At 71.7% G+C, this 55,335-nt stretch carries 52 protein-coding genes (1 of these 52 only partly in view); 29 read left to right on the top strand and 23 right to left on the bottom strand.

The features are described 5' to 3' along the window. Positions 1-406: 406 nt before the first annotated feature. Positions 407-637 (top strand): hypothetical protein, encoded by a 231-nt coding sequence (locus tag F0L46_RS17810; RefSeq protein WP_149820025.1) that lies wholly within the window; start codon positions 407-409, stop codon positions 635-637. 201 nt (positions 638-838) lie between these two features. Here the strand turns inward: F0L46_RS17810 and F0L46_RS17815 are convergent, their stop codons facing one another. After that, positions 839-1,960, bottom strand: coding sequence for a DUF3616 domain-containing protein (locus F0L46_RS17815; RefSeq protein ID WP_149820027.1), 1,122 nt, complete (start codon positions 1,958-1,960; stop codon positions 839-841). Positions 1,961-2,115: 155 nt separating this feature from the next. Here F0L46_RS17815 and msrA point away from each other — a divergent pair, with 155 nt between their 5' ends. From msrA to F0L46_RS17830, 3 genes are all read left to right on the top strand, one after another. Continuing rightward, complete coding sequence (gene msrA / locus F0L46_RS17820) at positions 2,116-2,739, top strand: peptide-methionine (S)-S-oxide reductase MsrA (RefSeq protein ID WP_149820029.1); 624 nt, start codon at positions 2,116-2,118, stop codon at positions 2,737-2,739. A 125-nt stretch (positions 2,740-2,864) separates the two neighbouring features. After that, positions 2,865-3,287: a DoxX family protein gene (locus F0L46_RS17825; RefSeq protein ID WP_149820031.1), complete on the top strand. Its 423-nt coding sequence runs from the start codon at positions 2,865-2,867 to the stop codon at positions 3,285-3,287. 10 nt (positions 3,288-3,297) lie between these two features. Next, positions 3,298-3,813, top strand: a complete 516-nt coding sequence (locus tag F0L46_RS17830; protein WP_149820033.1) for a VOC family protein — start codon at positions 3,298-3,300, stop codon at positions 3,811-3,813. Between the two features lie 12 nt (positions 3,814-3,825). Here the strand turns inward: F0L46_RS17830 and F0L46_RS17835 are convergent, their stop codons facing one another. Then, positions 3,826-4,770 (bottom strand): ABC transporter six-transmembrane domain-containing protein, encoded by a 945-nt coding sequence (locus F0L46_RS17835; RefSeq protein WP_188312030.1) that lies wholly within the window; start codon positions 4,768-4,770, stop codon positions 3,826-3,828. A gap of 377 nt (positions 4,771-5,147) precedes the next feature. On the opposite strand from F0L46_RS17835, the gene F0L46_RS17840 reads away from it, so the two are divergent. The 7 genes from F0L46_RS17840 to F0L46_RS17870 all read left to right on the top strand — a co-directional run bounded on the left by F0L46_RS17840 (position 5,148) and on the right by F0L46_RS17870 (position 11,292). After that, positions 5,148-5,528 (top strand): YraN family protein, encoded by a 381-nt coding sequence (locus tag F0L46_RS17840; RefSeq protein WP_149820037.1) that lies wholly within the window; start codon positions 5,148-5,150, stop codon positions 5,526-5,528. Between the two features lie 212 nt (positions 5,529-5,740). Further along, positions 5,741-6,829, top strand: a complete 1,089-nt coding sequence (locus F0L46_RS17845) for an inositol-3-phosphate synthase (RefSeq protein WP_240540049.1) — start codon at positions 5,741-5,743, stop codon at positions 6,827-6,829. Between the two features lie 10 nt (positions 6,830-6,839). Further along, entirely contained in the window at positions 6,840-7,448 is a 609-nt protein-coding gene (locus tag F0L46_RS17850; protein WP_240540050.1) for a histidine phosphatase family protein, read from the top strand. Further along, positions 7,445-8,539, top strand: a complete 1,095-nt coding sequence (locus tag F0L46_RS17855; protein ID WP_149820041.1) for a CgeB family protein — start codon at positions 7,445-7,447, stop codon at positions 8,537-8,539. The genes F0L46_RS17850 and F0L46_RS17855 overlap by 4 nt, the downstream gene beginning before the upstream one ends. A gap of 3 nt (positions 8,540-8,542) precedes the next feature. Then, a complete protein-coding gene (locus F0L46_RS17860) occupies positions 8,543-9,361 on the top strand; it encodes a nucleotidyltransferase family protein (protein ID WP_149820043.1) in 819 nt (272 codons plus the stop codon). An 8-nt stretch (positions 9,362-9,369) separates the two neighbouring features. Further along, the gene (locus tag F0L46_RS17865; RefSeq protein ID WP_149820045.1) at positions 9,370-10,143 is read left to right on the top strand and encodes a TIGR04290 family methyltransferase; all 774 of its coding nucleotides are present in this window, start codon (positions 9,370-9,372) and stop codon (positions 10,141-10,143) included. Between the two features lie 228 nt (positions 10,144-10,371). Next, complete coding sequence (locus F0L46_RS17870; RefSeq protein WP_149820047.1) at positions 10,372-11,292, top strand: beta-xylosidase; 921 nt, start codon at positions 10,372-10,374, stop codon at positions 11,290-11,292. 9 nt (positions 11,293-11,301) lie between these two features. Here F0L46_RS17870 and F0L46_RS17875 read toward each other — a convergent pair whose 3' ends face one another. Together F0L46_RS17875 and F0L46_RS26255 are read right to left on the bottom strand one after the other, a co-directional pair. Then, positions 11,302-11,745, bottom strand: coding sequence for a MarR family winged helix-turn-helix transcriptional regulator (locus F0L46_RS17875; protein WP_149820264.1), 444 nt, complete (start codon positions 11,743-11,745; stop codon positions 11,302-11,304). A gap of 123 nt (positions 11,746-11,868) precedes the next feature. After that, positions 11,869-12,177 carry a hypothetical protein gene (locus tag F0L46_RS26255; RefSeq protein WP_188312031.1) on the bottom strand — a complete coding sequence of 103 codons (309 nt, stop codon included), beginning with the start codon at positions 12,175-12,177 and terminating at the stop codon, positions 11,869-11,871. A 177-nt stretch (positions 12,178-12,354) separates the two neighbouring features. Between F0L46_RS26255 and F0L46_RS17885 the strand changes: the two genes are divergently transcribed. After that, positions 12,355-12,672, top strand: coding sequence for a hypothetical protein (locus F0L46_RS17885; protein ID WP_149820049.1), 318 nt, complete (start codon positions 12,355-12,357; stop codon positions 12,670-12,672). Between the two features lie 61 nt (positions 12,673-12,733). On the opposite strand, the gene F0L46_RS17890 is transcribed toward F0L46_RS17885, so the two are convergent. The 7 genes from F0L46_RS17890 to F0L46_RS17920 all read right to left on the bottom strand — a co-directional run bounded on the left by F0L46_RS17890 (position 12,734) and on the right by F0L46_RS17920 (position 21,065). Then, positions 12,734-13,801 (bottom strand): AbrB family transcriptional regulator, encoded by a 1,068-nt coding sequence (locus F0L46_RS17890; protein WP_240540051.1) that lies wholly within the window; start codon positions 13,799-13,801, stop codon positions 12,734-12,736. 460 nt (positions 13,802-14,261) lie between these two features. Then, positions 14,262-14,972, bottom strand: coding sequence for a Crp/Fnr family transcriptional regulator (locus tag F0L46_RS17895; protein WP_149820051.1), 711 nt, complete (start codon positions 14,970-14,972; stop codon positions 14,262-14,264). A gap of 301 nt (positions 14,973-15,273) precedes the next feature. Then, positions 15,274-15,615 (bottom strand): response regulator, encoded by a 342-nt coding sequence (locus F0L46_RS17900; RefSeq protein ID WP_188312032.1) that lies wholly within the window; start codon positions 15,613-15,615, stop codon positions 15,274-15,276. A 287-nt stretch (positions 15,616-15,902) separates the two neighbouring features. Further along, positions 15,903-16,526, bottom strand: coding sequence for a response regulator transcription factor (locus F0L46_RS17905; RefSeq protein ID WP_149820055.1), 624 nt, complete (start codon positions 16,524-16,526; stop codon positions 15,903-15,905). Positions 16,527-16,556: 30 nt separating this feature from the next. Further along, complete coding sequence (locus tag F0L46_RS17910) at positions 16,557-17,768, bottom strand: two-component system sensor histidine kinase NtrB (protein ID WP_149820057.1); 1,212 nt, start codon at positions 17,766-17,768, stop codon at positions 16,557-16,559. A 294-nt stretch (positions 17,769-18,062) separates the two neighbouring features. Further along, a complete protein-coding gene (locus F0L46_RS17915; protein WP_149820059.1) occupies positions 18,063-19,262 on the bottom strand; it encodes a pyridoxal phosphate-dependent aminotransferase in 1,200 nt (399 codons plus the stop codon). Positions 19,263-19,601: 339 nt separating this feature from the next. Next, complete coding sequence (locus tag F0L46_RS17920) at positions 19,602-21,065, bottom strand: D-alanyl-D-alanine carboxypeptidase family protein (protein ID WP_149820061.1); 1,464 nt, start codon at positions 21,063-21,065, stop codon at positions 19,602-19,604. A 179-nt stretch (positions 21,066-21,244) separates the two neighbouring features. Between F0L46_RS17920 and F0L46_RS17925 the strand changes: the two genes are divergently transcribed. After that, positions 21,245-22,141, top strand: coding sequence for an EamA family transporter (locus F0L46_RS17925; RefSeq protein ID WP_188312033.1), 897 nt, complete (start codon positions 21,245-21,247; stop codon positions 22,139-22,141). Between the two features lie 42 nt (positions 22,142-22,183). Here the strand turns inward: F0L46_RS17925 and F0L46_RS17930 are convergent, their stop codons facing one another. Next, entirely contained in the window at positions 22,184-23,014 is an 831-nt protein-coding gene (locus F0L46_RS17930) for a 3'(2'),5'-bisphosphate nucleotidase CysQ family protein (protein WP_149820063.1), read from the bottom strand. Positions 23,015-23,153: 139 nt separating this feature from the next. On the opposite strand from F0L46_RS17930, the gene chpT reads away from it, so the two are divergent. From chpT to F0L46_RS17960, 6 genes are all read left to right on the top strand, one after another. Beyond that, the gene (gene chpT / locus F0L46_RS17935) at positions 23,154-23,840 is read left to right on the top strand and encodes a histidine phosphotransferase ChpT (protein WP_149820065.1); all 687 of its coding nucleotides are present in this window, start codon (positions 23,154-23,156) and stop codon (positions 23,838-23,840) included. A gap of 105 nt (positions 23,841-23,945) precedes the next feature. After that, positions 23,946-26,720, top strand: a complete 2,775-nt coding sequence (locus F0L46_RS17940) for a hybrid sensor histidine kinase/response regulator (protein ID WP_149820067.1) — start codon at positions 23,946-23,948, stop codon at positions 26,718-26,720. Next, positions 26,717-27,202 (top strand): chemotaxis protein CheW, encoded by a 486-nt coding sequence (locus F0L46_RS17945; RefSeq protein WP_149820069.1) that lies wholly within the window; start codon positions 26,717-26,719, stop codon positions 27,200-27,202. Before F0L46_RS17940 ends, F0L46_RS17945 begins: the two co-directional genes overlap by 4 nt. A 24-nt stretch (positions 27,203-27,226) precedes the next feature. Further along, positions 27,227-27,592 (top strand): response regulator, encoded by a 366-nt coding sequence (locus tag F0L46_RS17950; protein ID WP_149820071.1) that lies wholly within the window; start codon positions 27,227-27,229, stop codon positions 27,590-27,592. Between the two features lie 63 nt (positions 27,593-27,655). Next, positions 27,656-28,810: a protein-glutamate methylesterase/protein-glutamine glutaminase gene (locus F0L46_RS17955; protein WP_438646692.1), complete on the top strand. Its 1,155-nt coding sequence runs from the start codon at positions 27,656-27,658 to the stop codon at positions 28,808-28,810. Continuing rightward, positions 28,807-29,658, top strand: a complete 852-nt coding sequence (locus tag F0L46_RS17960; RefSeq protein ID WP_149820073.1) for a CheR family methyltransferase — start codon at positions 28,807-28,809, stop codon at positions 29,656-29,658. Before F0L46_RS17955 ends, F0L46_RS17960 begins: the two co-directional genes overlap by 4 nt. 194 nt (positions 29,659-29,852) lie before the next feature. Here the strand turns inward: F0L46_RS17960 and F0L46_RS17965 are convergent, their stop codons facing one another. From F0L46_RS17965 to F0L46_RS17975, 3 genes are all read right to left on the bottom strand, one after another. Then, positions 29,853-30,938: a polyamine ABC transporter substrate-binding protein gene (locus F0L46_RS17965; protein WP_149820075.1), complete on the bottom strand. Its 1,086-nt coding sequence runs from the start codon at positions 30,936-30,938 to the stop codon at positions 29,853-29,855. Between the two features lie 74 nt (positions 30,939-31,012). Further along, complete coding sequence (locus F0L46_RS17970; RefSeq protein WP_149820077.1) at positions 31,013-33,565, bottom strand: DUF3772 domain-containing protein; 2,553 nt, start codon at positions 33,563-33,565, stop codon at positions 31,013-31,015. An 88-nt stretch (positions 33,566-33,653) separates the two neighbouring features. Further along, positions 33,654-33,941, bottom strand: coding sequence for a hypothetical protein (locus tag F0L46_RS17975; protein ID WP_149820079.1), 288 nt, complete (start codon positions 33,939-33,941; stop codon positions 33,654-33,656). A 295-nt stretch (positions 33,942-34,236) separates the two neighbouring features. On the opposite strand from F0L46_RS17975, the gene F0L46_RS17980 reads away from it, so the two are divergent. The 5 genes from F0L46_RS17980 (at position 34,237) to F0L46_RS18000 (ending at position 42,689) form a co-directional block, all read left to right on the top strand. Then, entirely contained in the window at positions 34,237-36,984 is a 2,748-nt protein-coding gene (locus tag F0L46_RS17980) for a glycoside hydrolase family 2 protein (protein WP_149820081.1), read from the top strand. 292 nt (positions 36,985-37,276) lie between these two features. Next, positions 37,277-38,443 (top strand): acetyl-CoA acetyltransferase, encoded by a 1,167-nt coding sequence (locus tag F0L46_RS17985; protein WP_149820083.1) that lies wholly within the window; start codon positions 37,277-37,279, stop codon positions 38,441-38,443. A gap of 279 nt (positions 38,444-38,722) precedes the next feature. After that, positions 38,723-39,940 (top strand): MFS transporter, encoded by a 1,218-nt coding sequence (locus F0L46_RS17990; RefSeq protein WP_149820085.1) that lies wholly within the window; start codon positions 38,723-38,725, stop codon positions 39,938-39,940. Positions 39,941-39,967: 27 nt separating this feature from the next. Next, on the top strand, positions 39,968-41,620 hold the full coding sequence (locus tag F0L46_RS17995; protein ID WP_149820087.1) for a M14 family metallopeptidase: 1,653 nt from the start codon (positions 39,968-39,970) through the stop codon (positions 41,618-41,620). Between the two features lie 40 nt (positions 41,621-41,660). After that, positions 41,661-42,689 carry a hypothetical protein gene (locus F0L46_RS18000; protein WP_149820089.1) on the top strand — a complete coding sequence of 343 codons (1,029 nt, stop codon included), beginning with the start codon at positions 41,661-41,663 and terminating at the stop codon, positions 42,687-42,689. 7 nt (positions 42,690-42,696) lie between these two features. Here F0L46_RS18000 and F0L46_RS18005 read toward each other — a convergent pair whose 3' ends face one another. From F0L46_RS18005 to F0L46_RS18015, 3 genes are all read right to left on the bottom strand, one after another. Next, positions 42,697-43,029, bottom strand: a complete 333-nt coding sequence (locus tag F0L46_RS18005) for an AzlD domain-containing protein (RefSeq protein ID WP_149820091.1) — start codon at positions 43,027-43,029, stop codon at positions 42,697-42,699. Next, positions 43,026-43,706 carry an AzlC family ABC transporter permease gene (locus tag F0L46_RS18010; protein WP_149820093.1) on the bottom strand — a complete coding sequence of 227 codons (681 nt, stop codon included), beginning with the start codon at positions 43,704-43,706 and terminating at the stop codon, positions 43,026-43,028. The genes F0L46_RS18005 and F0L46_RS18010 overlap by 4 nt, the downstream gene beginning before the upstream one ends. 128 nt (positions 43,707-43,834) lie before the next feature. Continuing rightward, complete coding sequence (locus F0L46_RS18015) at positions 43,835-44,266, bottom strand: Lrp/AsnC family transcriptional regulator (protein WP_149820094.1); 432 nt, start codon at positions 44,264-44,266, stop codon at positions 43,835-43,837. A gap of 156 nt (positions 44,267-44,422) precedes the next feature. Between F0L46_RS18015 and rocF the strand changes: the two genes are divergently transcribed. The 4 genes from rocF to F0L46_RS18035 all read left to right on the top strand — a co-directional run bounded on the left by rocF (position 44,423) and on the right by F0L46_RS18035 (position 50,238). Further along, a complete protein-coding gene (gene rocF / locus F0L46_RS18020) occupies positions 44,423-45,409 on the top strand; it encodes an arginase (RefSeq protein WP_149820096.1) in 987 nt (328 codons plus the stop codon). Further along, positions 45,406-46,611 carry an ornithine--oxo-acid transaminase gene (gene rocD, locus F0L46_RS18025; protein ID WP_149820098.1) on the top strand — a complete coding sequence of 402 codons (1,206 nt, stop codon included), beginning with the start codon at positions 45,406-45,408 and terminating at the stop codon, positions 46,609-46,611. Before rocF ends, rocD begins: the two co-directional genes overlap by 4 nt. A 413-nt stretch (positions 46,612-47,024) precedes the next feature. Continuing rightward, positions 47,025-48,014 (top strand): TAXI family TRAP transporter solute-binding subunit, encoded by a 990-nt coding sequence (locus F0L46_RS18030; protein ID WP_149820100.1) that lies wholly within the window; start codon positions 47,025-47,027, stop codon positions 48,012-48,014. Between the two features lie 187 nt (positions 48,015-48,201). Beyond that, positions 48,202-50,238 carry a TRAP transporter permease gene (locus tag F0L46_RS18035; protein ID WP_149820103.1) on the top strand — a complete coding sequence of 679 codons (2,037 nt, stop codon included), beginning with the start codon at positions 48,202-48,204 and terminating at the stop codon, positions 50,236-50,238. Positions 50,239-50,491: 253 nt separating this feature from the next. On the opposite strand, the gene F0L46_RS18040 is transcribed toward F0L46_RS18035, so the two are convergent. From F0L46_RS18040 to F0L46_RS18050, 3 genes are all read right to left on the bottom strand, one after another. After that, complete coding sequence (locus tag F0L46_RS18040; protein ID WP_149820105.1) at positions 50,492-51,469, bottom strand: tripartite tricarboxylate transporter substrate-binding protein; 978 nt, start codon at positions 51,467-51,469, stop codon at positions 50,492-50,494. Between the two features lie 111 nt (positions 51,470-51,580). Beyond that, a complete protein-coding gene (locus F0L46_RS18045; RefSeq protein WP_149820107.1) occupies positions 51,581-52,414 on the bottom strand; it encodes a universal stress protein in 834 nt (277 codons plus the stop codon). An 89-nt stretch (positions 52,415-52,503) separates the two neighbouring features. Next, positions 52,504-52,956, bottom strand: coding sequence for an NUDIX hydrolase (locus F0L46_RS18050; RefSeq protein WP_149820109.1), 453 nt, complete (start codon positions 52,954-52,956; stop codon positions 52,504-52,506). A gap of 351 nt (positions 52,957-53,307) precedes the next feature. Between F0L46_RS18050 and F0L46_RS18055 the strand changes: the two genes are divergently transcribed. Then, entirely contained in the window at positions 53,308-53,865 is a 558-nt protein-coding gene (locus F0L46_RS18055) for a cupin domain-containing protein (RefSeq protein ID WP_149820111.1), read from the top strand. A gap of 49 nt (positions 53,866-53,914) precedes the next feature. Here F0L46_RS18055 and F0L46_RS18060 read toward each other — a convergent pair whose 3' ends face one another. Beyond that, positions 53,915-54,499, bottom strand: a complete 585-nt coding sequence (locus tag F0L46_RS18060; protein WP_149820113.1) for a DUF4337 domain-containing protein — start codon at positions 54,497-54,499, stop codon at positions 53,915-53,917. A 75-nt stretch (positions 54,500-54,574) separates the two neighbouring features. After that, on the bottom strand, positions 54,575-55,335 hold the 3' portion of the coding sequence (ruvB, locus tag F0L46_RS18065) for a Holliday junction branch migration DNA helicase RuvB (protein ID WP_149820115.1). The gene runs 289 nt beyond the window's last position; 761 of the gene's 1,050 nt are visible here — the last part of the coding sequence; the start codon falls outside the window, past its right edge; it ends in the stop codon at positions 54,575-54,577.

Raw genomic sequence — 55,335 nt, forward strand, 5'->3', positions numbered from 1 at the left:
CAGGTGTATAGGAATGTCAAGGCAGGCCCGCACCCCTCCCCCCTTGCGGGGGTGGGGTGGGGTGGGGGTCGGAAAGTCGGAGCTGGCGGGGGCGTAGGGAGCACGCACGCTCGTACAGCCCTCTTCGGGACCGGGACCTCTCGCGTCCCGACCCCCACCCCTACCCCTCCCCGCAAGGGGGAGGGAAGCGCCCGTCCTGCGCGGCGGGGGTGGGTCCCATGCGAGGGGCGCATTGCGTCGGGCGGCGGCGTGCCCCATGTGAGGGCGAACCCGAACCTGGCCGCGAGGCCCCGGGATGCGGCCACGATGCCGGGACGCGGACGCGCCGAGGGGCGGTCCGGGCCCGTCATGCGTGGCCGTTGACGTGTGAACCCGCCGCAACACGCGGCCAGCATGATTGTCAGCCATGGCCAAACGCGCAAAATCGAAGCCGCTCGACCGCGCCTTCGTTCTCTTCGACGTCGTCTACGAGGACGGCTCCCGCGCCTCCAACCGGCGTGTCCCGACCACCGATCTCGGCGGCCTCGACGGCGACGAGCCCGCGCGGCGGATCATCGAGGAGCAGGACCAGGCGATCGCCGAGAAATCGGGGCGCCCCCGCCTCCAGATCAAGTCGGTGACCCGGGCGAAGGGGTGAGGGGCGGGCCTGGACCGGAAGCGGTCCCACCCACCTCATGCTGAGGAGCGCTCGAAGAGCGCGTCTCGAAGCACGCAACACGCTGCCACAGCTCTCCGGAGATCCCTGGAGCGTCCTTCGAGGCCCTGCCCCGCAGGGCACCTCAGGACGAGGGGAGGGAGGGCTGGAGCCGGGTCGTTTCCCGCCCCTTGAGGCACCCCCTCAACGGGTGCGGCGGTGCAGGAGGCCGCCGGACCGGCGGGTCTCGGTGCAGATCACGTCGGCCTGGACGGTGAAGCGCTCGGGGTCGACGCGCTCGGGGGCCGGGGCGTCGTAGATCACGAGGAGCGCGTCCGGGCCCGCCTCGGGCCACAGCTCCAAGCCCTCCGGGTGGTCGGCGTGGAGCCGATAGGGCAGCTCCGCGACCTCGCGGATCCGATCCGGATCGACGACGCCCGCGACGTCCTGGCGCGCGGCCCCGCGCCAGCGCAGCACGTAGGCCGGCCCCTCGATCGACATGGTGGGGCCGACCAGCAGCAGCAGGTCCTCGCCGTCGAGGCGCATGTCGCGGATGCCGAGGCCGCGGGTGTCGAGGAGGTGCTTGCGGTAGCGCCGCCCGTCGATGCGCCTGGCCTTGAGCCGGCCCTTCGACGTGACCTTGAGCGTCATCTCGATCACCACGGCATGGCCCCGCAGCACCGGGCCGCGCAGCCCGAGCCACACCCGGTCGCCCCGCACCGCCAGGCCCTCGACGTCGAAGCCGTTCTCCTTCGAGGGGATGTCGAGGAACGGCGCCAGATGGGCGTCGCGGCGCAGCCAGCGCTCCAGCGCGCCGCGCTTTTGGCCGCACCGGGCGCTCGCCGGCCGGCGCTCGCCGCCGCGGGCCACGGGGGTGAAGAGGCCCGGCCGCTCCTCGATGAGGGGGATGCGGCCGAGGAAGAAGCGGTTGGGCTCGCGCTCGATGCGCTCCATGCGCTCCAGGGCCTCGGCGGATTTCCCGTCGTCCTCGCCTTTCGGCTTCGCGCGCTTGAGGGAATGCGAGCCCACGATCCAGAGATAGCCCCCGTTCGCGCACAGGCCCTCGATGTCCATCTCGCCGCCGTCGCCCTCCGGCAGGTCGAAGAACGCGTCGAGGGCGAAATGCGCGTGGGCGCCGTAGCTGCCGTCGGGCTGGCGGCTCAGCCGCTCGACGCTCGCCGTCTCGTCGCAGGCCACGAACAGGCTGTCCCCGGCCCGCGCGACGGCGGAGAGGTCCTTGTGCAGCGGATCCTCGACGTGCCGCAGGGGCCGCCAATCGTGGAAGGCGAGCGCGACCTGGTGGCTGACGGGGGCGGTCTGGGGCACGGGGTCTCCTTGCCGGGGCTGGCCGAAGCTAACGCGCGAGGGGGGCCGCGGTCGCGGCGCGCGGGCGCCCCTGGAACGCGATCGTGATCGGGCCCGGCGGTGCAGGCGCGCGCCGGATGAGGCATATGGAGGATAGGCCGTCTAAGGAGACCCCCATGAAGCGCGCCCCCCTGCTCGCCGTCCTCGCCTTTCTCAGCGCCTGCGGCCTCGCGAGCGCGGGCGAGGCCACCAAGGCCGCCCCGCCGCCTCCCCCCGGGCTCGCCGCGGCGACCTTCGCGGGCGGCTGCTTCTGGTGCATGGAGCCGCCCTTCGACAAGCTGCCGGGCGTGGTCTCCACCACCTCGGGCTATACCGACGGCACCGTGCCGGGCCCCACCTACGAGCAGGTCTCGGCGGGCCGGACGGGGCACACGGAAGCCGTGCGGGTGGTGTACGATCCCGCCAAGGTCTCCTACGAGACGCTGCTCTCGACGTACTGGGCCAATGTCGACCCCGTCGACGCCAGGGGCCAGTTCTGCGACAAGGGCACCCAGTACCGGCCGGGCATCTACACCCATGACGCCGAGCAGGCGCGCCTTGCCGCCGCCTCGAAGACGGCCCTCACGTCGCGCTTCACCCAGCCCATCACCGTCGAGGTGAAGCCCGCGACCGCCTTCTACGAGGCCGAGGACTACCATCAGGACTACTATCAGAAGAACCCGGTGAAATACCGCTATTACCGGTTCGGCTGCGGGCGCGACGCCCGGCTCGAGGCCGTCTGGGGCACGCCCAAATCCTGACCCGAGATAAGCGCAAGCATCGTCGTGCAGGCTTGCAAGGTCGGGCCGGCGCGAAAGCGCTTACATGAACCATTCAACGCCGGCCGCGTCGACCCCGCGCCCGCTTCAGCCATGATGGTACCCCGATGTTCTACGACAAGCTCGACCGTTACACGCCCTACGCCCTGGCGGCCCTGCGCATCGCCGCCGCCTTGATCTTCATCCCCCACGGCCTGCAGAAGCTCTTCGGCTTCCCGGCGCCGCCCGCGAGCGGCCTGCCGCCGGTCCTGTCGCTGTTCGGGATCGGCGCGATCCTGGAGCTGGTGGGCGGGCTGTTCATCCTGCTCGGCCTGTTCACCCGGCCCGTGGCCTTCATCCTGGCGGGCGAGATGGCGGTGGCCTATTGGATGTTCCACGCCCCGCGCGGCCTCTATCCCGTCCTCAACGGCGGCGACGCCGCGATCCTCTATTGCTTCGTGTTCCTGCTCCTGGTGTTCACCGGGCCCGGCGCGCTGAGCGTGGACGGCGCCCGCTCGGCCGGGGGTCACCGCCCCTCCTGGGCGCGCTGAGGCTCACGCCATGGCCCCCGTCCCCCTCTCCGGCGAGGGGCGCACCCCACGCCCCATCGATCCGGGCACCCGGATCGGCCACGTCCATCTCAAGGTGGCGGATCTCGACCGGGCGATCGGCTTCTATTGCGGCGTGCTCGGCTTCGAGCTGATGCAGCGCTACGGGTCCCAGGCCGCCTTCGTCTCGGCGGGGGGCTACCATCACCATATCGGGCTCAACACCTGGGAGAGCCTCGGCGGCGCGCCGCCCCCGCGCGGCAGCACGGGGCTGTTCCACACGGCGATCCTCTACCCGACGCGGGCGGCGCTCGCCGACGCCCTGCGCCGCCTGATCGCCGCGGGGATCCCCCTGGACGGCGCCTCCGACCACGGGGTGAGCGAGGCCCTCTACCTGCGCGACCCCGACGGCAACGGGGTCGAGCTCTACCGCGACCGCCCGCCCGAGGACTGGCCCACCATGCCCGACGGGAGCCTCGCCATGGTCACCCGCGCCCTCGACCTCGACGGGCTGCTCGCGGAGGGGTGAGCGGCGGGCCCTCTAGATCCGCCGCGCCTCCTCCTCGTCCTCCTCCTGCCCCCGCTCGATCTCGGCGCCGATCGCCTCGATGGAGGCGCCGCCCTCGATGCGGGTGCGGATGTCGACGAGGCGGGCGATCTGCTGGACGATGGTGGGAACGTTGTCGAGGTTCTCCATCAAGCGCCAGACATAGACGAGGATGGCGAAGATGTCGCCGGTCTCCGTGGACGGCAGGTAGGTCGCGCGCACGAGCACCGCGATGAACACGGCGATCGAGAGCACCTCCACGGTCGTCCAGTTGAAGGCCTCCGCGTCCGAGAGCTTCACCCGGCAGGTCTGGACGCCGATGAAATGCTGGCGGATCGCCTCCGGATCGGCCGTCTCGATGATGTCGACCTCGCGCTCGAGCTGGTCGTTGAGGCCCGTGTTAAGCTTCAGCGAGCGGCGCGAATAGACCCGGTTGATGAGATAGACCGGCACGAAGAGAAGGGCCGTCACGGCGCCGATGATGAGGTCGTAATAGAACAGGATCAGGGCCGAGCCCACGATCCCCACCACCGAGGTGAAGATCACGGGCACCTCCTTCTCGAAGAAGGTGACGAATTCCCGGGACATGGCCGAGCGGGCCGAGACCGTGGTGGCGGGCACTCCCCGGGCGCGCTGGCGCAGGATCGTGTCGGTCACGATGGCGTTGTAGACGCTCGTGTAGAGCCGGGTGTCGTACATCTGGCGGAAGCACCCGAACATCGAGCGCAGCATCCAGGCCACGATGATGGGAGCCGCCTGCCAGTAATTGTGCGCGAGCAGCCCGTCGATCGCGAGGCCCGTCGCCCACGGATAGGAGAGCTCGAGCAGGTCCTCCACGAAGGTGAGGAAATAGGTGAGCCCGATCCGGGTCTGGAAGGGGCGTATGGCTTCGAGGGCGGAGGGGCCGCGGGGCTTCGGTTTGGCGATCGGTCGGCTCATGACGGCTCCGGGCCCTGACGGGGACCACGGCACGACGACGCGCGGGCGGGGTCCAAGGTTCCGGGACGGCTCCCCTCTCCCACGGGGAGAGGGGCTGGGGGTGAGGGGATACGACGCTGATCCAGCGATTTCCGCCCCCCTCATGCTGAGGAGCCCGCGCCAGCGGGCGTCTCGAAGCACGCACCACATGCGTGAGCCGGAGGAAGATCCCTGGAACGCCCTTCGAGGCCCTGCTCCGCAGGGCGCCTCAGGACGAGGGCGGTGGGGAGATCCGCTGGTTTGCGGTGATATCCCCTCACCCCCGGCCCCTCTCCCCATGGGAGAGGGGAGGTGCATGAGCCTCTTCCCTTTCCCCCCGATCCCGGCACAGTGGCGCGATGATCGCTCGTTCGCCCCAGCAACGCCGGGCCGCCCATCGCCGGGGGCATGCCGCCGAGACGCTCGCGCTCGTGGCCCTGATGGTCAAGGGCTACCGGCCGCTCGCCCGGCGGTTCAAGGCGGCGGGGGGCGAGATCGATCTCGTGATGCGCCGGGGCGGGCTCGTCGCCTTCGTCGAGGTGAAGGCGCGGGCGGATCTGGAGGCGGCGCTCCTGTCCATCGACGCCACGAAGCGCGAGCGCTTCTCGCGCGCCGTCCGGGCCTGGATCGCGCGCCATCCCGGGGCCGCGGGCCTGAGCTACCGCGCCGACGCCGTGCTCGTCGCCCCCCGCCGCTGGCCGCGCCACGTGCCAGGCGCCTTCGAGCTCACGGGCTTCTGACCCGGCCCCTGCGACAAACCTTCTACAAAGAATCCGGCCGGGAAGGGAACGATCGGCGATCCTTGGCCGTTCAGACGGTCAAGCTTTTCCGCCGGCCCCGACGGCCGGCGGGTCCGCCGACGACCCGGTCGCGCCCTCCGATGCACCCCGATCCGCATCGAGGGGGACGCCGCCGTGATCGCCATCGTCCGTGCCCCGAGGGAGTCCCGCCCGTGAGAAACAAGCTGCGTGTCGGTATCGTGGGCGTCGGCAACTGCGCCTCGTCCCTCGTCCAGGGGCTCACCTATTACCGCGACGCCAAGGACAACGTGCCCGTGCCGGGGCTCATGAACGTCGAGCTCGGCGGCTACCATGTGGGCGACGTGGAGATCTCGGCCGCCTTCGACGTCGCCGCCGACAAGGTGGGCCGGGACGTCTCGGAGGCGATCCTGGCCCGCCCCAACAACACGCTCCGCTTCGCCGACGTGGCGCCCCTCGGGGTCACGGTCGAGCGCGGGCCGACCCTCGACGGGCTCGGGCGCTACCTGCGCGAGGAGATCGACGAATCCGACACGCCTGTCGCCGACGTGAGGGCGGCCCTGGAGCGCTCGCGCACGGACGTGCTCGTGTCCTACCTGCCGGTGGGCTCGCAGCGCGCCACGGAGTTCTACGCGGAGGCCGCGCTCGAGGCGGGCTGCGCCTTCGTGAACTGCATCCCCGTCTTCATCGCGTCGAAGCCCGAATGGCGCAAGCGCTTTGAGGAGCGCGGCCTGCCGATCATCGGCGACGACATCAAGAGCCAGGTCGGCGCCACCATCGTTCACCGGGTGCTCGCGAACCTCTTCCGCGAGCGCGGCGTGCGGCTCGACCGCACCTACCAGCTCAATTTCGGCGGCAACGCGGACTTCCAGAACATGCTGGAGCGCGAGCGCCTGGAATCGAAGAAGATCTCCAAGACCCAGGCCGTGACGAGCCAGCTCGACGTGCCCCTCGACCCCGAGAACGTCCATGTCGGCCCGAGCGACTACGTGCCCTGGCTCACCGACCGCAAATGGGCCCATATCCGGCTGGAGGGCACCACATTCGGCGGCGTGCCGCTCAACGTCGAGCTCAAGCTCGAAGTGTGGGACTCACCCAATTCCGCCGGCATCGTCATCGACGCCGTGCGCTGCGCCAAGGTCGCCCTCGACCGGCGCATCGGCGGGGCGCTGATCGGCCCGTCGAGCTACTTCATGAAGTCGCCGCCGCAGCAGTTCACCGACAACGAGGCGCGCGAGGCCACCATGCGCTTCGTGGCGGGCGAGGACGAGGCCACCCATTGAGGCGTCGGCCGTGACCCTCGTCGTCCACCTGATCCGCCACGCCGCGCACGGGCTCCTCGGCCGGGTCCTCACCGGCCGGATGCCGGGCGTGCCCTTGAGCCCCGAGGGCCGGGCCCAGGCGGAGCGCCTTGCCGGGCGTCTTGCCGGGCGCTTGGCCGGCGCGCCGGTCCGCGCCGTGCAGACGAGTCCCCTGGAGCGGGCCCGCGAGACGGCGGCGCCCATCGCGGCGCGCCTGAACCTGCCCCTCGACACGGCGCCCGCCCTCGACGAGATCGATTTCGGCGCCTGGACGGGCCGGTCCTTCGACGCGCTCCAGGACGATCCGGACTGGCGGCGCTGGAACGGCGCGCGCGGCCTCGCGCGGCCCCCGGGGGGCGAGAGCATGGCGGCGGTCCAGGCCCGCATGCGCGACCACATCGAGGACCTGCGGGCGGCGCATCCCGACGGCCAGGTGGCGCTCGTCAGCCATTGCGACGTGATCCGCGCCACGCTGCTCCTCTATCTCGGCCTGTCGGCGGACGCCTACGACCGCATCGCCGTCGACCCGGCCTCCGTCTCCACGGTCGCGGTGGGCGACTGGGGGGCGAGGATCCTCACCCTCAACGAGGCCTGCCCATGAAGATCGCTATTTTCGGCCTCACGATCTCCTCCTCCTGGGGCAACGGGCACGCCACGCTCTGGCGCGGCCTCGTCAAGGCGCTCCACGCGGCGGGGCACCGGGTCGTGTTCTTCGAGCAGGACGTGCCCTATTACGCCGAGAACCGGGACCTCACCGAGATCCCCGGCGGCGAGCTGATCCTGTACCGCGACTGGGAGGGCGTGCGCGCCTCGGCCGCCCGCCACGTCGCGGAGGCGGACGTCGCCCTCGTCACCTCCTATTGCCCGCACGGGATCGAGGCCACGGCGCTCGTGCTCGACGCGCCCAAAGCGGTGCGGGTGTTCTACGACCTCGACACGCCCGTCACCCTCTCGCGCCTCCAGGCGGGCGAGACCACCACCTATATCGGCCCGGGGGGCCTGGGCGGCTTCGACCTCGTGCTGAGCTACACCGGCGGCGCGGCGCTCGACGCGCTGCGCGAGGATCTCGGCGCCCGCTCGGCCGCGCCCCTCTACGGCCACGTGGACCCGGACGTGCACCGGCCCGTGGAGCCCGTCGAGGCTTTCCGGGCCGATCTGTCCTACATGGGCACCTACGCGGCCGACCGGCAGGCGGCACTGGAGGCGCTGTTCATCGAGCCCGCGCGCCAGCGGCCGGGGCAGCGCTTCCTCATCGGGGGCGCGCAATATCCGGGCGACTTCCCCTGGACCGACAACATCTATTTCGTGCGCCACCTGCCGCCCCCGACGCACCCGGCCTTCTTCTCCTCCTCGCGCCTCACCCTCAACGTGACGCGCGCCGCCATGGCGGCCATGGGCTGGTGCCCGTCGGGTCGCCTGTTCGAGGCCGCCGCCTGCGGCTGCCCGCTCCTCTCCGACACCTGGGAGGGCCTCGACGCGTTCTTCCGGCCCGGCTCCGAGATCCTCACCGCGGCCACGACCGCCGAGGCGGTGGTGGCGCTCGATCTCTCCGACGCCGAGCTCGCCCGCATCGGCCGCGCCGCCCGGGAGCGGACGCTCGCCGAGCACACCTCCGCCCACCGCGCCGCCACCCTCGTGGCGCTCGTCGAGGCGGCGCGAGACGGCGCGCAGCCCGCCATGATGGAGGCCTGACCTATGTGGGGCATCGTTCCGGCCGCGGGCCGCGGCAGCCGCATCCAGCCGCTCGCCTTCTCGAAGGAGCTCCTGCCGGTGGGCAGCCGCCTGGAGGCGGGGGTGGAGCGTCCCTGCGCGGTGAGCGAATATCTCGTCGAGCGCATGATCCGCGGCGGGGCCGACAAGATCTGCTTCGTGATCTCGCCAGGCAAGTCCGACATCATGGAATATTACGGCGCGGGCTACGGCGACGCGTCGATCGCCTACGTGGTCCAGCCGCAGGCGGCGGGCCTGTGCGACGCGATCTTCCGCGCGGCGCCGCTGGTGGGGCCCGACGAGCCGGTGCTGGTGGGCCTGCCCGACACGGTGTGGTTTCCCGACAGCGGCCTCGCCTCGCTGCCCGACGACCGGCTCTCCTTCCTGCTCTTTCCGGTCGAGTTCCCCGAGTTCTTCGACGCCGTCGTCCTCGACGAGGGCGACCGGGTGACGGAGATCCAGGTGAAGAGCCCGCAGGCGCGCTCGCGCTGGATCTGGGGCGCCTTCAAGATGCCCGGCCGCGTCCTGCACGAGCTCCACGCCCTGTGGCGGGAGCCCGGACGGGGCGACGAATATATCGGCACCCTCGTCAACGAATATCTCGCCCGCGGCGGCGAGGCGGCCGGGGTCCGGGCCGGCACCGCTTACGTGGATGTCGGCACGCTCAACGGCTACCGCGCCGCCATCGGCCTCCTGGCGGACGCCGCCGGGGGCGAGAGCGAGATCGCATCGGGGGCCCGCGTGGCGCTCGGCCGTCCGGCCGGCCGCGCCGTCGAGGGCCTGCACGACGCCAACAGGGAGTGAGCCCGCCCATGAACGCCGTCGACCACCGCCTCACCCCGGACGAGATCCGCCGCCGCGCCGAGGCGCTCGGACCGTGGTTCCACAATCTCGACCTGAAAGGGGTGCGCACCGCCCCCGACCACTTCCTCGGCGACTACCCGGCCGTGAAGTTCAAGGGCTTCGCCCATGCGATCCCCGCCGACCTCACGGGGAAGACCGTCCTCGACATCGGCTGCAACGGCGGCTTCTACTCCATGGAGATGAAGCGGCGCGGCGCCGAGCGCGTGCTCGGCGTCGACTTCGACGAGGACTACCTCGCGCAGGCGCGCTTCGCGGCTGAGGTCGAGGGCCACGACATCGAGTTCCGCAAGCTCTCCGTCTACGACGTGGCGGCGCTCGGCGAGACCTTCGACGTGGTGGTGTTCATGGGGGTGCTCTACCACCTGCGCCACCCGCTGCTTGCCCTCGACCTCATCTACGAGCACGTCGCCCGCGACATGCTGATCTTCCAGTCCATGCAGCGCGGCTCCCGCGAGGTGGAGCCCGTGGCCGACGACTACCCCTTCCAGGAGACCGAGCACTTCGACCGGCCGGGCTACCCGAAGATGCACTTCATCGAGAAGCATTATTCCAACGACCCGACCAATTGGTGGACCCCCAACCGCGCCTGCACCGAGGCGATGCTGCGCTCCTCGGGCTTCACGATCGAGAGCCACCCGGAGGAGGAGGTCTATATCTGCCGCCGGGGCGAGCGCCTCCCCTGGGTCGAGGCGGCCTACCCGGCGCGGGGACCGGGGGGCTGACCACCTCTCCCCGCCATGCGGGGAGAGGGCCGAAAGCCCCCTTGCCGGGGCTTGAGGCGGAGGCGGCAGCCCGAGGGTGAGGGGGCCTGGACGGTCGGGCTCCACCTCGAACGCCCCCTCACCCCCGCTCACTCACGTTCGCTCGCCTCGCCCGCCGGTTCGCGGGCGAGGCCCTCTCCCCGCCCGCGGGGAGAGGTGAAAGCGCAGACCATTCACAAGGACCAGGCAATGATCGAAGCGGCCAAGATCTGGAACGAGCCCAACAACAAGTCGCACTGGGATCCCGAGATCGATCCGGGCTGGAGCCTGTTCGCCGAGACCGCGATCGCGGCGGGGCAGGCGATCCGGGCCGAGGACGCGAACCTGCCCCGCGTGCTCGGCGGCATCTCGCCCATCGATCCCGCCTTCATCCTCAACATGCGGGACAAGGGCGTCCTCGACCATGTCGACGTGGTGGCCGTGCACGGCTTCCCCCTCGACTGGAACCTCTGGCAGATCTCCGAATGGCCCAACAAGATCGACGAGATCCGGGCCGTGGTGCCCGACAAGCCGATCTGGGTCACGGAAGCGGGCGTGTCGTCCTTCGGCGCCGAGGAGGTCCAGGCCTGGGGCGTGAAGCGCACCGCCGAGCTCCTCGTCGACAAGGTGCCCCGCGTCCACTGGTACTCGCTCTACGACCTGCCCCGCGAGTGGGAGGCCACGACGCGCCACCGCGAGGCCGAGGGCTCCTCCTATTACCGCCACTTCTACATGGGGCTGCTGCGACAGGACGGGACGCCGAAGCCCTCGCTGGAGGCCTACGCGCCCTTCGCCGCCCGGATGGGCCTGTGCCAGTGGTTCCACTACGAGGACCACCGCCTCGACGACGCGGTCGCGTGGATGAAGCGGCTCGGCGTGCGCCACCTGCGCACGGGCCTGTCCTGGGCCGACAGCTTCCGCCCCGACGCCGACCGCTGGTTCGACCGCATGATGACGGCCGTGCAGGACTTCGACGTGACGGTGACGTTCTGCTTCACCCCCGAGCATCTGGGCATCGCGCCCCATCACACGAGCCCGCCTAAGGACAAGATGCAGTTCGCGGAGTTCTGCGCCCGCATGATCCGCCGCTATGGCGGGGGCACGATCGCACCGGGCGTCGCCGCCGAGTAGAGGCCCGGGTCAGAGGGCGCCGTTCATCGTGTCGCGCAGGCGGATCAGGGTGTCCTTGAGGCCCTCCAGCTCCGTCGAGCACAGGCCCGTGGTGCGGCCCACCTCCTCGAAGACCTGCCCGGCCTCCGCCTCCAGGGCGCGGCCGGGCGCCGTCAGGGTGATGCGGACCTGGCGCTCGTCGGCGCTGTCGCGGGTGCGGCGCACGATGCCGGCGGCCTCCAGCCGCTTGAGGAGCGGGGTCAGCGTGCCCGAGTCGAGCCCGAGCCGGTCGCCGATCGCCTTCACGGTCTGATCGTCCCGCTCCCACAGGACGAGCAGGACGAGATATTGCGGATAGGTGAGGCCGAGCCGGTCGAGGAGCGGCTTGTAGGCGCGGTTGAACGCCTGGACGAGGGAATAGGCGGCAAAGCACAGCTGGCCGCTCAGCCGGGGCGTGCCGCGCCCGGCCGCCATATCGATGTTTTCGTCCACGCGCCGTCTCCGCTCGCCGAGCGGGAACCATAGCACGCGATCGAATTGTCTGTCACGGGTCAGGCGGGCGCCCTGGACCCGGCAGGATCCAGGGCGCGTCGCGCCTCAGCAGTCGGTGCGGCGCTGCGTGGTCGTGCCGGTGACGTCGCGGGTCTGGGTCGTGGTGCTGGAGCAGCCCACCGAGCCCGTCGTGGAGCCGCGCTCCTCGATGGTCACGTTCTTACGGTCGGGGCCGGAGGCGGAGTCGCCCGCCACCGCGCCGACGCCGGCGCCCACGGCCGCCCCCACCGGGCCGCCGACGACCGCGCCGGCCGCGCCGCCCGCGATGGCGCCGCCCGCGGCACCGCCGTCGGCGGCGAGGGCCGGAAGAGCGAAGAGCGCGGCAGCGGAGGCCGCGACGAGAAGCTTGCGCATGGATGTCTCCTCAGAAAACGTGGTCTGCAAAGCGAACGTGACGGCGCGGGCGCGGTTCCAGGAACCCGGTTCCGGCGGGGCTCCGCCGCCTTGCATCCCGCCCGCCGCGATGGCATGGGGCGGCGCAGGAGAACGCCGGCCCCGGCTGCGCGTTCTCGATCAGACAGGAGGATTCCGATGCGGATCGCTATGCTCGCCGCGGCGGCCCTGGGCCTCACGGCCGGCGCCGCCCTCGCCACCCCGCTCGCGGGGGACCGCGGCCTCGGCGGGACGCCGCCGGCGCAGACCGTCCACCACAAGCCAGGCCACGAAGGCGGTCCGCCCTGGACGCGCGGTCGCAGCGGCTACGAGCGCGGCTACGAGGAGGAGCGCTACATCGAGCGCCGCCCCCGCGTCACCCGCTGCGTGACCCGCTACCGCGAGCGCTATGACGCCTATCGCGGGGTCTATGTCCGCCGCCCGGTCGAGGTCTGCAGCACGGACGGCTATCGCTGAGGCCGATCGGGGGGCGCCGCGCCCCTGCCCGCCGTTCAGGGGCGAGGAAGGCGTCGCCCCCTCACGGGCGCCGGAGGCCGGCGAACATCACGGGCAGCAGGAAGCCGATGCTCAGGAACCGCGCCAGGTGGTGGATGCCCACATAGAGCGGATCGAGGTGGAGCACGACCGCCAGCACCATCATGGCCTCCAGGCCCCCGGGCGCGAAGGCCACGAGGGCGTCGGGCAGGCCGACGCGTGCGATGGCCGCGCTCGCCGTCGCGAAAGCGCCCGCGACCCCGGCCCCGATGGCGAGCGAGCCGAGCGCCGCCGGGAGCGTGCGCAGGAAGGCGCGGCCGTCGAGGGTGCGCACGCGCTCGGCGATGTAGATGCCCACCAGCACGAAGGCGAAGGCCGTCACGGGCGGAGGCGGCACGCCGGGGGCGAGCTCCGTCCCGTGCAGCACCGCGCTCGCGAGCGTGCCGCCGAGCAGGATCGGCGCCGCGACCCCGAGGCGCTCCAGGGCAAGCCCCAGCAGGAGACCCGATCCCACCGTGACCGCGAAGGGCTCCGGCCCCGCGAGCGCCTGCCCGGCCCCCGGGAGCGCGCCGCCAGCCCCGCCGCCGGCCAGGCTCACGAGGCTCGGCAGCACGGCGACGAGGACGAGGAGGCGCACGGACTGCACCACGGCGATGGGCCCCAGGGCCGCGTTCCGGTCGGCCGCTACCGCCATCACGGTGGTGAGGGCGCCGGGCACCGAGGCGAGGATGGCATCGTCGCGCCGCCAGCCCGCGAGCCGCACGAGGTAGAACGCCGACGCCCCCGTGACGGAGACCACCGCGAGCGCCAGCACCGCGAGGCTCAAGGGATAAAGCGCGACCGCCTGCAAGGCCTGCGGCGTGATCCCGGCCCCCATGACGACGCCCGAAAGCAGCATGCCGAGATCGGCCAGGGGGCGCGCCAGGGGCGCCCCGAGCCGCAGGCCCCCCATGACGATCACCACGGCCGCGGCGCCCGAGAGCCAGGCCGCAGGCACGCCGAGACGGTCGAAGGCGAGGCCCCCAAGCGCCGCCGCGAGCACCTGCCCCGCCTGGATGAGCCCCGCGCGAAACATCGTGCCGTCCGGGCGGGGGGCTTTGCGCTCGATCAAGGACGGGGCTCCGGCAGGGCTCTAGATTCGCGTCGAGACGTGAGGCGGCGACGCCCCCGTCGGAGGGCGCCCGGTGCTGTCTCGGGGGAGCGGCACCGGGCGTTCGTCTCTTGTGGCCCCCCGTCGCGGCCATTGTCCACCGGCCCGGCCGCAACCCCGGCCCGTGCGGCACGCAAGGACCTGCGCCGCGCAACGAAGAAAAGGCCGCGTCGGAGACGCGGCCTCGAGGTGGAGAGGCCGGCGGACCGGATCTCTCGGGAGGAAGGGTGAAACCACGAAGCCCGCCGATCCCACCCTCACCCTCGTCCTGAGGCGCCCGCCGCAGGTGGGCCTCGAAGGGCGCTCCAGGGATTTCCGGAGAGCAGTGGAAGCGTGGTGCGTGCTTCGAGGCTCCGCTACTTGTCGCACCTCAGCATGAGGGGGTGGAGGGCACGGGTCATGGGAGCCGAAACCTCGACGCCTAGTGCGAGCCCGTGAGGCGGCACAGACCGCAGACATTGCCGATCTGGACCTCGTCCTGCCGGTCATAGGCGATGGTGCCGTCGCGGCGCAGGGCCGAGAAGGCGCGGCTCACGGTCTCGATGGTGAGGCCGAGATAATCGGCGATCTCCTGCCGGGTCATGGCGAGGCCCACCCGGGCGCGGTCGTCGCGGCCGGGCTGGTTCGTGCGCCGGGGGCCGCTGCAATCGACGCCGCCGCGCCCGGCGACGAGGCGCATGATGAAGGTGGCGACCCGCTCCCGCGCGGACTTGCGCCCGAGCAGGAGGGCGTGGTCGTGGAGCGCGCACATCTGGGCCCGCAGGCGCTGGAAGAGGCGGTCGCGGAGCGCCGCGTCGAGGTCGACGGCACGGCGGTCGAACATCGCGAGGCGCACGGGGGTGAGGGCCTCGGCGCTCACGTCGGACACCGCGGTGGAAGCCAGCCCGAACACGTCGCCGACGCCGAGCACCTCGATGATCTGGCGGCGCCCGTCGGGCAGGAGCTTGAACACCATCACCCCGCCCTCGACGATCTCGTAGACGGCGTTCGACGTGTCGCCCTCGTCCACGATCATGGCGCGCGCCCGGTGGCTCACGATGCGCCCGCCCGCAGGGGCGGCGGCGCCGGCCTCGAAGCGCAGGGACCAGCCGGCGTCGAACTTGGCGTTGCTGAAGGTCTGGGGGGCGGTCATGGCGGCGCTCTCGAACCCGGGGGTGTTTCGATGCCCAAAAACTAGCCTGACGATCCCCGCCGACGCATCGGGGAGGGCCCTTAGGGGCTGTCCCGGGCAGTCAAGCTGCGCACGGGAGGCACGCGGGGGGACGAGCCCCACCACCCCTCATGCCCAGGAGCCCGCAACGCGGGCGTCTCGACGCACGCACCACGTTCGTGAGCCGGAAGGAGATCCCTGCATCGCCCTTCGAGGCCTACCTGCGGTGGGCACCTCGGGACGAGGGCGGAGGGTGGGAGAGAGGGCGCGCTGGGCGCCCCGCCTACAGGAAGGGCGTGATCGCCTCGGCGGCGAGGGGCTTGCGCAGGAGGGTGAGGTTGGGCAGGTCGCGTAGCGCCGCCTCGATGTCGCCCCGGGAGCGGCCGGAGATCGCCACGACGCGGGGCGGCACGGGCAGGCCGTTGAGCCATTTGATCACGTGCTGGCCGCCCACCCCCGGCAGGCCGAGATCGACGAAGATCACGTCGTCCGGGGGCGGCGTGCCGGCCCGCATGAAGGCCTCGCCGTCCTCATAGGCCGCTACCGTGTGCCCGAAGCCGCGCACGAGCTCGATCAGGGCGTCGCGCACGCCCCAGTCGTCCTCGATGATGTGGATGGTGGCCACGGCTGCTTGGTTCCACGTCGCTGCGGCGTGCAGTCCTACGCCACCATGTGGCAGAGCGCCTTGATCGCGATCAATTAGGGTTCGTGCTTAGGGGGTGACGGCGCGTGCCTGGAGACGCCCGCCTTCGGTGGGCTCCTCGGTATGAGGGGGCTGGGAGGCCTCTGGAGCAGCGTGGCACCCCCTCACCCCCGGCACTTCGTGCATCCCTCTCCCCATGGGAGAGGGGGTCACCCCGGACGGCTGTGGCCACGTGCGAGATGCTTCGAGGCCCGCCCCTGGGCCGGCTCTCAGCTCTCCGTGAACACGATCCGCACGAGGTCGGCGGTGTTGCGGGCGTTGAGCTTTTCCATGATGCGGGCGCGGTGCACCTCGATGGTGCGGGGCGAGATGCCGAGGGTGCGGCCGGCCTCCTTGTTCGAGGCGCCGTGGGCGATCTGCTCCAGCACGTCGCGCTCGCGGGGGGTGAGGAGGTCGGCGCCGGCGAAGCGCTTGCCGAGCTTGGAGCCGTCGCCGTCGGCGCGCTTGGCGCGCGCCTCCACCGCCTCGCGCACCCGGGTGATCACCTGGTCGGCCTCGAAGGGCTTCTCGATGAAGTCGTGCGCGCCCGCCTTGATGGCGGTGACCGCCATGGGGATGTCGCCCTGCCCGGAGATGATGAAGACGGGGGCCTTGTAGTCGTGGCCGCCGAGCGCCTCCAGGATCTCGAGCCCCGAGCGCCCGGGCATGTGGACGTCCATGAGCACGCAGTCGAACGGCATGCGCTTGGCGTCGCCGATGAAGTTGTCGCCGTCGGCATAGGCGCGGACGCGGAAGCCCTCGATCTCGAAGATCGTGACCAGGGAGTCGCGCACGGCGGAATCGTCGTCCACCACCGCGACCGTCAACGTGCCGTCACCCGTTCCGTCAGGCATGCTCATGGCTCCTCACCGCTCCTCGTCCATTCACGACCCGGTCCGGTCCCGCCCGGGGGCGAGCCCGTCGGAGAACCGCTCGGACACCTCCGGCGAGCGCAAGGGGAGGCGTACGACGAACCGTGCGCCACGCCCGTCGCCGCCGGGGTCAACGAGCAACTCTCCCCCGTGGTTCTGAGCGATGGTGCGCGAGATCGCAAGGCCAAGCCCCATGCCGCTGCGCTTTCCCGTCTTGAACGCCTGAAAGAGGTCGGCGAGCCGGTCCTGCGGGATGCCGGGGCCGTTGTCCTCGATGGAGAGGAGGAGGTGGCGGTCGTCGAGGCTCGTCGAGACGATGACCTGCGGCCCCTCGCGCCCGCGCACCGCCTCGACGGCGTTGCGCAGCACGTTCACCACCACCTGCTGGATCTGGACCGGGTCGACCTCGACGGGCGGCAGGTCCTCGCCATATTCGCGCACCACCCGCACGTTGCGGTCCTGGCCCATGAGGGTGAGGTCCACCGCGTCGTCGACGAGGGGATTGAAGTCCACGGATTTTCGCTCGGGGCCGCGCTTCTCGACGAGGGAGCGGATGCGCTGGATGATCGAGCCCGCGCGCTGCGCCTCGCGCCGGGCCTTCTCCAGGATGGCGTTGGCGCGGTCGTCCGCCTCCGGCGTGTGGCCCGCGTCCTTGGCGCGGCCGAACTCGCGGCCCACCGCCTGGAGATAGAGCATGATGGCGGTGAGGGGCTGGTTCAGCTCGTGGGCGAGCGCCGAGCCCATCTCGTCGAGGGCCGAGATCCGGGTGAGGCGGATGAGGTCGGCCTGGAGCTCGTTGAGGCGCCGCTCCGTGTCCTTGCGGGCCGTGAGGTCGCGCAGGATGCCGATGAACTGGCGCCCGTCCGGCGTCCGGGCCTCGCCCACGGAGAGGTCGATGGGAAACAGCGTGCCGTCGCGGTGGCGGCCGCGCACCTCGCGGCCGATGCCGATGATGCGGCGGTGCCCCGTGCGCTGGTAGTTGCCGAGATAGCCGTCGTGGTTGTCGGCGTGCTCGGGCGACATGAGCATGTTGACGTTGCGGCCCACCACCTCCTCGGTGGCGTAGCCGAACATGCGCTCGCAGGCCTTGTTGAACACGAGGATGCGCGCACCCTCGTCGATCACGATGATCCCGTCGACCGCCGTATCGAGAACGCTGAGCAGGCGCGCCTCGGAGACGGTGCCGATCTCCGTCCCCCCGTCCGGGTCCCTGGTCGTGTGCATCGCCCCCCCTGGCGAGCGCGGTGTCCTAGGGTCGAACCATGCGTCGGCGCCGACCGGAAGGCAAGCAGCCTCTCAGGGTTACTACTTAGAAAGGCGGTTCGCCGCATGGCCGTCGCCCGGGGATGGGGTCGGAAGCGATGGCTTCTCCCATCCTCACCCTCGTCCTGAGGTGCCCTGCAAAGCAGGGCCTCGAAGGGCGTTCCAGGGATCTCCGGACGGCTGTGGGAGCGTCCTGCGTGCTTCGAGACGCCCGCTGGCGCAGGCCTCCTCAGCATGAGGGGGTGGAGAGCCCCTTCAGCCGGCGAGCGAGCCGAGCACGGGAGCGAGGCGACGCACGGCCTCGGTGACGTCCTCGGCGCGGCGGGCATAGCACAGGCGCAAGCCCCCCTCCCCGCCCGGCCCGAACGCCTCGCCCGGCGCCAGGCCCACATTGGCCTCGTCGATGAGGCGGCGGGCGAGCGCGTAGGAATCGTGGGCGCCGCGAACCTTGAAGAAGGCGTAGAACGCGCCCGACGGCGGCGCGAGGGTGACGCCCTCGATGCCCGCCAGGCCCTCGTGCACGATGCGCCGCCCCTCGCGGGCGTCGGCGATCTGCTCGGCGACGAAGCTCTCGCCGTCCTCGAGGGCCGTGACCGCGGCCCGCTGGACGAAGGTCGCCGTGCCCGAGGACGAATATTGAAGAAGGTTCTCGATCGCCTGGCCCAAGGCCGGCGGCGCCTCGAGCCAGCCCACGCGCCAGCCCGTCATGGCCCAGTTCTTCGAGAAGGTCTGGACGAAGAGCACCCGGTCCTCGGGCGCCATCACGTCCTTGAAGGAAGCTGCGCGCCCGCCCACCGCGAGCGCCGGGTCGTGCACGAAGCGGCCGTAGATCTCGTCGGCGACGATCCACAGGCCGTGGCGGCGGGCGAGATCCAGGATCGCCGCGAGCTCGTCGCGGCTCGCGGTCCAGCCCGTGGGATTGGCGGGCGTGTTGATCACGAGCGCCCGGGTGCGCGGGCCGATCGCCGCCGCGACCCGGTCGAGGTCGAGGGCCCAGCCGCGCTCGGAATGGCCCATGGGCACCGCGACGGGCGTGGCGCCCGCCACCGTGAGGGCGCCGATGAAGTTCGGCCAGGCGGGGGTGGGCACGATCACCTCGTCGCCCGGGCCCGCCACGAGGCGGATCGCGGTCTGCATCGCGTGCATGCCGCCCATGGTGACGTAGAAGCGCTCGGGGTCGGAACGGCGGCCGTTCAGGCGCTCGTCATAGGCCGCGAGCGCCGCCCGGAGCTCCGGGATGCCCCGCTGCCAGGTGTAGAAGGTCTCCCCCGCCGCGAGCGAGGCGCGCAAGGCGTCGCCGATGAAGGCGGGCGTGGGCCGGTGCCCCTCGCCGACCCAGAGCGGGATGAGGCCCGGCCGGCCCCGGCCATAGCTCATCGCGTCGACGATCCCGCTGGTCGGCGCCTGGGCGGCCTCGGGGCGGATGGGGTAGGCCAGGGGGAGCTGCGCGTTCATGGATAGGTTCTGATCGCTGTTGCGGCGATTGCCAAGGGGGAACGGCGTTCGCATCACGAGAGGTGATGGACGCGATCAGCGGCGGTGATCGGGGGGCCGTCCTCCAGCCTCGTCCCGAGGTGCTCTGAGGAGCAGAGCTGCAAAGGGCGCTGCAGGGATCTCCCTTCGGCCGTGGCGAGGTGCTGCGTGCTTCGAGGCTCGCCGTTAGCTCGCGCCTCAGCATGAGGGGGAGATCGCTGGTTTGAGGTGGTACCCCCTCACCCCCGGCCCCTCTCCCCCTGGAAGAGGGGAGTCATCCCGGACTCAGCATCAGGGAGCGGGGAGCGCGTCCCTGCCCTCTCAGTCGTCGGCCGTGGGCTTGGCGACGGCCTTCGCGGCGGGCTTCACCTCGGCGCGCTTCGTCTCCGGCTTCTTGGTCTCCACCTTCTTGGCGTCCGGCTTGGCGGTCTCGGCGGGCTTGTGGGCCGGCTTCACCGCCGCGACGGGCTTCTTCGCGTCAGCGGGCTTCTTGGCTTCCGCGGCCTTGGGAGCGGCGGCCTTCGGCTTGGTGTCGATCGCCGCCTGGGCCTTGGGCGCGGGTTTCTTCGCCGGTGCGGGCTTGGCGGCGACGGGCGGGGCGACGGCGGCGGTGCTCGTGGCGGGCTTCGCCGGGCGAGCCTTCGGGGCGGGCTTGGCGCCGTCCTCGTCGTCGTCGGCCTCCACGGCGGCGGGGGCCGCGGCGGCGGTGGCGGCGGGCGGGGTGCGGCCGATCCAGATCGGGACGATGGGGTTCAGCGCGACGCGGGGGCCGAGCACGGTCTTGTGCACGGGGGCCATGGCGGTGCCGGCGAAGGCCATGGCGGCGGTCGGCGCCGTGAGGCTCGGCATGGTGGAGGCGCTCTCGCCCGTGGGGCTGTCGTCCTCGCCGGGCATGGGGCCCGAGCGGTCGCAGATCGCGGCGCGCAGGTTCGGCGGCGCCGTGAGGTTGGAGGCGGGCAGGCTCGCGAGCGAGGGCGAGAAGATGCCCGGCCCCGAGGCGAAGCCCCGGTCGAACAGGTCGGCGGCCTTGAGGGTGCGCTCGTTGGCGTTGCGCGAGCCGAACACCACGGTGATCAGGCGGCGGCCGTTCTGGGTGGCGCTCGCCACCACGTTGAAGCCCGAGGCGCAGATGAAGCCCGTCTTCATCCCGTCCGAGCCCGGATAGCGGCCCATGAGGCCGTTATGGTTGCGCATCACGCGCCGGCCGAACTTGATCGCCCCGATCTTGAACAGGTCGGCGTGCTCGGGGAATTCCAGGATGAGGGCGCGGGCGAGGATCGCCATGTCGCGGGCGGAGGTCTGCTGGCGCTCGTCGGGCAGGCCGTGCGGGTTGACGAAGCGGCTCTCGCGCATGCCGAGCCGCTGGGCCTGCACGTTCATCATGTCGGCGAAGCCCTCGACGGAGCCGCCGAGGGTCTCGGCGATCGCCACCGAGATGTCGTTGGCCGACTTGACCATGATGATCTTGAGGGCGTTGTCGAGGGTGAGCTCGGTGCCCGGCTTGAAGCCCATCTTGGAGGGCGGCATCGCGGTCGCGTTCTCCGACAGCGTCACCACCTCGTCGAGCCGCGAGCGGCCCTCGCGCACCTCGCGGAGCGCCACGTAGGTGGTCATCAGCTTCGTCACCGAGGCCGGGAACCAGGGATCCGTCGCCCGCTCGGCATGCAGGACCTTGCCGGACTCGACATCCACCACAAGGGAGGGCGTGGTTGCTGCGCCCGCGCTCCCCGCGACGGCAAGGCCGGCGCATAGGACGATCAGGCGAAGGGCTCGGCTCGCTGGCATGCGGGTCGGGTCTCCAGTTGGGCGGATCACGGGAACGGCGCTTGACACGGCCACGTTCCGCCATCTCGTGTTGTAGGTTGCGCGGCGAAGCGTGAAAAGGCGGGAGACCCCGCCGACGGGGCCTTTATGCAAACCGAGGTGGCGACAACGTGGCGCCGCGTGGTGGAGAATCGAAATTCATGGACACGTCCCTGCTCTGGATCCCGGCGACCCTGGCCGCCGCCGCGGCCCAGACCGCCCGCAACGCCACCCAAAGACGCCTGACCGAGACCATCGGCACGGCTGGCGCGACTCAGGTGCGCTTTCTCTACGGCTTTCCATTTGCGCTCGTGTTTCTTAGCATCGCGTTAACCCTGAGCGGCGAGCGCCTGCCGCGGCCCGACGGCGGCTTCTTCGCCTTCGTCGTGGCCGGCGCCGTGGCCCAGATCCTCGCCACCGCCCTGATGCTCGCGGCCATGCGCGAGCGCTCCTTCGCGGTGGTCACGGCCTACGTGAAGACCGAGCCCGTCCAGACGGCCCTCGTGGGGCTCCTGATCCTGAGCGATCCCGTGACCCCGGGCGGGCTCGCCGCGATCCTCGTCGCCACGGCGGGCGTGATCGTGATGTCGGGGGTGGGGCGGGGCGCCGGCGCGTCCTGGCGGCCGGCCTTGCTGGGGCTTGCCGCGGGGGCGTTCTTCGCGCTCTCGGCCATCGGCTTTCGCGGGGCGATCCTCGCCCTCGATTCCGGCGGCACCCTGATCCGGGCCTCCACGACGCTCGCCTGGGGGCTCGGCCTCCAGACCCTCATCCTCACGGCCTGGCTCCTCGCCCTCGACCGGCCGGCGCTGACGGGCAGCCTCCGGGCCTGGCGGCCCTCGATCGCGGCGGGGTTCCTGGGCGCGCTCGCCTCCCAGTTCTGGTTCCTCGGATTCGCCCTCACCACCGCCGCCAACGTGCGGACGCTTGCCCTCGTGGAGGTGCTCATGGCCCAAGCCGTGTCGCGCCGGCTGTTCGCGCAAGGCACGAGCGGGCGCGAATGGCTCGGGCTCGTCCTCGTCACCGGGGGCGTTGGGGCGCTCCTGTGGTTCCACGCCTGAGGGCGCCGCCCCGGCTCTCGGCAGCGGGCGTCTGGCCCTCCCCTACGCGATCGCGCAGGTGTCGGGCAGGCGCAAGTGCCCTGCGAGGGCCGGGTCGCCGAGCGCCGCGAAGCAGCCATTGGCGTAGCCCCGGCCCCGGTGGCCATAGGTGAGGGGCTGCCCGTCGGAGCCGATCACCCGCCCGCCCGCCGCCGTCACGATGGCGTCGCCCGCCGCCGTGTCCCATTCCATGGTGCGGCCGCAGCGGACATAGACGTCCGCCTCCCCTGCCGCGATGAGGCCGAACTTCACCGCCGACGAGGCCGTCCGGCGCCGGGGCTGGGGCAGCGCGGCGATCGCCGCCTCGCTCGCCGCGTCCCCGTGGCGCTTGCTCACCAGGGCGACGACGCCGTCCCCCGGCGTGGGCCGGGTCCGCACGGGCCGCCAGGCCAGGCCTGACGCGGGATCGCCCGGGGCGAAGCGCGCCTCCCGGGCGTCGGCGCCCGCCCGCCAGGCGCGCCCCAGCGCCGGCGCCACGATCACCCCCGCCACGGGTCGGCCCTCGCGCACGAGGGCGATGTTGACGGTGAACTCGGGCTCCCCCGCCAGATAGCACTTCGTGCCGTCGAGGGGATCGGCGAGGAAGAACAGGGCGCCGCACCCGGCCGTGCAGGCGGTCTCCTCGGCCACGACCGGGATGTCGGGCCAGGCCTCGCGCAAGCCCGCCAGGATCGCGGCCTCCGCTGCGAGGTCCGCCCGGCTCGTGGGCGACCCGTCGCTCTTGAGCCGGCCCTTCACCGTGCCCTGCATGCGCCGCACGAGGTCGCCCGCCGCGAGCGCGATGAGGCTGAGGCGTTCGGCCGTCTCGGCCAGTCCGGGTGGGTCGGTTCTCATGATCCCCTTGCCCTTGCATCCGCTATGTGACCCCTTGGCACGGTGCTTTTCAAGCCGTGCGAACGCGGCTATCGGAAAGGGGAACGCGCGAGGCTCGCGCGCCAGCCGATTGATTGCGAACGCGCGGAGCATGCGTCCCATGGTGACGGTTACGTTGGATTCCCTCGACCTCGCGGCCCTCCTGTGCTCGCGGGTCTGCCACGACGTGATCTCGCCGGTGGGCGCCATCGTGAACGGGCTCGAGGTGCTGGAGGACGAGAGCGACGCCTCCATGAAGGAGTTCGCCCTCGACCTCATCCGCAAGAGCGCCCGCCAGGCCTCCGCCCGGCTCCAGTTCGCCCGCCTCGCCTTCGGGGCCGCGGGCTCGGCCGGCGCCTCCATCGATCTGGGCGACGCCGAGAACGTGGCCAAGGGCTTCTTCGGCGACGACAAGACCCAGCTCACCTGGAGCGCGCCGCGCATGCTCCTGCCCAAGAACCGGGTGAAGCTGCTGCTCAACCTCGTGGTCATCGCCGCCCAGGCGATCCCCCGCGGCGGCATGATCACCCTCACCGTCGAGGGCGACCCCAAGGCCTCGCGCTTCGTGCTCTCCGCCAAGGGCATCAACGCCCGCATCCCGCCCCACGCCGAGGCCCTGCTCGCGGGCTCACCCGAGAGCGGCGCCGTCGACGCCCACGGCATCCAGGCCTATTACGCCGGCATGGTGGCCCGCGCCGCCGGCATGAAGACCGCCTTCGCCATCGAGGGGGACACGGTGACGATCACGGCCGAGATGGATCCCACCAATCCGAACTCCGCGCCCATTGACACGGGCATGATCGGCTGATCGCGCCGCTCGCGGCAAAAAAGTGATTCGTCGAAACGGAACATAAACCCCTGCCGGCCACTCTGGGCGCTGCGAGTAACCGCGTGCGTGAGTAGAGTGGTCGTCATGGACGATTTGTTGCGGGAGTTCCTGACCGAGACCGCCGAGCACCTCGATGTGGTCGACGTCGAGCTGGTCCGGTTCGAGCAGGATCCGAACAACGAGACCATCCTGCGGAACATCTTCCGCCTGGTCCATACGATCAAGGGAACCTGCGGGTTCCTAGGCCTGCCCCGCCTGGAGGCCCTGGCGCACGCCGCCGAGACCCTCATGGGCAAGTTCCGGGACGGGATGCCCGTCACGACCGCGGCCGTGACGCTGATCCTCGCGACGCTCGACCGCGTCAAGGAGATCCTGGCGGAGCTGGAGCGCACCGCCGCCGAGCCCGAGGGCATCGACGGCGACCTCATCGGCGAGCTGGAGCGCCTCGCGCTCGCCCCGCCCGAGGCCGCCCCGCCCGCGCCCGCGCCTGCCAAGGCGCCCGAGCCCAAGCCCTCGCTCCTCGACCAGATGGTGCTCCAGGTCCTGGAGCGCCCGCTCAAGCCCGGCGAGGTCTCCCTCGACGACCTGGAGCGCGCCTTCATGGAGACCGAGGTCGACGAGACCCCGCTCCCGCCGCTCCCGGCGCCCGCCGCCGCCCACGCTCCCGACGCCTTCGACGAGCCCCCGGCACCGCCGGCCGAGATGCCGAAGCCCGCGCCGCGCCCCGAGCCCAAGGCAGCCGAGCCCAAAGTCGCCGAGCCCCGATCCGCCGAGCGCGCCTCCGAGGGCGGCGAGGCGGTGGCCGAGGGCGTGTCGAAGGTGCAGACCATCCGGGTCAACGTCGACACCCTCGAGCACCTCATGACGATGGTCTCGGAGCTGGTGCTCACCCGCAACCAGCTCCTCGAGATCGCGCGCCGCGAGGACGACAGCTCCTACAAGGTGCCCCTCCAGCGCCTCTCCCACGTCACGGCCGAGCTGCAGGAGGGCGTCATGAAGACGCGCATGCAGCCCATCGGCACCGCCTGGCAGAAGCTGCCCCGCGTCATCCGCGACCTCTCCTCCGAGCTCAACAAGAAGATCGAGCTCGTCATGCAGGGCGCCGAGACCGAGCTCGACCGCCAGGTCCTGGAGGTGATCAAGGATCCGCTCACCCACATGATCCGCAACTCGGCGGATCACGGCATCGAGACGGCGCTGGAGCGCAAGGCCGCCGGCAAGCCCGAGCGCGGCACGATCCGCCTCAACGCCTATCACGAGGGCGGCACGATCACGATCGAGATCTCGGACGACGGCCGGGGCCTCGACTTCAGCGCCATCCGCCGCAAGGCCGTGGAGCGCAACGTCGCCTCGGAGGCCGAGGTGGAGCGCATGAGCGAGGCGCAGGTCGCCAAGTTCATCTTCCATCCGGGCTTCTCCACCGCCAAGGCCGTGACCGCCGTGTCCGGCCGCGGCGTCGGCATGGACGTGGTCAAGACCAACATCGAGCTCATCGGCGGCACCATCGAGATCCGCTCCGAGCCCGGCCGGGGCACGGTCTTCACGATCAAGATCCCCCTCACGCTCGCGATCGTCGCCGCCCTCATCGTCTCGGCCCGCGACCAGCGCTTCGCGATCCCGCAGGTGGCGGTGCTGGAGCTGGTGCGGGTGAAGCCCGGCTCCGACCACACCATCGAGCGCATCAACGGCACCCCCGTGCTGCGCCTGCGCGACCGGCTCCTGCCGATCGTCCCCATCTCCAAGGTGCTGGGCCTGCCCGGCGCCGAGGCCGAGACGGGCGACGAGGGCTTCGTGGTGGTGAGCCAGGTCGGGCGCCAGCGCTTCGGCATCCTGGTCGACGGCGTCTTCCACACGGAGGAGATCGTCGTGAAGCCGATGTCCTCCAAGCTGCGCCACATCCAGCTCTTCTCGGGCAACACCATCCTCGGCGACGGTGCCGTGGTGCTCATCATCGACCCGAACGGGGTCGCCAAGATGGTGGGCTCGGGCACCGGCGAGAACCAGTTCGGCGCCGACGAGAGCGCCGAGCAGGTCCAGGCCGAGATCGACGAGAACGTCACGCTCCTGGTCTTCCGCGGCGGCGGCCAGAGCCACAAGGCGGTGCCGCTGTCGCTCGTCACCCGCCTTGAGGAGGTGGACGCCTCCAAGATCGAGTGGGTGGGCGGGCGTCCGCTCATCCAGTACCGGGGCAAGCTCATGCCCCTCGTGCCCGCCGACCCCGAGCTCGCGATCCGGCGCGAGGGCAGCCAGGCCCTGGTGGTGTTCTCCGACGGGGACCGCTCCATGGGCCTCGTGGTGGACGAGATCGTCGACATCGTCGACGACCGCCTCGACATCGAGCTCGTGGCCGACCGCTCCGACCTCGTGGGCTCCGCCGTCATCCGCGGGCGCGCCACCGAGATCGTCAACATCGCCCATTACCTGCCGCTCGCCCACGACGACTGGTCGGCGGGCGGGCCGGCCCGGAGCACGTCCGCCTCGCGCAACGTGCTCCTCGTCGACGACTCGGCTTTCTTCCGCGACATGCTCACCCCCGTGCTCAAGGCGGCGGGCTACCGGGTCGTGACGGCGGGCTCGGCGGAGGAGGCGCTCAACATCCTGGGCTCGAACCTGCGCCTCGACGTGCTCGTCACGGACGTGGAGATGCCCGGCCGCGACGGCTTCCAGCTCGTCGAGGCCATGCGGGCGGGCGGGCGCAACGCCGACCTTCCCGTCATCGCGCTCTCGGCCGGGGTGACCCCTGACATCGTGGACCGGGCCCGCAAGCTCGGGATCGGCGACTTCGTCGCCAAGTTCGACCGCAGCGGCCTCGTCGCCGCTCTCGCGGAGACGCAGCCGGCGCTGGGAGAAGCCGCATGATCGCCGCCAACAGCAACCAGACCGACGCCCGCGCGACCGGCGCCTTCGAGGAATTCGTCACCGTGATGGTGGCGGACCAGATCTTCGGCCTGCCCATCGACCGCGTCCACGACGTGTTCATCGCAAGCTCCCTCACCGCCGTCCCCCTGGCGCCCCGCGAGATCGTGGGGCTCCTCAACCTGCGCGGCCGGGTGGTCACCGCCATGTGCCTGCGCCGGCGGCTCGGCCTCCCCGACCGCGCCGACACCGCCCAGAACATGGCGGTGGGCCTGGAGCGCCAGGGCGAGTCCTACGGCCTTCTCGTGGATTCGGTGGGCGAGGTGATGAAGCTCTCCCCTGAGCGCCAGGAGCCCAACCCCGTCCACATGGACGGGCGCTGGGTGAAGCTCTCGCGCGGGGTTCACCGCCTCGACGACAAGCTGCTCATCATCCTCGACGTGGACGCCGTCCTCTCCTTCGACGTGGACGCTCGCGCGGCCTGACGGCCGGCGACCCGGAGCCCTCCCATGAAGCATTGCCTCATCGTCGACGACTCGGCCGTGATCCGGAAGGTGGCGCGCCGGATCCTGGAAGGCCTCGGCTTCCGCGCCTCCGAGGCCGAGGACGGGGAGCAGGCGCTCCTCGCCTGCCGCGGCGAGATGCCCGACGCCATCCTCCTCGACTGGAACATGCCCGTCATGGACGGCTACGAGTTCCTCAAGCAATTGCGCCTGCTGCCCGGCGGCGAGGCGCCCAAGGTGGTGTTCTGCACCACCGAGAACGACGTCGCCCACATCGCCCGGGCCATGCGGGCGGGCGCCAACGAATACATCATGAAGCCCTTCGACAAGGAGATCATGACGGCGAAGCTCCAGGAGGTCGGCCTCTGCTGAACGGCGCGCCGCCCGCCTCACGGGGCCCGCGCCGCGGGCCCGCCATCACCGAGGATCCCACCCTTGAGCGCCGTTCTCGCCACCCCGACCCCGCGCCCGGACAAGCCGCGCCTGCGGGTCATGATCGTCGACGACTCGGTGGTCGTGCGCGGCCTCGTGTCCCGCTGGCTCACCGAGGACGGCGGCTTCGAGGTCGTGGGCACCGCCGCCAACGGGCGCGCCGCCATCGACCTCATCGAGCGCGCCGCCCCCGACCTCGTGCTCCTCGACCTCGAGATGCCGGAGGTCGACGGCTTCACGGCGCTGCCCAAGCTCCTGGAGCGGCGGCCCGGCGTATCCGTCGTGGTGATCTCGACGCTCACCCACCGCAACGCCGACGTCTCGCTCAAATGCCTGTCGCTCGGCGCCACCGACTATCTCGCCAAGCCCGACAGCCATCGCGGCGTCACCACGTCCACCACCTTCCGGGCCGAGCTCCTCGCCAAGCTCCACGCGCTGGGCGGCGCGCGCCGCCGCCGCTTCGCCCCGGCCGCCCCCGCCGTCCCGTCGCGCGGGCGGCTCGACGCCCCCGCCCCCGCCGCGCCGGCCGCCCCCGCGCTCCGCACCCTGCCGCGCCCGCGCGCCGGCCTCGTGGCGCCCCGCGCCCTGCTCGTCGGCGCCTCCACGGGCGGGCCCCGCGCGGTCGCGCAGGTGCTCGGCGGCCTCGGCGCCTCCCTCCAGCGGGTGCCGATCCTCGTCGTCCAGCACATGCCGCCGATCTTCACCGCCGTCTTCGCCGAGCACCTCGCCACCCATACGGGCATGATCGCCCGCGAGCCCGAGCACGGCGAGCGCCTGACGGCCGGGCGCATCTATGTCGCGCCGGGCGGGCGGCACATGGGGCTGGCGAAGGACGGCACCGCCGTCTCGATCCGCCTCGACGATTCCCCGCCCGTGAACTTCTGCCGCCCCGCCGTGGACGTGCTGTTTCGCGACGCGGCGGCCGTGTTCGGCGCCTCGGCGCTCGCGGTGGTGCTCACGGGCATGGGCTCGGACGGCACCAACGGCGCCCGCGCCCTCGTGGAGACGGGCGCCACGATGATCGCCCAGGACGAGGCCACGAGCACGGTGTGGGGCATGCCGGGCTCCATCGCCAAGGCGGGGCTCGCCCACGAGATCCTGCCCCTCGACGGCATCGCTCCGGCCCTCAAGACCCTGCTCAGCGGAGCGCATCCATGACCGAGCTCGAGTTCGAGTTCCTCCGCGGCTGGCTCAAGACCCGCTCCGGCCTCGCGCTGACGGCGGAGAAGCGCTACCTCGTCGACAGCCGCCTCGGCACCGTGTGCCGCCGCTTCAAGCTCGCGGGGCTCTCCGAGCTCGCCGCCGCCCTGAAGCTCGGGCGCGACCCGGCGCTCGAGGGCGCAGTGGTCGAGGCCATGACCACGAACGAGACCTTCTTCTTCCGCGACCGCGCGCCCTTCGACCTGTTCAAGGACGTCCTGCTGCCGAAGATGCTCGCGGCCCGGGCCTCGACGCGCCGCCTGCGCATCTGGTGCGCCGCCGCCTCCTCGGGCCAGGAGCCCTACTCGATCGCCATGCTCCTCGACGAGGCGAAGTCCCGCATGCCGGGCTGGACCGTCGAGATCGTGGCGACCGACATCTCCACCGAGATCCTGGACCGGGCCAAGGCGGGCCTCTACAGCCAGTTCGAGGTCCAGCGCGGCCTGCCGATCAACCTCCTGCTGAAATATTTCACGCAGGAGGGCGATGGATGGCGGCTCTCCCCCGCGATCCGCTCCATGGTGTCGTTCCGACCCCTCAACCTCATCCGCGATTTCGGGGGCCTGGGCACCTTCGACATCGTCTATTGCCGCAACGTGCTGATCTATTTCGACGGGCCCACCAAGACCGACGTGCTGCGCCGCCTCTCGGCCTCGTTGAGCCCCGACGGAATGATGGTGCTCGGCGCCGCCGAGACCGTCATCGGCCTTACCGACGCGCTCAGCCCCCACCCCGACCACCGGGGCCTCTACGTCCCGAGCCGTGCCGCGGCGCCGGCCCCCTTGCGGCTCGTGGCGACGCGGTAGGGGCACGGCGCCCGCACGCGTCCCCCTCCCCCTTGTGGGGAGGGGTTAGGGGTGGGGGTCGCAAAGTCGGAGCTGGCGGGCAGGTAGGGAGCACGCGCGGTCGTACAGCCTGATCCTGGACTGACGGCGGGTGGCGCCCCGACCCCCACCCCTGACCCCTCCCCACAAGGGGGAGGGGAAGCGCCATCATCCCCTCACCGCCCCGTCTTCACCCGGGTCCACAGCCGGGTCACCACCCGCTGGACGCGCTCGTCGTAGGCCGTGTTGGTGAAGAGGCGCTTCATCGTGGCCTCGTCGGGGTAGATGCCGGGATTGTCGAGCACGGCCTTGTCGATGCCGGCCTTCGCGGCGAGGTTGCCGGAGGCGTATTTCACGAAGTTGGCGTTCGCGGCCGCCACGTCGGGGCGCATCATGAAGTCGATGAAGGCGTGGGCCTCGGCCTTGTTGCGGGCGTCCGCCGGGATCGCGAAGGAATCGAACCACATGAGCGCCCCCTCCTTGGGGATCACGTAGGCGACCTCGACGTCGTTCTTGGCCTCCGCCGCCCGCGTGCGCGCCTGGACCACGTCGCCCGAATAGCCCACCGCGAGGCAGATGTCCCCGTTGGCGAGCGCGTTGATGTATTCCGACGAGTGGAACTTCTGGACGTTGCCGCGGATGCGAAACAGCGCGTCGCCGGCTTTCGTGAGGTCGGCGGGGTTCTTCGAATCCGGGTTGAGGCCGAGATAGGCCATGATGCCGGGGAAGAGGTCCTCCGGGCTGTCGAGCATGTGGATGCCGCAATCCTTGAGCTTGCCCGACAGCTCGGGCTTCATGACGAGGTCCCAGGTGTTGAGGGGGATGTCGCCGAGCCGCTCGCGCACCTTCGCCACGTTGAGGCCGAGCCCCGTGGTGCCCCACATGTAGTTCACGGCATATTGGTTGCCGGGATCGAACACCGCGAGGCGGCCCGCGATCTCGGGCCATTGGTTGGCGAGGTTGGGCAGCTTCGATTTGTCGAGCCGGGCGAACACGTTCGCCTTGATGAGCCGCTGGAGGAAGGGCCCCGAGGGCACCACGATGTCGTAGCCCGACTTGCCCGCGAGCAGCTTCGTCTCGACGAGCTCGTTGGTGTCGTAGGTGTCGTAGGTGACCTTGATGCCCGTCTCCTTCGTGAACCGGTCGAGCATCCGGGGGTCGATATAGTCGGACCAGTTGTAGACGTTCACCACCCGCCCCTGGGCGGAGGCCCCGGCGATGCCGAGGACGAGGGCGAGCGCGGCGACGAGGGGGCGGATCATCGGGACGGGTCTCCTCAAGGGGGTGCGGGCGCGAACCCTAATCGATTTCGGGGCGATGGCGAGACCGAGCGGGCTCACTCTCCGGCGAGCTGGCGGCGCTGGGGGCCCGCCTTGTCGACGGTGCCGATGGCGCTCGCGATGTGCTCCAGCGCCGCCTCCACCGAGCCAAGGCCCCCCACGTTGAGGGAGGGCGGACCCATGGGCGGGATGAAGCCGCCGGCGGTGAGCTCGCGGAACACGGCGAAGTTCAGCTCGCTGTGGACGCGCGACTGGTTGTCGACGTCGAACACGAAGGCGATGAGGTCGAACTCGAGCCAGGTGTCGCCGATCTTCTTGAAGTTCACCCGCGGCGGCGGCTCCTTCAGGATGTCCGGGTGGTTCGCGGCGCAGCCCACGAGCACCTCGGCCGCGCGCACGGGGTCCTGGCTGCGCAACACCGCGATGGGCAGCACCACCCGTCCCGTCCGGTCGCCGCGCACGCGGTTGCGCACCACGCCGGAGATCAGGTTGGAATTGGGCACGATGATCGTGGAGCGGTCGAAGGTCTCGATCTCGGTGGAGCGCACGCTGATCTTGCGCACGTAGCCCTCCCCGTCCCCCACCACGATGAGGTCGCCCACCCGGATCGGGCGCTCCCAGAGCAGGATCAGCCCCGAGACGAAGTTGTTGACGATGGATTGCAGGCCGAAACCGATACCCACCGAGAGCGCGCCGGCGACGAGCGCGATCCGCTCCAGGCCGAGGCCGAGGGACGAGAGCGCGAGGGCCGCGGCGATGAAGAAGCCGAGATAGCCGAACGCCGTCTTGATCGAGTTGCGCAGCCCCGCGTCGAGGTCGGTGGCGGGAAGGAAGGCGGTCTCCAGCCAGCGCTGCACGATGCGGGTGGCGGCGATCCCCAGCGCGAAGATGAGGAGCGCCACCACGATGCCTGAGAGCGAGATCGTGATGTCGCCCACCTGCACCCCGAAGAAGGCGGCGCGCATGGACGAGAGCAGGTCGCGCGATTCCACCCCCCAGGGGGCGAGCGCCAGCAGGGCGGCGGCGAGGATCAGCACCACCCGGGCGACCCCGTCGATCAGGACGGCGATCTGCTGGAGCGAGCGCCGGCGCAGGCCCGTATTGGCCTGGAGCGCCGAGGACAGGCGGGTCGGATCGCGCAAGGTGCGCACCAGCATCACGTCGACGAGGCGGATCGACAGGAACAGGAGCGCCGCGAGGATCGTGATCCAGGCGATCTGGTCGAGGAGGAAGGAGGCGAAGGCCACGTAGCCCGCGACCAGCGCCGCGCCGAGCGCCGCCACGGCGCTCCAGCCGAGGATGCGCAAGGGGCCGCTCACGGTGGAATCGGGGATGTAGGGGCCCAGGCACGCCTCCTCCTCGATGGAGCGCGCCGCGAAGCGCCGCAGCCCCGCCGCGAGCACGAGGGCGGCGGCGGCCGCGAACAGCCCCCGCGCCAGGACGGTGAGCGGCAGGGCCGCCGCGATCGCCGCGTTCACGGCCTCCACCACCTTGCCCGCCGTGATGATCCACGCGATCGCCACCGCGAGCCGCGCCACCCGCCGCGCCCCCGTGTCGCTCATGCGCACGATGCGCCAGGTCTCCCGGCCGGGGGCGAGGATGGCCTCGGCGAGCGCGATCACGAAGGCCACGAAGGCGAGGCCCGCGAGCGCCGTGCCGGCGATCGGGCGCACCCGGAGGGGCAGGAAGCCCGCTCCGTCGAGGGCCGCATAGACCATGAGGCTAGCCACCGCAGCCGGCAGCGTGCCGAGCACGAGCACCTGGAGGGCCGCGACGTGCCGGATCATCGGCGTCGGCTTGGCGGCGGGGTCGCGGTTCACGAGGCGGGGCACCAGGCGGTGGCGGCCCCAATGCAGGACCGCCGCGCCGAGCATGGCGAGCGCCAGGAGCGCGAGGGCCGGCGCCTTCGCCTCCCGCACGATCCGCTCCGCCCAGTCGCCGAGCACCCGGTTGAGGGCCGCGATCTCCCGGGGCAGCACCCGGGCGACGTCGTACCAGAGGCCGGGACTGGCGAGGCTCTGGCTCTGGCGGAAGAGCGAGCGGGCGAAGAGCGAGCGGCGGCGGTCGGAGATCTGGGCCACCACCTGTTGGCCCTGGAGCATCACGGCGCGGCCGATGCGCTGGGTCTCGTCGAACTCGGCCACCGCCGCCTCCCGGGCGCGGCGGTCGGCCTGGAGCTCGGGGCTCTCGGGCGGCGCGCCCTCCTCGGGCTTGTCGCCGAGCTGCTGGAGGCGGGCGCGGGCGGCGTCGAGGCGCGGCGCCACCTCGTCCACGAGCACGCGGGCGCGCTCCACCAGGGCGTCGATGCCGCCGCGCAGGCCCTGCAGCTCGCCGTCGGAGAGCTCGCGCCCGCCGCGCAGCGCGGCCTCGCGCTGCTCGAAGTCGAGGCGGATGCGGTCGAGCTCGGCCCGGATCGGCCGCGTCTCGTCGGCCTGGGGGCGGGGCTCGGTGGGCGGGGGCGGGGCCGCGGGCGCCGCCGGCGCGGCGCGGGGCGCCTCGACCGGGGGCTTCGCGCCGGGCGCGGTCTGGGCGCCCGCCGACAGGGTCGACAGGACCAGGATGGCGAGGGCGGCCGCGGGCCACCCGGCGAGAAGGCGAATGCGCGTCATCGAGGCCCCGCACGGCTTTTGCAGGGCTGTTTAAGCCGTCGCGCGGGGCGACGCTACCCCGCGCGGCTCGGCCTCGTCCGAACGGTGGTCAGCGGTTCTGCTGCGTCGCGCCGGGCTTGTTGACGTCCTTCGTCTCGGTGGGCGCCGGATAGGCGGGGTTCGCCGAGGGGGTGCGGGACGAGGTGGATCCCGTGGCGCTCGGCGCGCCCACCGCGCTCTCGGAGGCGGCCTGGGTGGGGGTGCGGTTCTCGCCGCCGCCGATCCAGCTCATGAGGCCCGCTCCCGCGACGCCGAGCAGGATCAGGCTTCCCACGAGAACCCACAGCACTGGGCGGCCCGTTCGTCCCTGGCGGGCAGCATCGTCTTCGACAGCCATCGTGACCTCGCAATCGTGCGGCCCCGATGGCCGCGTCGCATGTCGGGGGGCAACGTGGCGGTCGCGACGGCGGTTCCGCCCCGCATTCGGCCGGATCCAAGTGGAGTCTCGTTCGTTGTCCGACACGGACCGCCATACCAGAGAGCCCGGACGCGAGGGGCGGGGCGAAGCGGGAGGATCGTCGGCAGGCGCGAGCCGGCCGGCGCGCCCGTGCCGGGAACATCATCGATCGTCCCATCAGCCTTGTTTCCGCCGTGTTGCGGGTCCTTTGGGTGGGCGAGCGCAAGGAGAGGTCATGCTCGAGTCCCGCATCAGCCTGGACGGAACCTGGGAGTTCCTCCACGTCTCAGACGACCGGCTGTCAGGCCCCGCCGAGGTCCGCACCATCAAGGTGCCGAGCCCCTGGCAGGCCCAGTTCACCGACCTGCACATGCGGGCCGGCATAGGCATCTATCGCCGCGACGTCACCCTGCGGGAGAGCTGGCTGCGGGACCGCGTGTGGCTGCGATTCGGGGCCGTGTTCCACAACACGAAGCTGTGGGTGAACGGGGAGCTCATCGGCACCAACGAGGGCGGCTTCCTGCCCTTCTCCTTCGACGTGACCGACGCGCTGAAGCCCGGGCGCAACGAGATCAAGGTGCGGGTCGATTCGCCCACCGACAACCCGAACGAGTTCCCCGACAGCCCCTTCGCCGAGATCCCCTTCGGCAAGCAGAGCTGGTACGGCCCCCTCTCGGGCATCTGGCAGTCCGTCCACCTGGAGCGGCGCATCGCCGACCACATGCGCCGCATCCGCCTCGTGCCCGACCGCGAGACGGGCGAGGTGAAGGTCGAGCTCCAGTTCATGACCGCGCTCGCCGCCGACGCCGAGTTCGCGCTGCGCGTCACCGACCCGAGCGGCGCCCCCGCGGTGACGGCCGAGGGCTCGGCCCGGGCCGGCGCCGAGACCCTGCCGCTCGCCTTCAAGGTCGCGGACGTGCGCTCCTGGTCGCCCGACACCCCCAACCTCTACCGGGCGCGCGTCGAGATGCGCCGGGGCGGCGAGGTGGTCGACACGATCGAGGACGCGTTCGGCTTCCGCACCATCGAGACCCGCAACGGCCACTTCTACCTCAACGGCGAGCCGCTTTATCTCCGCTCGGCGCTGGACCAGGACTATTACCCCGACACGATCTGCACCGTGCCGTCGGTGGACTTCCTGGAGGACCAGTTCCGCAAGGCCAAGGAGCTCGGCCTCAACTGCCTGCGCTGCCACATCAAGGCGGCCGACCCGCGCTATTACGAGGTCGCCGACCGGCTGGGCCTGCTCATCTGGACGGAGCTGCCCAACGGCGGCATGGTCACGGAGCGCTCGCGCACCCGCAAGGAGCGCCTCCTCAAGGGCATCGTCGACCGCGACGGCAACCATCCCTCCATCATCATCTGGACGATCATCAACGAGAACTGGGGTGTCGACCTCGTCAACGATCCCGACCACCGCTCCTGGCTCAAGCAGACTTATCACTGGCTGAAGGGCTACGACCCGACGCGTCTCGTGGTCGACAACTCGCCGCTGGCGCCGAGCTTCCACGTCGAGACCGACATCGCGGACTATCACTACTACTCCGCGATCCCCGACCACCGCGACGAGTGGGACCAGTTCACCGACCAGCTCGCCGACCGCGCCCCCTGGCTCTACACCCCCCACGGCGACGCCGTGATCCGCGGCGACGAGCCCCTGATGTGCTCGGAGTTCGGCAATTGGGGCCTGCCCTACCCCAAGGACCTGCGCGACCCGCAGGGCAAGGAGCCCTGGTGGTTCGAGACGGGCCACGACTGGGGCGAGGGCGTCATGTACGCCCACGGCGTCGAGAACCGCTTCACGGATTGGAACCTCGACCGGGTGTTCGGCGACCTGCGCCGCTTCGTCATGGCGGCGCAGTGGCAGCAGTTCCGCGCGCTGAAATACCAGATCGAAGCGATGCGGCGGAAGCCGAGCCTTGCCGGCTACGTGATCACGGAGCTGCACGACTGCCACTGGGAGTCGAACGGGCTCCTCGACATGCGCCGCAACCCGCGCGTCTTCCACGAGCTGTTCCACATCGTGAACGCCGACACGGTGATCGTGCCCAAGTGGGAGCGCCTGTCCTACTGGGCCGGCGAGACGATCCGCTTCGGCCTCGCGGTCGCCCACGGGGCGGGGCCGGCGCTGGACGGCGCGGTGCTCACCGCCCGCATCGGCGACAGCGCGAAGCGCTTCGACCTGCCGCGCATCGAGGCGCCGGCCGTGTTCGAGCTCGGGACGGTGGAGCTCGCGGCGCCCTCGATCGAGGAATCCTCGATGCGGCGCATCCATCTGGAGCTGCGCGCCGCGGACGGGCGCCTCATCGCCATGAACCACCTCGACCTCGCGGCCCATCCGGCGCGCGCCAAGCCCGAGGGCGGCGAGCGCCTGTGGTCGCCGGACCCCGAGCTCGTCGAGCGTTTCCGGGCGCTGGGCTACGAGACCGCGCCGCGGCTGGAGGAAGCCTCCCTCGTGGTGGCGCAAAAGCACGACGAGGCGCTGGCGACCTATGTGCGCAACGGCGGCCAGCTCCTGCTCATGGCCGAGGCCGACATGCCGCTCTACCCCTTCTTCCCGCATTGGCAGAACCTGAAGGTCGCCCACCGGGACGGAACCCTGTGGCGCGGCGACTGGGCCTCCTCCTTCGCGTGGCTGCGCCGCAGCGGCCCCTTCGCCGACATGCCCGGCGGGCCGCTCCTCGACGAGACCTTCGACCGGGTGATCCCCACCCACGTCATCGCGGGGGCGAACCTCCTCGACTTCCAGGCCCGCGTCCTCGCCGGCCTGGTGGTGGGCTGGATCCACAAGCCCGTGGCCTTAGGGATCGAGCGCACCTATGGCCGCGGCCGGTTCGTCGCCTCGACCTTCCGTCTCTTCCGCGACGCGCCCATGGCCGACCCCACCGCCACCCGTCTCTTCGACCACCTGGCGGCGCTCGCCACCCAGGCCCGCCAGCAACGCCTCGACGACGCCGTCGACGCCGCCGAACGGGCGGCGTGAGCGCGGCCCCCTCTCCCCACCGTGCGGGGAGAGGGCCGAGGCCCCCTTCATGGGGGGCTGGGGCGAGGGCGGCAGCGCGGGGGTGAGGGGGCGTATCCGGTCGAGCCTCATCCTGACAGACCCCCTCGCCCTTCGGGCTTGCCGCACCTGCCCTTCCGCAGGTGCGGCCCTCTCCCCGCCCGCGGGGAGAGGGCTGGGCGTCCCGCGCAACCCCGATCCGCATCGCCCCGCCTTGCCCTGATCCCCGTTCCCTCCCATTGTGCGGGCAACCGACGCAACGGAGGACGCCGCCGTGACCGCCACCATCGTGGGCTGGGCCCATACCCCCTTCGGCAAGCTCGACACCGAGACCGTGGAGAGCCTCGTCGTGCGCGTGACGCAGGACGCCCTGGCCCATGCCGGGATCGAGGCCCGGGACGTGGACGAGATCGTGCTCGGCCACTTCAACGCGGGCTTCAGCCCGCAGGACTTCACCGCCTCCCTGGTGCTCCAGGCGAGCGACGACCTGCGCTTCAAGCGGGCCTTGCGCGTCGAGAACGCCTGCGCCACCGGCTCGGCCGCCGTCCACCAGGCGATCACCTCCATCGAGGCCAAGCGCTCCAAGGTGGTGCTCGTGGTCGGCGTCGAGCAGATGACGCGCACGCCCGGCCCCGAGATCGGCAAGAACCTGCTCAAGGCCTCCTACCTGCCTGAGGACGGCGAGACGCCCGCGGGCTTCGCCGGCGTCTTCGGCCAGATCGCGGGCCGCTACTTCCAGCGCCACGGCGACCAGTCGGACGCGCTCGCCACCATCGCCGCCAAGAACCACAAGAACGGCGTCGACAACCCCTACGCCCAGATGCGCAAGGATCTCGGCTTCGAGTTCTGCCGCCAGGAATCGGAGAAGAACCCCTTCGTCGCCGGCCCCTTGAAGCGCACCGACTGCTCGCTCGTCTCCGACGGGGCCGCGGCGATCGTGCTCACCGATGTGGAGACGGGCCTTGGCATGGAGCGGGCGGTGGCCTTCCGCTCCACCGCGCACGCCCAGGACTTCCTGCCGATGTCGAAGCGCGACATCATCGCCTTCGAGGGCTGCGCGGTCGCGTGGAAGCAGGCCCTGGAGCGCGCCGGCATCGCGCTCTCCGACCTCTCCTTCGTCGAGACCCACGACTGCTTCACCATCGCCGAGCTCATCGAGTACGAGGCCATGGGCCTCACGGCGCCGGGCCAGGGCGCCCGCGCGGCGCTGGAGGGCTGGACGCAGCGCGACGGCCGGCTTCCCGTGAACCCCTCGGGCGGCCTCAAGGCCAAGGGCCACCCGATCGGCGCCACGGGCGTCTCGATGCACGCGCTCTCGGCCATGCAGCTGTGCGAGGAGGCGGGCGGCATCCAGGTGAAGAACCCGAAGCTCGGCGGCATCTTCAACATGGGCGGCGCCGCGGTGGCGAACTACGTGAGCGTCCTCGAGCGGATCAAGTGACGTTGCCCCCCTCTCCCGGATGGGAGAGGGATGCACGGAGTGCCAGGGGGTGAGGGTGGGCGGCCGATCGCGTCGCGCCACCCAACCGCCCCACCCCCGTCATCCCCGGGCTTGACCCGGGGACCCAGGCTCACGCGTCGGCTGTTTGGCCGGCCTCACCCTGAGCCCGTCGAAGGACAAGCCGGGCCATGACAGGCGGAGGGGGCCAGCGAACCTCACGACCTGGCCACCCTCACCCCCGACCCCTCTCCCCTCCGGGAGAGGGGGGAGCCCCCGCCCTTGCGCGCCTTCCTCATCCTCCTCGCCGCCTACACCCTCTCCCAGTTCTACCGGGCGTTCCTCGCCATCGTGGCGGTGGACCTCAACCGGGACATCGGCCTGTCGCCCGCCGATCTGGGGCAGGTGTCGGCGGCGTGGTTCGCCGCGTTCGCGCTGGGGCAGTTCCCGGTGGGCTGGGCCCTCGACCGGTTCGGGCCCAGGCGCACGGTGTCGGTGTTCATGATCGCGGCCGTGGCGGGAGCGGCGTGGCTCTCGGCCGCCTCGTCCAAGGCCGAGTGCCTCGCCGCCATGAGCCTCATCGGCCTGGGCTGCGCCCCCGTCCTCATGGGGAGCCTCTACCTGTTCGGCCGGATCTACCCGCCCGAGCGCTTCGCCATGCTCTCCTCCCTCGTGATCGGGCTCGGCAATGCCGGCAACCTGCTCGGCGCGACGCCGCTCGCGCTCGCCGCCGAGGCCTTCGGCTGGCGCGCCGCGCTCGCCGGCATGGCGGGCATCACGGCCGCGAGCGCGCTCCTCGTCGCATTGGCCCTGCGCGATCCCGAGCGGCTGGAGGGCGGGCAGGGCGGCACGCTGCTCGGCGGCCTCAGGGAGATCGCCGGCATGCGGGCGCTCTGGCTCATCGTGCCGGTGACGCTCGTGAGCTACGCCGTCGTGGTGGCGACCCGCAGCCTGTGGATCGCGCCCTTCCTGTCCCAGGTCCACGGCTTCGACGCCCTCGCGCGGGGCAACGCCGCCTTCGCCATGGCGGTGGCGATGTCGGCGGGCGCGCTGGCCTACGGGCCGATCGAGCGGCTGGTGGGCGACCCCAAGCGCACGGCGCTCGCGGGGTCCGCCGCCACGGGCGCGCTCTTCCTGGCGCTGGGCTCCACCGGCCACACCAGCGGCGCCACGGCCGTCGCCCTGCTCGCGGCCCTCGGCATGACGGGGATGACCTACGGCATCATCATGGCCCATGCCCGCCGCTTCTTCCCCGCCCGGCTCCTCGGCCGGGGCGTGACGGCCATGAACTTCGTGTTCATGGGCGGCGCGGGGCTCGTCCAGATCCTGTCGGGCGCCTTCGTCGCGCGCTCGCAGGCCGCGGGCCTGCCCCCCGCCGACACCTTCGCGACCCTCCACCTCGCCTTCGGGGCGGCGCTGCTGGCCGCGACGGCGCTCTACCTCCTGGCGCCCGCGAAACCCGCCGCCGGGCGCATGGCGGCCCAGGCCGCGGGGGAGTAGGATCGCCTCACTCCCGAGGGCCGATCCATGCCTCCCCGCTTCCTCCTCGCCGCCGCCATCGCGCTCGTTGCCGCCCCGACGATGGCCCAGACCGGCCCGGCGCGCGGGCGCGAGTACCGGCAGGCGCCCGCCGTGCTGGAGCGCTACGGCGACGTGCCGATCGCGCTCACCGCGCCCGCCCTCGCGCCCGGCCGCGCCGCGCTCACGGCGCAGGACGAGATGCTCGCCTTCCTGCGCGCCCTCAAGGAGCGCCACCCCGAGGTGACCTTGAGCTCCCTCGGCCGCTCCATCGAGGGGCGGGACATCCCCTTCCTCGTGTTCACGGCGGAGGGCGCGGCCGATGCCGCGGGCGTGCGGGCGCTCCCGCGCCCGATCGTCTGGCTCATCGGGCAGCAGCACGGCAACGAGCCGGCGGGGGGCGAGGCCATGCTCGCCGTCGCCCATGCGCTCGCAGGGGGCGAGCTGAAGCCGCTTCTCGACCGGGTGAGCGTGGTGGTGGTGCCCCGCGCCAACCCGGACGGCGCGGCGGCCGACATGCGGGTCGCGGCCAACGGGCTCGACCCGAACCGCGACCATCTACTCCTGACTCTGCCCGAGATCCGCGCCATCCACGCCCGCATGGTCGACCTGCCGCCCGACGTCGTGGTGGACCACCACGAGTTCCAGGTGGCCGGCACGTGGCTTGCCCGCTTCGGCGGCCTGCAGAAGAGCGACGCCATGCTCCTCTCCGCCACCCATCCCCAGACCCCGGCGGCCCTGAGCCGGCTTGCGGGCGAGGTCTTCCTGCCCGCCATCGCGGCGGGCCTGCGCGAGCGGGGCCTCACCTCCTTCGTCTATCACACGGCGACGGGGCGCGCGGACCGGCGGACCGTCTCGCTCGGCGGCAACGCGCCGGGGATCTCGCGCAACAATTTCGGGCTTGCGGGCGCCCTCTCCTTCCTCGTCGAGACCCGCGGCATCGGGATCGGGATGGAGGGCTACCAGCGCCGCGTCGCGACGCATTACCTTGCGGCCAAGGCCGTGCTGGAGCGCGCCGCCGCGGACCCGGCGGGGATCCGCGCCGCCACGGCCGCCGCCCGCGCGGGGCTCGCCGCCGATCCCGGCCCCCTCGTCGTCGCCTATTCGATCGCCACCGTCCCTGAGACGATCCCCCTCGTCGATCCCGTCACGGGCGCCGACAAGCCCGTCCCTGTCGACCTCCAGGATTCGCGCCGCACCACCGTGACGGCGACGCGCCCCCGCCCGGCGGGCTATCTCCTGGAGCCCGCCGCCGCGCCCGCGATCCAGGCGTTGCGCCTGCGCGGCGCCGTGCTCTGCCGGCTTGGCGAGGGCGGCCCCGTGCCGGTGGAAGCGTTCCGGGTGGCCGCCAAGGCGGGCCCGGTGAACCGGGAGAGCATCAATCCCGATGGCGCGGTCGCGATCGCCGTCGAGCCGCGCGGCCTCGCTCCCTCCCCGGACGCGCTCTTCGTGCCCATGGCCCAGCCGCTCTCCGCGGTGATCGCGGCGGCTTTGGAGCCCGACAGCCCCGGGAGCCATGTGGGCGTGGGGCTCGTGCCCGTCTCCGAGGCCGGCGAGCCGCCCGTCTACCGGGTGCCGGCGCGCCCGCCGCTCGCACCCGGCGGTCCCTCCGGCTGCGACAACGAGGACCAGGCGCGAACGAAGCCCTCTCTCGGCCGTTGACGACGTGACCGATTCAGTCCCGATCCGAGGAGAACCGCCGATGCGCGTCGCGCTGACGCTCACGTCCGCCCTGGCCCTGATGGCCCTTACCGCTTGCGGCGGCGAGGAGCAGAACGCCCAGACCACCGCGTCGTCGTCCACCGGCACGGCGCAATCCGCGACGAACGCGCCCGGCAAGCCCGCGAGCGGCGAGCTCGCCGGGATGCCGAGCGCCGCCTCGCCTGGGAGCTCGCCCCCTGCCCTCAACAGCCCCGGCTCGAGCACCCATGCCTCGGGCACCTCGGCGCCCGACGCGGCGGGCTCGCGCTCGGCCAATTCGGCGCTGAACGGCAGCCCGACGGTGGGCACCGCGCCGAGCGCGTCGCCTCCGGCGACCGCCTCGTCCGGCGCCTCCTCCGGGAGCGTCACCCAGCCGAGCACCACGGCCGCCGCCGCTCCCTTGAGCGGCGCCACCACCGACGCCGGCGCGCCGAACGCGCCCCCCGCCCGGGCCGCCGGTGAGACCTCCGCCGCCACGAACCCGCAGACGGCCGGCGCGCCGGGCATGTCGCCCAACGCGCCCTTCTCCGGCTCCGTCGACCAGGGCCGCGCCTCGGCGCCCTCGGCCCCCGCCCGCTCGGCCGCCGACACCACCGCCGACACGTTCCCCACGGCCGCGGCGCCCGCAGCCGATCCCGGCGCGACGGGCACCACGGGCGGCAGCCGCTCGGCTCCGGGCTCCGCCGGCGCCCGCCCCGGCGCCCTGCCGGACGCCTCCAGCACCGCCCGCGCGCCCGACCCGGCCGGGGGCCTGCCCCCGGGCAGCTACAAGGCCGAGGCCGTCTCGCTCCGGCTTCAGGAGGGCGGCACCTTCGAGCTCAGCAACAACGGCGACGGCCGCAAGGTCACGGGCCGCTACGAGGTCAAGGACGGCCTGCTGACCCTGTCCGACGGGCAGGGCGACGTTCAGGGCGCCACCTTCCCGATCCGCTGCCGCATCGACCATTCGGGCCGCGTGATCCGCCTGCTCAACGCCGACGACGGCGCCTGCCGCCAGCTCCACGGCCTGCAGTTGCGCGGCGACGCCTGACACCCGCTCAACGAAGCCAGGCGATGCCCACGAGCACCGCCTGGCCCGCCACGAGCCCCGCGATCACCGAGCGCCGGGCCGCGAAATAGCCGCCGAGCCCGACGGCGAGCGCCGCGAGACGCCCGGCGAGCGGCACGTCGGCCAGCGCGCCGCCGGCCCCGAGCACGAGCTTCGCCACCACGGCCGCAAGCAGCGCGCTCGCCACCGCCCGCACCCAGAACAGGATCTCCGAATCGTCCGCGAGCCCCCGCGACAGGGTGACGGCGAGGAGCCGCCACAATTCGGTCGGCAGGAACCCGCAGGCGATCACCACGAGATAGGGCCAGAGCGCCTCGCTCATGCGCGCCGCCGCCGGGCCCGGCGCCCCACGATGTAGGCGATCGTCCCGCCCACGAGCCCCACCGCCAGCAGATCGAAATCCCGCCCGACGACCAGGGTCGCGAGCGGCGCGAGGCCTGCGCCGAGCGCCAGGGCCAGCCCGTCGGCGAGGGTGCGGGCGCCGCCCACGAGCGCGATGGTGAAGAAGATCGGCGTCATGAACAGGATCGCGGCCGCGAGCGGCAGCGGCAGCGCGCTCACGAGATGGTAGCCGAGCGCGGTCGCGGCCCCCGACAGGAGGATGCAGGCATTGCCGAAGCCGAGATAATAGGCCGGGCGGTCCTCCGGATCGATGCCGGGCAGGCGCCGCTGCCCCTCGACCCACAGGGTCATGGCCACGTAATGGGCCGCGAAGGCCTGGAAGCCGAGCCCCTGCCCCGGCCGCCGGATGAGCGGCAGCATGGTCATGGTCATCGGCAGGAAGCGGATGGAGGACAGGCAGACCGCCACCGCGAGCACCGGCAGGGCCGTCCCCGCCGCGGCGCCCGCGAAGAGGATCACCTGCGCCGGGGCCGCCCAGATCAGGAAGGTGGAGAGCACGGCGGCGCCGGCCGGAAAGCCTGCGTCGTGCGCGAGGCTCCCCACGCCCAGAAGCGACAGGCCGACCACCCAGGCCGGCAACGCGAGGGCGTCCCGCATCCCTCTCGCGAAAGGCCTCCAGCGCATCGGGTCTCCTCGTCCCATCCCCTCCGGCATAGGGCCACGGCCACGCCCTGTCACGGGGGCCAGGGCGGCGGGAGCCCTGCGCGGGACGCAGGGCGACCGATCTATTTGCGCGCCGACAGGAGGATGTTGGTCTCCGTCGCCGTGATGCCCTCCACCTGGCGGATGCGGCGAAGGCAGTCGTCGAAGGCGGGCAGGCTGTCGGTCTCGATCTCGGCGACGAGGTCCCAGCGGCCGTTCGTGGTGTTGAGGCTGCGGATCTCCGGGAAGCCGCGAAGGCGCGCGATGATGCGCTCCGCCCCCTGCCCCTCTACCTCGATGAGCGTGATGGCCCGCACCGGCGCGACCGCGCCCGCACCGCGCAGCACCACCGTGAAGCCGAGGATCGTGCCGGTCTCCACCAGCCGGTCGATGCGCGCCCGCACCGTGGCGCGGGACACCTTGAGCGCCGCCGCGAGGCCAGCCACCGGCGCCCGCGCGTCGGCGCGGAGCGCCGCAATGATCTGCCGATCGAGATCGTCGAGCCCAGCTGCCATTGTGATCGATCCAGCCCCTCAGAATGCGTGATTCATCTGCCGGATTTAGCACCTTTCCGTCTATTCGTCGCCATCCGCTCCGGCCAAGATCGGGGCTCGTTTCAGACCGCGCGCCCTCCGGCAACCGGACGGGCCCGAGCGAGTTGCCGGATGTTGATGAAGACCCACACGCCGCCCAAACCCCGCGTCGCCCTGCTCGGCGCTCCCATCGACCTCGGCGCGAGCCTGAGGGGCGCCTGCATGGGCCCTGCCGCCCTGCGCATCGCGGGGCTGGAGGAGGCCCTGCGCGAGCGCGGCTTCGACGTGGAGGACCGCGGCGACGTCGCGCCCCGCACGCCCGCCCCGCAGGTGTCGGGCCGGGGCGAGCGCGCCCGCAACCTCGCCGAGATCGCGGCCTGGGCGCGCTCCCTGAGCGACGCGGCCTACGAGACCATGCGGGACGGCGCCATGCCGGTGTTCTTAGGCGGCGACCACAGCCTCTCGATGGGCTCCGTGAACGGCGTGGCGCGCCATGCGGCGGAGGCCGGGCGCGAGCTCTTCGTGCTGTGGCTCGACGCGCATGCCGACTTCAACACCCCCGCCAGCACGCCCTCGGGCAACATGCACGGCATGTCGGCGGCGCTGCTCGCCGGCGAGGAGGGCCTGGAGGAGGTGTTCGGCGACGAGCCGCGCCGCCCCATCGACCCCGCGAACCTGCACCTCTTCGGCATCCGCTCCATCGACCGCGACGAGCGCAACCTCCTCGTGGCGCGCGGCATCGACGTGGTGGACATGCGCCTCATCGACGAGCACGGCGCGAGCGTGCTCATGCGCCGCGTCCTGGAGCGGGTCGCGGCCCGCAACGGCATGCTGCATGTCAGCTTCGATCTCGACGCCCTCGACCCCGCCATCGCGCCCGGTGTCGGCACCGACGTGCCGGGCGGCCTCACCTACCGCGAGGCGCATCTCATTATGGAGATGCTGCACGATTCCGGCCTCGTCACCTCCCTCGACGTGGTGGAGCTCAACCCCTACCTCGACGAGCGGGGAAAGAGCGCGCGCCTTGCCGTCGACCTCGTCTCGAGCCTGTTCGGCCGCCAGGTTTTCGCCCGCGGCCCAGACAACGCGCTCGCTCCCGCCCTCCCGACCCGGTCCGCCCCATGAAGCCCGTCGATCTCCTCGAGACCGAGCACCGCCTCGGCGCCCATAACTACAAGCCGCTGCCCGTGGTCCTGAGCCGGGGCGAGGGCGTGTGGGTCACCGACACGGAGGGGCGGCGCTATCTCGACTGCCTCTCGGCCTATTCGGCCGTGAACCAGGGGCACTGCCACCCAAAAATCCTCGCCGCGATGACGGAGCAGGCGGGGCGCCTGACGCTGACCTCGCGGGCCTTCCACAACGACCAGCTCGCTCTCTTCTACGAGGAGATCGCGGCGCTCACGGGCGCCCATAAGGTGCTGCCCATGAACTCGGGCGCCGAGGCCGTGGAATCGGCGCTCAAGGCCGTGCGCAAGTGGGGCTACGAGGTGAAGGGCGTGGCGGAGGACGCCGCCGAGATCATCGTCTGCTCCGACAACTTCCACGGCCGCACGCTCGGCATCGTCGGCTTCTCGACCGACCCGGAGGCGCACCGCAACTTCGGGCCCTTCGCCCCGGGCTTCCGCCCGATCCCGTTCGGCGACGCCGCCGCGCTGAAGGCCGCGATCACGCCCAACACCGTGGCGTTCCTCGTTGAGCCGATCCAGGGCGAGGCGGGGGTGATCATCCCGCCCCCGGGCTACTTCAAGACGGTGCGTGAGCTGTGCACCCGCCACAACGTCACCCTCATCCTCGACGAGATCCAGACGGGCCTCGGGCGTACCGGCCGCCTGCTCGCCGAGGAGCACGAGGGAATCGAGGCCGACGTGACGCTCGTGGGCAAGGCGCTGTCGGGCGGGTTCTATCCGGTCTCGGCGGTGCTCTCGAACTCCGAGGTGCTCGGCGTCCTCAAGCCCGGCCAGCACGGCTCCACCTTCGGCGGCAACCCCCTCGCCTGCGCGGTCGCCCGCGCGGCCCTGCGGGTGCTGCACGAGGAGGGCATGATCGAGAACGCCCAGGTCCAGGGCGACTATTTCCGCGAGCGTCTGTCGGGCATCCGCTCCAACATCGTGCGCGAGGTCCGCGGCCGCGGCCTCATGCTCGCCGTCGAGCTCCACCCCGAGGCCGGCGGCGCCCGGCGCTACTGCGAGGCCCTGCGGGACGCGGGCGTGCTCGCCAAGGACACCCACGGCCACACCATCCGCATCGCGCCGCCGCTCGTGATCACCCGCGACGAGGTGGACTGGGCCCTGGAGCGCTTCGAGCGGGTGCTGACGGCGGGGGTGTGAGGCGCGCCTCCCCTCTCCCAGGGGGAGAGGGATGCACGAAGTGCCAGGGGGTGAGGGGGTACCACCTGATACCAGAGGGCTCCCAACCCCCCTCATGCTGAGGAGCCCGCGCCAGCGGGCGTCTCGAAGCACGCACCACGCCTGCCACAGCCATCCTGTGATCCCTGGAACGCCCTTCGAGGCTCGCTCCGCTCGCACCTCAGGACGAGGGTGAGGATGGGAGAAACGGGGCGGGAGATGCCTGGATCAGCGTCCAAGCCCTCACCCCTGGCCCCTCTCCCCATGGGAGAGGGGAGTTTTCCATAATCCTTCCCCCGAAAACGGGCTGACGCCGCTCCCGATCGGTGATTTCATGCCGCCGGACAGGCGGGGCCGCTCGACCGGCCTCGTCGAACGACAGGGAAGGACCACAGATGACATCGTTCAGGATCAGCCGCCGCGCGGCGGTCGCGGGCGCGCTCGCTCTGGCGCTCGGCGGCGCCGGGGTCGCGCTCGCGCAGGCTCCCGCCTTCTTCCGCATCGGCACGGGCGGCACGGCGGGCACCTATTACCCGATCGGCGGGCTCATCGCGAACGCGATCTCGGGCCAGGACGGCAAGGGCGTGCCGGGCGTCGTCGCCACGGCGGTGGCCTCGAACGGCTCGGTGGCGAACGTCAACGCCATCGGCGGCGGCGCGTCGGAGTCCGGCTTCACGCAGTCGGACGTGGCCTATTGGGCCTATACGGGCACGGGCCTGTTCGAGGGCCGGCCGAAGGTGCAGGACCTGCGCGTCATCGCGACCCTCTACCCGGAGACCGTGCACCTCGTCGCCCGCAAGGACGCCAACATCAAGTCGGTGGCGGATCTCAAGGGCAAGCGCGTCTCCGTCGACGAGCCGGGCTCCGGCACCATCGTCGACGCGCGCCTGATCCTCGGCGCTTACGGGCTCACCGAGAAGGACATCAAGGCCGAGTACCTGAAGCCCGGCCCCGCGAGCGAGCGGCTCAAGGACGGCGGCCTCGACGCCTATTTCTTCGTCGGCGGCTATCCGACGGGCGCCGTCTCGGAGCTCGCGACCTCCACGGCCATCGCCCTCGTGCCGATCGCCGGGCCTGAGGCCGACAAGCTCCTCTCCCAGTACCAGTTCTTCGCCAAGGACACGGTGCCAGCCGAGGTCTATCGCGGGGTTGCCGAGACGCCCACCATCTCCGTCAACGCCCAGTGGGTGACGAGCGCCAAGCAGCCCGAGGACCTCGTCTACCGCATCACCAAGGCGCTCTGGAGCCCCGACACCCGCAAGCTCCTCGACGGCGGCCACGCCAAGGGCAAGCAGATCCGCCCCGAGACCGCCACCACGGGCTTGGGGATTCCGCTCCATCCGGGCGCGGAGAAGTTCTATCGCGAGGCGGGCGTGCTGAAGTAAGGGCACCCTTCCCCTCCCCCTTGCGGGGAGGGGTCAGGGGTGGGGGTCGGGACGCCAACCGCCGTCGGTCCAAGACAGGGCTGTAACGGCCTGCGCGCTCCAACTCCCCGCCTCCCGCTCCGACTTTTCGACCCCCACCCCTAACCCCTCCCCGCAAGGGGGAGGGGGATTTCGTTGCAGGCGCCCAATGTCCACCATGGAACTCGACGAAGCCAAGGCCCGCGAGCTCGAGGAGAAATTCGATCCCGAGATGCGCTTCCGGCCGCTCCTGCCGCTCGCCGGCTGGATCGTCGGCGGGCTCCTCGTGGTGCTGTCGATCTTCCACTATTACACGGCGGGCTTCGGCATCCTGAACGAGGTGGTGCACCGGGGCATCCACCTCTCCTTCGTGCTCGGCCTCATCTTCCTCGTCTTCCCATTCACGAAGCGCGGCTACGAGACGGAGCAGCGCTCGAGCGCCCTCACCCCTCTCGGCATCCCGCTCTACGATTGGATCTGTGCGATCGCGGCGGTGGTGGCGGTGCTGCACGTGCCGCTGATCCCCCTCGACGACCTCGCCTTCCGGGTCGGCAACCCGACGGGGACGGACGTGATCCTCGGCGCGACCCTGATCCTCCTCCTGTTCGAGGCGACGCGCCGCTCCGTGGGCTGGCCGCTGCCGATCATCGCCACCCTGTTCTGCCTCTACGCGCTCTACGGGCCGAGCATGCCGGGCATCCTGGTCCATCCGGGCGCCACCTTCGCGCAGCTCATCGACCACCTCTACCTCACGAGCCAGGGCATCTACGGCATCGCGCTCGGCGTCGTCTCGACCTACGTCTTCCACTTCGTGCTGTTCGGCGTGTTCGCCACGCGCATCGGCCTGGGCCAGCTCTTCCTCGATTGCGCGGCGTGGGTCGCGGGGCGCTATGCGGGCGGGCCGGCCAAGGTGTCGATCTTCGGCTCGGCCCTATTCGGGATGATCTCGGGCTCCTCGGTGGCCAACACCGTGACGGTGGGCTCGCTCACCATCCCGGCGATGATCCGGCTCGGCTACAAGCGCAACTTCGCGGCGGCCGTGGAATCGGCGGCCTCCACGGGCGGCCAGATCACGCCGCCCATCATGGGCGCCGCCGCCTTCCTGATGATCGAGTTCCTGGGGCTGCCCTACAGCACGATCATCCTCGCCGCCATCGTGCCCGCCTTCATGCACTTCTTCGGCGTGTTCGTGCAGGTGCACCTGGAGGCCAAGCGCAACGGCCTGCGGGGCCTGCGCCCCGACGAGATGCCCGACGTCAAGGCGGCGCTGAAGCGCGACTGGCCCACCGTCATCCCGCTCGTCGTGCTGATCGCGATCCTGCTCATGGGCTACACGCCCTATCTCGCGGCATTCTGGGGCATCACGCTGTGCATCGCGGTGGGCCTTCTCAACCCGCGCCGGCGCATGTCCGTCGGCGAGGTGCTGGAAGGGCTGCGCGACGGCGCGAAATACGCGCTCGCGGTGGGCGCGGCGGCCGCGACGGTGGGCATCGTCGTGGGCGTGGTGACGCTCACGGGTGTGGGCTTCAAGCTCTCCTTCATCGTCACCTCCACGGCTGCGAGCCTCGCCAATGGCGCGGCGGCGATCGTGCCCGCAGGCCTGATGTCCACGACGAGCCTCACGCTCCTGTTCACGCTCATCATGACGGGCGTGGTCTGCATCCTCATGGGCTGCGGCATCCCCACCACCGCGAACTACATCATCATGGTGACGATCGCGGCGCCCGCCCTGAGCCTGCTCGGGGTCGAGCCCATCGTGGCGCATTTCTTCGTGTTCTATTACGGGGTGCTCGCCGACATCACGCCCCCCGTGGCGCTCGCGGCCTACGCGGCGGCCGGCATGGCGGGGGCCGACCCGTTCAAGACCGGCAACACGGCGTTCCGGCTAGGGCTCGGCAAGGCGCTGGTGCCCTTCGTCTTCGTGTTCTCGCCCTCGCTCCTTCTCGTCACCAAGGGCTTCAACTGGACGGACTTCACCATCGGCTTCGTGGGCTGCGTCGCAGGGATCGCATGCCTCGGCGCGGCGCTGACAGGCTGGCTCCTCACCCGCACGGCGGCCTGGGAGCGGGCGGTTCTCGCCGTGGCGGCGGTGCTGTTCGTGGCGCCGGAGCTCTACTCGACGCTCCTTGGCGCGGTGATCCTCATCCCCGTCCTGATCCGCCAGGTGACCCTCTGGCGCGCCGCGACGCCCGTGGTGGCGGGATAGAGGGAGCGCCTGCGGCGCGGATTCTTGCGCTGGATCCCGGATCTGCACCTCGCTTCGCGAGGCTTGTCCGGGAAAGTGGGGTGAGGGTGACAGAAGGGTTCTCCAGAACCTCCACGCCCACTTTCCCGGACAAGCGCAGCCGAAGGCGAGCGCCGATCCGGGACCTAGGATTCAGATGCCGCGAAGCGGCGCCTTATAGCCCCCGCGACGGGGCCATCCGCAGCCCGGACCCGTCGAGAGGAGCGCCGCCGCCCTACTGCGCCGCGACGCCCGCCGCCTTCATGAGCTCGGCGATGCGGTCGATCTCGGCGAGGAAGCGCTTGCGGTGGGCGTCCACGCTCCGCTCGGCCGGCGGATAGACCTGGGTGCCGACCGCCGCGAAGCGCTCCACGATGGTCGGGTCGGCGATCGCCTTCTGGAGCGCCGCGTGCAGGGTCGCGATCCGGTCCTTCGGGGTGCCGGCGGGCGCGTAGATGCCGTGCCAGACGGTCATGTCGAGGGCAGGCAGCCCCGCCTCGGCGCTGGTGGGCACGTCCTTGAGCACCGCCAAGCGCTCCGCGGAGGTGACCGCGTGGCCGATGACGGCGCCGCCCTCGATCTGCGGCACGGCGGTGGTGGACTGGTCGCACAAGACGTCGACCTGCCCGCCGACGAGGTCGTTCATCGCCGGCCCCGTGCCGCGATAGGACACGTAGGTGGGCTTGAAGCCGACGGCCTGGCTCAGCATCACGGCGCAGATATGCGAGTTCGAGCCCACGCCCGCATGGGCGATGTTCACGCTCGCGCCGTCGCGCTTGAGATAGGCGAAGAGGTCTTTCGCGGTCTTCGCCGGGAAGTCCTTCTTGGAGACGAGCGCCATCGGGCCCGTATTGACGAGGCCCACGGGCTCGAAGGCCGTGCGGGTGTCGTAGGCGAGGCTCTTGTAGAGGGCGGGGCCGGCGGGCAGCGCCAGATGGTGGATGAGGAGGGTGTGCCCGTCGGGCTCGGCCTTGGCGACGCGCGCCGCGCCCGTGGTGCCGCCCGCCCCCGCGACGTTCTCGACGATCACCTGCTGGCCCAGCGTCTGCGACATGGACTGGGCCACGAGCCGGCCGATGGCGTCGCTCGGGCCGCCGGCCGCGAAGGGCACCACGAGGGTGATGGTGCGGGTTGGAAAGCCCTGGGCCCCGGCCCCGGCGATCCCGAGAACCCCGAACGCGGCCGCGGCCGCGAGGGTGAGCAAGCGTTTCATGGCGATGTCCTCGTGCGTTTCCGTGTCGTTCACGCGGGGTCTTCGCCCCGCTGAGGGGTTCAGCGTAGCGGATGAGCCCGCCCCGGCAACGAAAATGCGCGTGCGCCCGCCTCAATGCGCCATGAGCACCGGCAGCCTCGCCTCCGCCAGGATGTGGCTCGTGGCGCCCCCGAAGATCATCTGGCGGATGCGGCTTTGGGTGTAGGCGCCCTTGATCAGGAGATCGCAGCCGGTGGCGGCCGCCTCGCTCAGGATGGCCTCGCCGCCGCCGCGGATATGGCCGCCGGGCACGGTCCGGGCCTCGCAGGCGATGCCGTGGGCCTGGAGCGAGCGCGCGAGCTGCTCGCCCGTGGGCCCCGGCACGGTGCCGCCCTCGGCGGTGAGCACGACGACGCTCTCCGCGCGGGCGAGGAAGGGCATGGCGAAGGCGGTGGCCCGCGCGGTCTCCGTGCTGCCGTTCCAGGCGATCATCACGCGGCGCCCCAGCGCGGTCGGCGCTGTGGGCGGCGCGATGAGGATGGGACGCCCGCTCTCGAACAGGGCCGCCTCCAGGGTCGCCATGCTCGGCGCCTGCCGGTCGCGACCCGGGCGGCCGAGCACGACGAGGTCGAAGACCCGGCCGTGGCTTCCCACGAAGGCGTCGCCCGGGGGCGCGTCGGCCGCCCAGCGCCAGCCGTGGCCGCGATTGGCGGCGGGCGGGATGCTGCGCTCCTGCATGAAGCGCACGAAGGTGTCCCGCGAGGCCTGCACCGCCGCGCCGTCGTCGCCCTCGTCGCCCACCCAGGTGAGCCCCGTCACCATGTCGACGGGGATGTACTCGGCGAAGGAGGGCCTGAGCGCGAAACCCTCGATGACGCTCTCGAAGGCGCGGCCGACGAGCAGCGCGGTCTCGAGGACGGAGGGCATCAGCTCGTGCGATGCGGTCGGGACGAGAAGGGACTTCATGGCTGGATCCCGGTCTTCCATCGGATGGCCTCAAGGATCGACCGAACGCCTACGCTTGTCCATTCGCCTTCGCGCGAAACCGCTCGCGTTCAGGCGCCCGGCCCGAAGATCTCGCCGAAGGCGCGGATGAGGCCGCTGAGGCTCTCCTCCTCGACGAGGCCCGCCGCCTCCTCCGGCGTCGCCCAGCGGCTCGTGCGCTGGCCGCGCTCGGGCCAGCGCTCGTGCTGGCGCGAGACCTCCAGCGGGAAGACCTCGACGCAGACCGGCACGGTCGAGCCGTCCTTGAGGCGCTTGTGGTAATAGTAGAAGCCGATGCCGCGCCGGCCGATCCCGCCCTCGACGCCCGCCTCCTCGTAGGCCTCCCGCGCCGCGACCCCGTGCGGCTTCACCCCGCGCATGGGCCAGCCCTTCGGGATCACCCAGCGGCGCGTCTCGCGCGAGGTGACGAGAAGCAGCCGCAAGCCCCCGTCGGCGTCGCGCCGATAGGGCAGGGCCGCGTATTGCGTGCGCGTGACGGGCGAGGGCTTGAGGATGGTGTCCATGCGAATCGATATGCAGGACGTCGATGACGGCACAATAACCTAAGCAAACAAACGGCCTGCCCGGCAATCGCGATCGGCGGTCCGTAAGCATCTTGCGGCCGCGTGCTTGCGCCGGCCTGAAGAGAGATGTCGAACCGGCCTGCGAAAGCTGGGCAGCGGCGGGCCGGGCAGATGTCGAGGCCCGTGCGGGCAAGGCTTCGATCGGCAGCGGCAGCAACGGCGGCAATATCCGCGCCTGCGCCGGGGCCCGGCGCGCACCTGGATTTGCGGGCCGCCTCGCTGATACGATACGTCCAGGCCGGCCGACGAGCCGTGAGCGCCGGGCCGTGACGAGGATCCCTGGGGAGAGCCATGCGAGAGACCCAACATCACTGGTCGCGCCCGAGCGGGATGCTGCCCAACAGCCGCTTCCCCCTCCTCGTCCATCGCGGGGCGATCCCCGGCGGCGGGGTCGAGGCCGTCAAGGCGCGCTTCCGCGAGAACGGGTGGCTCAACAACTGGAGCTATCCGGGCATCTACACCTACCCGCATTTCCACTCGACCACCCATGAATGCCTGGGCTGCGCCGTGGGCTGGATGGAGGTGGAGCTCTTCGGTCGCGGCGGGACACGGGTGCGCATCGAGGCGGGAGACGTGATCGTCATGCCGGCCGGCGTCTCGCACAAGATGGTGGGGTCGAGCGAGGACATCGTGATGGTGGGCGGCTACCCGGACGGCCGCGACTGGGACAACATGCAGGAGGAGGCGATCACCGAGGAGGAGCGGCGCGCGGCGGCCAAGCGCATCATGATGCTGCCCATCCCGGCGCGCGACCCGGTCACCGGCGGGCCCATGCGGGACTGGATCGACGCCCCCTCCTCCGTCGACGCGGACCTGAACGACTTCCGCGACGCGCTGGACGCCCGGTGAGCGGCGGCTCTCGCGCCGAGGTCCGGCAGAGCCCGGGACGGCGCGGCCCCTAGAAGTGCAGGAGGGTCGGCGCGACGAAGCCGAGGATCGCGAAGACCGCGCCCACGGCGCCGACCCCCGCGCCGAGGAAGGCGAGCCAGCCGATCCCCACCACCACGGAGGCCGAGGCGAGCACGATGGCGAGCTGCATGGCGGCGGAGGCGAAATCGAACATGTCGTCCTTGGCGAGCGACAGGTCGCGCAGGGCCTCGGCCGCCTTGGCCCGCGTCACGAGCTCGCGCCGGCCCTCGCCGCCGGTCGGCCCCGGCTCGCTCTCGTAGCGCGCGATGTCGGCGCGCCATTGGGCGACGAGCTTGCGGGCGGCCTCCTGGCGCTCGGGCGCCATCGCCGGCAGGTCGAGCTCGAGCCGGTCGGCGTCCGCCCGCAGCACGGTCTGGCGGATCGTCTTGGCCTGGTAGAACGACCAGAGATTCGCCGCGTCCACGTTGCTCTTCTGGGCGTCCTGCTCGGCGTTGCCGCCGGCCACCTCAATGATGGCGAGGAGCGCCGCGAGCGTCGCGATGAGCAGGGCCACCCGCTTGGCGCCCCGCTCGTGCACCTCCGATACGTTCTCGCTCGCCTCGTGCGCCTTCATGATCCGCCCCCGTGTTTTGACCCCTCATAGACGAGGCCCGGGGCGGGCGACATCCGGCAATCGACAGAGGCGGCCTTAATCCTCGGCGTCGCCGCCGGCGAACAGGCCGTATTGCGCGGCGGGGTCGCGGTTGGGCTCGGGCAGGCCGAGATGGCGGAAGGCGTGGGGGGTGAGGATGCGCCCGCGGGGGGTGCGCTGGATGAAGCCCTTCTGGATGAGGTAGGGCTCGATGATCTCCTCGATGGCGTCGCGGGGCTCGGAGAGCGCCGCCGCGATGGTCTCGATCCCCACCGGCCCGCCGCCGAACGAGTTCGCCACGAGGGTGAGGTACTTGCGGTCCATGATGTCGAGGCCCACGGGGTCGACGTCGAGGAGGCGCAGGGCCCGGTCGGCGATCGCCCGCGTCACCTCGGCCGCGCCGTCGACGATGGCGAAATCCCGCACCCGGCGCAGGAGCCGCCCGGCGATGCGCGGGGTGCCCCGCGAGCGCTTGGCCACCTCGTTGGCGCCCTCGTCCGTCATGCCGAGGCCCAGCACCCGCGCGCCGCGCTTCACGATGAGCTCCAGCTCGTCCACCGTGTAGAATTCCAGGCGGATCGGGATGCCGAAGCGGTCGCGCAAGGGGGTGGTGAGGAGGCCCGCGCGGGTGGTGGCGCCGACCAGCGTGAACTTCGGCAGCTCGATCTTCACCGAGCGCGCGGCCGGGCCCTCGCCGATGATGAGGTCGAGCTGGTAGTCCTCCATGGCGGGGTAGAGGATCTCCTCCACGGCGGGGTTGAGGCGGTGGATCTCGTCGATGAAGAGAACGTCCCGCTCCTCGAGATTCGTGAGCTGCG

The organism is Salinarimonas soli, from assembly GCF_008386575.1.
GTDB classification, from domain to species: Bacteria; Pseudomonadota; Alphaproteobacteria; order Rhizobiales; family Beijerinckiaceae; genus Salinarimonas_A; species Salinarimonas_A soli.

Coding starts and splice junctions, on each gene's coding strand:
- F0L46_RS17920 (WP_149820061.1), bottom strand. CDS start 21,065: ATGCCAGCGAGCCGAGCCCTTCGCCTGATCGTCCTATGCGCCGGCCTT.
- F0L46_RS17975 (WP_149820079.1), bottom strand. CDS start 33,941: ATGGCTGTCGAAGACGATGCTGCCCGCCAGGGACGAACGGGCCGCCCA.
- F0L46_RS17965 (WP_149820075.1), bottom strand. CDS start 30,938: ATGATCCGCCCCCTCGTCGCCGCGCTCGCCCTCGTCCTCGGCATCGCC.
- F0L46_RS17960 (WP_149820073.1), top strand. CDS start 28,807: ATGACCGAGCTCGAGTTCGAGTTCCTCCGCGGCTGGCTCAAGACCCGC.
- F0L46_RS26255 (WP_188312031.1), bottom strand. CDS start 12,177: ATGCGCAAGCTTCTCGTCGCGGCCTCCGCTGCCGCGCTCTTCGCTCTT.
- F0L46_RS17860 (WP_149820043.1), top strand. CDS start 8,543: ATGTGGGGCATCGTTCCGGCCGCGGGCCGCGGCAGCCGCATCCAGCCG.
- F0L46_RS17940 (WP_149820067.1), top strand. CDS start 23,946: ATGGACGATTTGTTGCGGGAGTTCCTGACCGAGACCGCCGAGCACCTC.
- msrA (WP_149820029.1), top strand. CDS start 2,116: ATGAAGCGCGCCCCCCTGCTCGCCGTCCTCGCCTTTCTCAGCGCCTGC.
- F0L46_RS17980 (WP_149820081.1), top strand. CDS start 34,237: ATGCTCGAGTCCCGCATCAGCCTGGACGGAACCTGGGAGTTCCTCCAC.
- F0L46_RS17885 (WP_149820049.1), top strand. CDS start 12,355: ATGCGGATCGCTATGCTCGCCGCGGCGGCCCTGGGCCTCACGGCCGGC.
- F0L46_RS18030 (WP_149820100.1), top strand. CDS start 47,025: ATGACATCGTTCAGGATCAGCCGCCGCGCGGCGGTCGCGGGCGCGCTC.
- F0L46_RS17840 (WP_149820037.1), top strand. CDS start 5,148: ATGATCGCTCGTTCGCCCCAGCAACGCCGGGCCGCCCATCGCCGGGGG.
- F0L46_RS17875 (WP_149820264.1), bottom strand. CDS start 11,745: ATGGCGGCCGGGCGCGGCACGCCCCGGCTGAGCGGCCAGCTGTGCTTT.
- F0L46_RS18035 (WP_149820103.1), top strand. CDS start 48,202: ATGTCCACCATGGAACTCGACGAAGCCAAGGCCCGCGAGCTCGAGGAG.
- F0L46_RS17930 (WP_149820063.1), bottom strand. CDS start 23,014: ATGAGAACCGACCCACCCGGACTGGCCGAGACGGCCGAACGCCTCAGC.
- F0L46_RS17945 (WP_149820069.1), top strand. CDS start 26,717: ATGATCGCCGCCAACAGCAACCAGACCGACGCCCGCGCGACCGGCGCC.
- F0L46_RS18060 (WP_149820113.1), bottom strand. CDS start 54,499: ATGAAGGCGCACGAGGCGAGCGAGAACGTATCGGAGGTGCACGAGCGG.
- F0L46_RS18045 (WP_149820107.1), bottom strand. CDS start 52,414: ATGAAGTCCCTTCTCGTCCCGACCGCATCGCACGAGCTGATGCCCTCC.
- F0L46_RS18015 (WP_149820094.1), bottom strand. CDS start 44,266: ATGGCAGCTGGGCTCGACGATCTCGATCGGCAGATCATTGCGGCGCTC.
- F0L46_RS18040 (WP_149820105.1), bottom strand. CDS start 51,469: ATGAAACGCTTGCTCACCCTCGCGGCCGCGGCCGCGTTCGGGGTTCTC.
- F0L46_RS17970 (WP_149820077.1), bottom strand. CDS start 33,565: ATGACGCGCATTCGCCTTCTCGCCGGGTGGCCCGCGGCCGCCCTCGCC.
- F0L46_RS18010 (WP_149820093.1), bottom strand. CDS start 43,706: ATGCGGGACGCCCTCGCGTTGCCGGCCTGGGTGGTCGGCCTGTCGCTT.
- F0L46_RS17810 (WP_149820025.1), top strand. CDS start 407: ATGGCCAAACGCGCAAAATCGAAGCCGCTCGACCGCGCCTTCGTTCTC.
- F0L46_RS17895 (WP_149820051.1), bottom strand. CDS start 14,972: ATGACCGCCCCCCAGACCTTCAGCAACGCCAAGTTCGACGCCGGCTGG.
- F0L46_RS17835 (WP_188312030.1), bottom strand. CDS start 4,770: ATGAGCCGACCGATCGCCAAACCGAAGCCCCGCGGCCCCTCCGCCCTC.
- F0L46_RS17870 (WP_149820047.1), top strand. CDS start 10,372: ATGATCGAAGCGGCCAAGATCTGGAACGAGCCCAACAACAAGTCGCAC.
- F0L46_RS17910 (WP_149820057.1), bottom strand. CDS start 17,768: ATGCACACGACCAGGGACCCGGACGGGGGGACGGAGATCGGCACCGTC.
- F0L46_RS17855 (WP_149820041.1), top strand. CDS start 7,445: ATGAAGATCGCTATTTTCGGCCTCACGATCTCCTCCTCCTGGGGCAAC.
- F0L46_RS17925 (WP_188312033.1), top strand. CDS start 21,245: ATGGACACGTCCCTGCTCTGGATCCCGGCGACCCTGGCCGCCGCCGCG.
- F0L46_RS17915 (WP_149820059.1), bottom strand. CDS start 19,262: ATGAACGCGCAGCTCCCCCTGGCCTACCCCATCCGCCCCGAGGCCGCC.
- chpT (WP_149820065.1), top strand. CDS start 23,154: ATGGTGACGGTTACGTTGGATTCCCTCGACCTCGCGGCCCTCCTGTGC.
- F0L46_RS18005 (WP_149820091.1), bottom strand. CDS start 43,029: ATGAGCGAGGCGCTCTGGCCCTATCTCGTGGTGATCGCCTGCGGGTTC.
- F0L46_RS17830 (WP_149820033.1), top strand. CDS start 3,298: ATGGCCCCCGTCCCCCTCTCCGGCGAGGGGCGCACCCCACGCCCCATC.
- rocF (WP_149820096.1), top strand. CDS start 44,423: ATGAAGACCCACACGCCGCCCAAACCCCGCGTCGCCCTGCTCGGCGCT.
- F0L46_RS18055 (WP_149820111.1), top strand. CDS start 53,308: ATGCGAGAGACCCAACATCACTGGTCGCGCCCGAGCGGGATGCTGCCC.
- F0L46_RS17950 (WP_149820071.1), top strand. CDS start 27,227: ATGAAGCATTGCCTCATCGTCGACGACTCGGCCGTGATCCGGAAGGTG.
- F0L46_RS17865 (WP_149820045.1), top strand. CDS start 9,370: ATGAACGCCGTCGACCACCGCCTCACCCCGGACGAGATCCGCCGCCGC.
- F0L46_RS17905 (WP_149820055.1), bottom strand. CDS start 16,526: ATGCCTGACGGAACGGGTGACGGCACGTTGACGGTCGCGGTGGTGGAC.
- F0L46_RS18050 (WP_149820109.1), bottom strand. CDS start 52,956: ATGGACACCATCCTCAAGCCCTCGCCCGTCACGCGCACGCAATACGCG.
- F0L46_RS17825 (WP_149820031.1), top strand. CDS start 2,865: ATGTTCTACGACAAGCTCGACCGTTACACGCCCTACGCCCTGGCGGCC.
- F0L46_RS18000 (WP_149820089.1), top strand. CDS start 41,661: ATGCGCGTCGCGCTGACGCTCACGTCCGCCCTGGCCCTGATGGCCCTT.
- rocD (WP_149820098.1), top strand. CDS start 45,406: ATGAAGCCCGTCGATCTCCTCGAGACCGAGCACCGCCTCGGCGCCCAT.
- F0L46_RS17995 (WP_149820087.1), top strand. CDS start 39,968: ATGCCTCCCCGCTTCCTCCTCGCCGCCGCCATCGCGCTCGTTGCCGCC.